This window comes from uncultured Sphaerotilus sp. (assembly GCF_963924895.1).
Taxonomy (GTDB): Bacteria; Pseudomonadota; Gammaproteobacteria; order Burkholderiales; family Burkholderiaceae_C; genus Sphaerotilus.
In genome coordinates this window covers 1-53,084 of sequence record NZ_CAWURG010000007.1, presented here as the reverse complement: position 1 = coordinate 53,084, position 53,084 = coordinate 1, and the positions used below count along the sequence as shown (strand labels likewise).

The window sequence follows — 53,084 nt, the reverse complement described above, 5'->3', positions numbered from 1 at the left end:
CTCGGGCTGAGAAGGCTGCGCCAGCCGGGCTTGTGCTTCACCGGCTCGGCAACCCCTCAATCTAAGAATTTTCGCGCCCGTCGAACTCGACGCCGGTGCGGTCTTGGCTATGGCCGATACCGGGGGGGTGAATACGTACCTGCGCGTGGGCCGTGTCCCGGATCTGGTGGTCCGGGTCCTGAATGCGATCGACGACCTCGGGCTGGCCACGCACTTCACCACGGTCGGCACCCACGCGCTGTATGCCTACGAAAGCGCAGCGGGTGCGCGTTTCATGCCCGAAGCGATGGCGACCCAGGACATCGACCTGCTGTTCGACACCCGCAAGCGCATCGGCTTCGTGACGCAGATGCGCCGCCTGGACACGTCGTTCATTGGCGCGCTGCGCAAGGCCGATCCGACCTTCCGGGTGAAATCGGACCAGCTGCAGACGGCCATCAATGCGTCAGGTTTCGAGGTGGATGTCATCCGCCGGATGGCCCGCGAGGGCGATCCCCACCCGTTGCGCCTGAGCGACCACGAAGACGACCTCTGGGCGGTGCAGATCGACACCGGGAACAAGATCCTGAGTGCACAGCGGTTCAGCCAGGTCGTGGTGTCCGTGACCGGGCGGATGGCCGTCATGCACACCATGCATCCACTGGCGTTCATCCAGATCAAGCGACAGATCGCGACCCGCGCCAACCGAGACCCACGCAAACGGCACAAGGATGCCCTGCAGGCGGATCTGGTCGAACAGCTACTGCATTCACATCTGCCGCAGCACCTGCCTGTGGCGCGTTAGTCAGGCCGACACACGCAGCCCCCGCCGGCTCGCGAACCGCCGCGCCTCCCCCGTCACCGGATCCGTGAACGCGATCTCCCGCGCCAGCAGCCGCAGCGGCTCCGTGTAGTCCGGCTCGGCGCCCGGCAGCAGATCCGGCTGCAGCACGGGATAGATCCGGTCGCCGACGATGGGGATGCCCAGCGCGTTCAGGTGCACCCGCAACTGGTGCTTCTGCCCGGTCTGCGGCGTCAGGCGGTAGCGGGCCAGCGGGCCGTGGCGCTCGATCAACTCGATGCGCGTCACGGCGTTCGGCTCGCCGTCCACCTCGTGCATCTGCATGAAGGCGTCTTCGCGCTCGGCCAGCCGGCTGCGACGCTCCAGCGGCAGCGTGGCCGCCAGCGCATCGGACCACGGCGCCACCGCTTCGTAGACCTTGTGGATCACTCTGTCCCGGAACATCGACTGGTACGCATGCCGCGTCTCCGGCCGCACCGAGAACAGCACGACCCCCGCCGTCTCCCGGTCCAGCCGGTGCATCGGCACCAGCGTCTCGATGCCGGTCAGACGCTTCAGCCGCACCAGCAGCGTCTCCTGCACATAGCGGCCCTTGGGCGTCATCGGCAGGAAATGCGGTTTATCCACAGCCAGCAGCCAGTCGTCCTGGTGCAGCACCTCGACCTCGAACGGGATGCGCGGCTCGGGCGCGTCCAGCGTGCGCCAGTACCAGAGCGTGCTGTGGACAACGCAGGGCGCATCCGCCGCGAGGGCCTGACCCTGTGCATCGAGCACCTCGCCGCGCCCGAGCCGTTCGCACCAGCCAGTCTCCGGAATTGTGGATAACCTGTGGACAAGAAAGTCCAGCACCGTGCGCCACGGCCCCGGCGTGACGGCCACGCGGCTAGCGCTCACGCCGTCGCGCATCGGCGGCGTCCAGGCGGGCCGGGCGCGGCTCATGCGCCGGTGGCCGTGTCGAGCCGGCGGGCGCGTGCGAGCCGCCAGGCCTCGTCGGGCTGCGCCGGGTCGTAGACCTGCTCGGCGGTCGTGGCGGTCTCGTGCAGTTGCGCGTCCAGCGCGATGCGGTTGTCGAACACGAAACACTCGCCGTGCCAGAGGTCGTCGGCGTCCGGTGCGGCGGCGGTCTGTTCCAGGTAGTTCAGGATGCCGCCCTCCAGCTGGAACACCTCCAGCCCGAGTGCCTCGCGCATCCATACCCCCGTCTTCTCGCAGCGGATGCCGCCGGTGCAGTACATCGCCACACGTTGTCCACAGGCTTTCCAGTGCGGCGCCTGGCTGCGGACCAGCTCGGCGAAGTCCCGAAAGTTATCCACACCCGGATCGACCGCCCCGCGGAAATGCCCGAGCCGCCACTCGAAGCGGTTGCGGTTGTCCAGCACCACCACGTCACCGCCTGTGAGTAACTTTCGCCAAGCGGCAGGGCTGAGGTGGGTCGAGGCGCGCTGTTCGGCGGTTTCGTCTAGGCCGCTGACGCCGTCGAGGCCGAGGGCAACGATCTCCGGCTTGACGTGGACCTTCATCCGGGCGAAGGGCGCGGTGGTGCACAGGCTGCGCTTGAAGTGCAGGCCGGCGAAGGCGCCGCCGAAGACCGGGTCGCCGGTCAGCGCCGCCTCGAAGGCGGTCACCGCTGCCGCCGGGCCCGCCACTACGCCGCTCAGGCCTTCGGTCGCGACGACGAGGCTGCCGAGCACGCCGGTGTCGCGGCTGCGCGCACGCAGCGCCTCGGCGGTGGCGGCGGGATCGTCGAGCCGGGTGAAGCGGTAGAACGCGCTGTGGATAACTTCAGGCGCAGCGTGGTCGGTCATGGCTTGGCCGCCTGCGTGCGGATCACCAGATCGGCCACCACCGGCCGGTGCTCCGAGCCGCCGCGCCAGCCGACCCAGGCCTCGCGCACGCCGATCTCCGGGCTGACGAGGATGTGGTCGATGCGCAGGAAGCTCACGCCCGGCTTGAGCGAGTGGCCGTGCGTGAAACCCCAGCCGCGGCCGCCCACGGAGAAGGCATCGTGCAGACCGATGCCGAGGAAGGTCTGCACGACGGCCGAGTGCTCCGGGGCGTTCAGGTCACCGGCGACGATGGTGGGCCGGCTCAGCGGGGCCAGCGCTCCGGCGATGCGGTCGGCCTGTGCCATGCGGTCGGCGAAGTTGGTGTTCCAGTCGTCCAGACCGCCCAGGCGTTCTTCGCGGGTGGCGTTCAGCCCCTCGCGCGGGGTCAGCAGGTGGGCGGTGACGAGGTCGATGGCGGTGCCGTCGATGTCCACGGTGCAGCGCACGTACTCGTGTTTCTCGCCACGGAAGGACATGTCCGCCGGTGCGCAGCCGCGGATCGGGAACCGGCTGGCGACGGCGTACTGCCCGTAGGCGTAGAGCTTGTGCTGCGGCAGCACATCGCGCATGCCGTAGGGCAGGTCACCCTGGCGCGACACTTCGCGGGCGTCCTGCATGACGAGGATGTCGGGCTGGTGCTGCGCGATCTCGTTGTTCAGCGGTACGAAGCCGCCGTGGCGGAACACCGCGCGGTAGGACTTGATGTTGTAGGTCATGAAGCGCACGGTGCGGGTGCCGGGTGCGTCGGGGGGCAGGGGGGTGCGGCCCAGTCCGAGCGAGAGGTCCATCACCGACACCAGCATCAGCCCGAGTGCTGCCGCCGCGCCCAGTCGCCAGGCCCAGCCAAGCATGAACGACAGCCCGAGCGCGAGCACCGCCGGGACGACATAGGCCAGGAACGGCGCGTAGCGCAGCAGCTCGACCCAGCCGGCGCGCGCCGGGCCATGGTGGAAGAGCCAGGACAGGCCGACCGCGCACAGCAGCGACAGCACGACGGCGCTGCGGGCGAGCCATTGGAGGGCGGGGGAGGCGGTGGACACGGGGGGAGTTCTCCTGGGCGCAAGGCGACGGGGCGCATTGTGCAGGCCGCCCACGGCAGTGCGTCAGTACCCGGACTCTCGGAACTGGTCGCACCCCATCAGGTTCAAGGCTTTCAACCGAGGCAGAGACGCCAGCGGGCTGCCATCGACCAGCAGCCAGCCATATTCCAGGTTCAGCGTCTCCAGCTCCGACAGTTCGGCCAGTGGCGTCCGATCGCGCATGACCATGCGGATCTGGTGGATCAGGGAGGCAGTGGACCAGACGGGCCGGGTGAGGATGACATCGGTGCTGTGCATGGCTTGGCAATCTGATGGCGGTGGCCTCGGGATTCTGAGATTCTGATTCAGCGTTGTGCAGATACGCCCGCACCGCCCCGCTCGAACACCGGCCAGTGCGGCACGCTGCCCGCCTCGACCTGGCTCCAGGCGCTGTGGTGACCGACGGTGTCGCGCAGCGGGTCGAGCTGTTGCTGCAGGCAGGTGCGCAGCTTCAGCAACGGCGCCGCCGCGGCCGCCGAACGCACGTCGCGCACCGCCAGCACCGCCTCGGTCGCCACCGTCGCCACGCCCTGCGCCCCGAGGTGGCTGTAGCTCAGCTTGGCGGGGCGGTAGACACTGCGCAGCTTGCCCGCCCACGGCTCCGGCACCGACAGCAGCTTCACGCTCCGGTCCAGCCCGCGCATCCACGCCAGCGGCGCGCCGCCCACCGCCATCACCGCGTCGATGCGCCGCGTCCGCAGCGCCTGCATCGCGTCCTCCGGGCCGGTGAACTCGGTGATGCGGTAGTCCACTTCGGCCTGGAGCTGGATCAGCCGCGCCGTCACCAGCGCGCCGCCCCAGACCCCGACCCGGCGCTTGCCCAGGTCACCCAGGGTGTTGAACTGCACGTCCCGTCCGCCGAGGCCGAGCACGCCGCCTTCGACCAGCGGCGCAGTCAATGCCAGCAGGTGGACCGGCTCCGGGTGCAGCGTCACCAGCGCCTTCACGCCGCCGAGGTCTTCGGTGGTGCGCCGGGCGTGCAGCACGTCGGTCTGCACGAAGGCGGCCGACACCTCGTTGCGCAGCAGCCGGTCCACCGACTCGTTGGAGCCGGACGAGGGCTTCTCCACCAGCGACAGCCCGGCCGAGGCGCCGCAGACCCCCGTCAAGTCCTTGAACATCGAGGCGTAGGTGCCTTGCGGGATGCCGGTGGAGACGGCGAGCGGAGTTTGTGCGGCGGCGAGCGTGGTGCTCAGGGCCAGGGCGAGCGCCGTGGTGACATGGCGGGTCAGGAACAGGGGCGTGGTGGTGGTCATGGTGGTGTCCTTGCGAGGATTCAGAAAATCTTGACGCGGCCCAGGCCCTGGGTGGTGCCTTGGTCGGTGGTGGGGGCTGGGGCAGAGGTCGAGTCGGGTGGCTGGGTGTCCGTGCCGGTCTGCCACAGGTAGAGCGCGACCAGCACGGCGGCCAGCAGCAGCGAGGTGATGACGCGAAACTTCATGGCCGTGCTCCCGGTGTGTGGGTGGTGGGGGTGGCGTTGAGGTCGAGCACCAGTTCCGTCTCCAGGCTGGCGAAGGCGCGGTTCATCTGCAGCCGCACGCTGTCCAGCGCCGTGCGTTCCAGCAGTTGCGCCATCGGGTCGCCGCGGGTGGCGCCGAGCGAGTGGCTCAGGGCGCGCTCGGCCTCGACCAGCGACCACTCGGTGCGGGCGCGGTCCACTTCCTGCTCGAAGGCCGCCACCGATTCCGCGGCAGTGCGCAGCGCACGCTTCTTCTGTTCGCGCAGTTGCCCGGCGCGCTGTGCCCGCTCCAGCCAGCGGGCGGCGGCGTCGGGGTGGGTGCGGGCGAAGTCCTGGGCCTGCTCGACGAAGGCGTCGATCTGGGCGATGGCCCCTTGCAGGTGGATGCTGGCCTGCGTGAGCGCGGCGCGGCGGTCGAGCAGCATGTTTTCCAGCGTCGGCAGCGGGTTGCCGCGGGCCTCGCCCTTCAGCAGGCGCAACCGCCAGTTCGCCAGCTTGAGCGCCACGACCGGCGCGAGCTGCACCCCGGCCAGCCCGAGCGTGCCGGCCACCATCAGCCCGGCCATGCCCTGCACCACAAGGAAGATCACCGGGGCCACGACCAGCGCGGTGCCGAGGCCGAGGGCCCAGGTCAGCGGCCGGGCCAGTTGCGTGACCCGCTGGCCGTCACGGCTGTTCAGCAGGGCCTGCAGCGGCGGCAGGGGCTTGAATTCGAGGGGCGCGGTGGTCTGCATGGTCGGCTCCGGGGGGCAGGACGCGGTGTTGCGTCGTTGAATTCAGGATGCCTGCAGTGGTGTTCTCGCTCCATATGGGGCGACCCCTGCAAGTCAGCCATGGGGGAGTTGCGGGGGAACCGTTCCTGCAAACTTTCTTAGTTTCCGTGGCAGATACAGTTGCTGCTGCTTTGTTCTCGAATCAGCTCGGTTTTGAAATGGAGCCGCTTGACCTGTCTTGACTACGTCAGACCGCAGAACGGATACACCGACAGTCCCTGCGCCAAGGACAAGAAAAATCAGCGCAAGGGCGGCAAAAATTTGGTGGTGAAACCCCATGGTGTTCTCCTGTGCAGATTGGCGGGACGGGTGAGTGACATGGCGGTCTGGGCCGCATGGAGGGGGCTTACAGCATCTGATCCCGCGTGCCCTTGCCCATGGTTTTCTGCATCATCTGGCGCCCGGTCTTGGCCATCAGGTCCAGGGCCTCGTTCGAGCCGCTGAGGGAAAATCGGCTCACTTTGAACTGGCTGTCCCCTATCGGAAATGCAAATGCGATCTTCGAGGATTTCAATGCGATGGCGGTAATCTCATCGAAGCTGTAGAACGTGTAGCGGGGTTTCCCGTCCACTTTCATGCATTGGGTTTCGTGGGTCGATGCGCCAATGTCGGCGTTCACGAAAATGGTGTACTTGCTGCCCACTTCACACTCGATGTCATTGACCAGAACCCAATAGCAATTGCCATCCGCGGTTTAGGGGTGTTGGTGGTACCGGACGCCCAGCTGCTGGAGCGCCTGGCAGAACCCGTCGAGGTCGATGCCGGACAGGGACCGGTGCAGGCGGTACTGGTCGCCATTGACCATCACGAGGGCGTATTGCCGGGCGGCGCTGTCGCGGGGTTTGTCGTCTCCCATGGATTCGGACACGAGCGTCTGGATCTCGGACGGCCGGACCGTGAAGCTGCGGTTGCCATGGAGGTTGCAGGGGGTTTCCCATGTGACCTCTTCCGGCGTCACCTGGATCCGCCAGGCGCCCGTGACCTCCCGTGTGCAGATACCGCCAAAGACCAGCAGCGCCAGGAGCAGCCCGGCCAGCACTTGCAACGGCAGTGCGAGGCCACAGACGGCGTAGGCCAGCAGCATGGGCGGCGTGAAGATCGCCGTCATGCGCAGGCTCCAGAAACACTGGCTGGTGGTCCATGAACGCTGGTGCGTGAACATCTGTTGTTCCGCGGGCTGGACTGTGGCGGTCAGCATCGTCGGCTCCGGGTTGTTGGACGCGGGGGTGCGTCGTGGAATCCAGAATGCCTGCGGGGGTGTTCATGCTCCATATGGGGCGACCCCTGCAGGGTGGCAGCGGGTAAACCGTCATCCTGTCCGAAGGCAAGGAGCGAGGATCTATGTCCGCCCAATAAAGACCGGTGCTTCTGTTATGTGAATACTGCGACAAGCATTTTTGGCAAAGCGAGACTGATACCAATGCCATACACCAGATCAAGCCAGAATATCGACCCATAAGCAAGCATGTAGATCAGGCCGACGACAGGGGCGACGACTATCTTCGCCAGCCATGATGCACCCCTTCCAGATACTGACTCCCACATTGATTTTGCATCTACTGTACTTGGAATGGCATGCATCGCAATTGAAACTCCAAGCCAGATTAGGATCAAATCAACTATAGGCGCCTCACCATCAAACTCGAATACACGCAGTGCCGACGGGAATGCAATAATTGCCCCGAGAGCTGAATTCAGGAAAAATGGGCCAGCCGCGATGATCACGTTATGCAGCCAATTGCCTGGTTCTTGGTGGATGACGTAACCGGCAGGATTGCCAAAGCGGAAATAGCAAACCTGATAGACTGGGACTTTAAAATATCGACAGAACAGGTAGTGAGCGAGTTCATGAATCACGACGCCGGGAAAAGTGAACGCCGCTATGATGCTTCCTGGTATGAAGAACACGATTGACCTGGCTTTCTGGTTATTTTGTTGTCTGGACGCTGGATTCAAGACCGAGTTTTGATTGAATATCCAATATGGCTGCATTTATTTCGTCAACCTCTCCTTTTGGCATTTTTATGTCGGCGAGCTTGTTGAACGTGTCGATGGCTTCGGCATACAATCCGGACCGGTAGTAGGATAAACCCAAGAACCGGGTGGTCTTTTTGTCATCCGAGTAGCGAAGGTGCAGATCCTTGTAGAGATCAATGGCGCGGGTGTATTGCGACTCGCTGTAGGCAATCTCTGCCCGATTCTTCTGCACGGCGTCAGCCAGTGAACTGCTGAAGCGCGGCATCTGCACAGCGCACAGGACCAGTCCGGCTGCAATGAGTCCCTTTACCCAAAGGGGCACATGGGTAACTTCCTGGGTTTCAGCTTGATGCATAAGGGCGCCTGATGGAATGCGAGTTGCGTCGTTGGCCTCAGAATGCCGGTGACGATGGCTGCGTTCCATATGGGGCGCCCCCTACGCGTTCCGATCGAGGTCCGCGTGGCAATTCCTTGTCACGAAACAGTCCCGCCGTTGTTATCCGGTGTCGCCGGATAGGGAAACCCATGGCTCCATTTCGTCGGTAAACCGGCCAGCGGGGAGAACTTCTCCCTAGAATGTCGAAAATTTCACAAATGCTGAGAGGATGGGTAGCTGCGTGCTGGAGACATGGACCGACTGGATCGGGATGGGCGTGAAGGTGCCGATGCTGATCGTGGGACTGGGGGGGCTGCTGATCGGCGCAGTGCTGCCGTGGTTGACGGCGGGGGTGGGCACCGATCGCCGGATACGGGGCGCACTGGTGCTGGGCGGGGCGCTGGTGTGTGGCGTGGCGCTGTGGCCGATGGCGAAGGCCGGTGGGCTGAAAGAGCCAGCCGTGCAAGAGGTTCGCCTTGACCATGCCGCCTGCGTCAAGACGCTGTCGCAGCGCATGGCCGAGCTGACCGTGACGGCACGTCTGGCCGCGATCGACACCACCGCTGGGCCCGCCCCGGCCGACCCGATCGGGCTGGTCAGCGGCAGCTCCACCGGGATGTACCACGCGGTAGCCGACGACCTCGTCGCAGTGGCCCGCCGGAACGAGTTGGCGCTGTTCAACCGCGAGACCCTGGGCAGCCTGGACAACTTCCGCAAGCTCGTCGATCCGAAAGAAAACGCGGCCATCGGCTTCGTGCAATCCGACTTGCTCGACTGGCTGCGCAACTCCCCCGACCGCGAGGACCAGCGCAACGCCACGCTGCTGCGGCTGGTGTTGCCGCTGTACGCCGAGGAGGTCCATGTGCTGGCGCGCAGCGGGCTGAACACGCTGGCCGACCTGGCTGGGCGGCGCGTGCTCACTGCGGCCAGCTCGCAAGGCAGCGGCTACACCGCCGAGAACCTGCTGCGGGCCGCCCAGGTCTCGCCGCCAGCCCGTTTCGACAACCAGCAGACGATGGCAGAGGCGCTGTGCAGCGTGCTCACGGGCCGCGCCGATGCGGTGGTGATCGTGCAGGGCAAGCCGTCGTCGAACCTGCTCAGCCTCGATGCCTTGCTCACCCACCCGGCCCGGCCGCTGGACGGTGTTCACCTGATGCCGCTGGACCTTCCCGCCCAGGCGGAGGGCTACGAGGTGGCGCGCATCGACGCCAGCGACTACCCCTGGGTTCAGGCGCCGGTGACGACGCTGTCGGTGCGGGCGCTGCTGATGGCGGTCGATTTTTCATCGCAGCGCAACGACTACCAGAAGCGTCGCTGCCAGCAACTGAAGGGTTTGGGGGACATGGTCAAGCGTGAACTGCCGGTGCTGAGCCGGCCGCCTTACCAGGCCAAGTGGCGGGAGGTCGATCCGCTGCGCCCAGTGCGCGGCTGGCGGCCAGTCACCTGCTCGCGTACGGGAGTCTGACGGCATGACCACCATGGACAACACTCTGCCGGCCGCACCGCGTCACCGCATCCGCTGGCTGCAGCGCCTGGCGGTGGCCGGGTCGGTCGGGGCGGTGCTGCTGCTGCTGGCACTGGTCTGGCAGATGCTGCCCGCGTGGCTCGATCCGGCGCAGACCTTCCCTGCGACCGGCCGTCCCCAGCACCCGGTCGCGGTGGACACCTGCGCCCGCGAGTTCATCGCCGATTGGACCAAGCTGGATTCCACCCAGCGCAAGAACGATATTCCCCGCCTGCCGCTGATCGAGGCGATGAAGAAATGCAGCCACAGCCTGCCCGGTTTGGTCCAGGTGCATCTGCTGAGGACCGAGGACGGCACGGAGACCCTCCTGCAAGGCATGACCGAGGATTTCCCGACCCCGGACTACCTCGCGAAGGTCCGTTCCGCCAAGACGGGCGACGAGTTGCGTTCGCCCTCCGGGCGCTTCACTGACCGGATGTACCCGGTGGACCGCACGCTGGTGCTGGTGGAGCGGTACCTGCCGGTTGAGTCGGGTGCGCCGGGCGTGATGGGTGTGAAGGACGTAGTGCCCGCCGCCGTGCGCCAGGAGCAGTGGCTGCTGTCGGCGCTGGCGCTCGGGCTGGTCGCGCTGGTCGGTATCAGCCTGCGCTGGCTCGGTCGCTCGCAGCGCGACTACCAGCACACCCTGCAGGAGGCGGTGCTGAAGCTGGAGAAAGAAGTGCAAGCGCGGCGGGCCGACGCCGAGTTCCGCCGGGACATGGAGGAGTCGATCAACGTCGGCCTGCGCGTCATCGACCGGGAGGGCCGGCTCATCCACGTCAACCGCGCCTTCTGCGAATCCTCGGGCCTGTCGCTTGACACGCTGATCGGTATGCGGGCGCCGTACCTGTTCTGGCCGGACGATCAAGTGGCGCTGCTCGATGGGCACCTGCGCCAGATTCTCGGCGGAGAGTCGGGACTGGGCAGCTACCGTGCCATCTACGTGCGCCCGGATGGCACCCGCTGGACCGCGCAGGTGAACGCCCACCGGCTCCGTAACGGGGAGGGCTGGATTTTCACCAGCACCGATGTCACCCGCGAGGTCGAGGACCAGCGCCGCATCGAATCCCTGAACGAGCAACTGCACAATGAAATCGCCAACCAAAAGGTGGCGGCGCTGAAGCTGGAGAACGAGGCGCAGGCGCGACAGGCTGCGGTCGAATTCCGCCTGGACATCGAGGAATCGATCAGTGTCGGCCTGCGGGTAATTGACCGTGAGGGGCGGTTGACCCATGTGAATCGGGCCTTCTGTGCAACCTCCGGCTGGACCGTGCAGGCACTGATGGCCTCGGGGGCGGCTGGGCAGCCGCAGTACCCGTTCTGGCCCGAAGACCAGGCGCCGCAGCTCGCCGAACACCTGCACGAAATCCTGGCCGGGAATGCACGACCCGAGAGCTACCGCGTGCCCTTCGTCCGCCCGGACGGCACCCGCTGGACCGCGCAGGTCAGCGCCCGCGCCCTCGGCAGCGGCGAGGGCTGGATCCTCGCCAGCACCGATGTCACCCACGAGGTCGAGGCCCAGCGCCGCATCGAATCGCTGAACGAAGACTTGCGCCATCAATCCGCGGTTGAGTTGATCGGCGAACACTCGGGCGAATTGCTGCACAAGCTGTCCAACCAAATCGGGGCGGCTCAGTTGGCATTGGGTGGTGTTGCCAAGAATTTGCAGGAAGGCCGCCACGGCGGTCTGGACACGGGTGTGCAGATCGCCGTGGCGGCCGTGAATCAATTGAGCAAAACCGTCGAGCATTTCGGCGGCCCCGTGCTGCGCGGCGAAATAGCGCAGGAACCCTCTTTGCTGCACGCAACCGTGACCGACGCGATGGTGCAGGTCAGTGTTTATGCAGCGACGCACAACGTGGTTATGTACAACGGCATCTCGAAGGAGCTGCCGCCGATCACGATGAACCGGACGTACCTGCGCGAGGTGCTGAGCAACCTGCTGCACAACGCCATCTCGGTGATGGACACCACCCCCATCACCAACCGGCTGATCAGCGTCGAGAACTACCTGGATGAGGCCGCCGGGCAGGTGCAGATCCATGTGCGCGACCGAGGCCCAGGGATCGAGCCCGCGCAGCGCGAAGCCGTGTTCGAGCGCCATTACTCCAAACGACAGGGTGGCAGTGGCTGGGGGCTGTACCTGTGCCGTCGCTGGGTTCACCGACTCGGAGGCCGCTTGGAGGTCACCGACAACCACCCCCGTGGCGCCGACTTCGTGATCACCCTGCACTTGACCCCCACCGAAGAAGCCCTTGTCCATGACGAACCTACTCAGCCTGTTGCCTGAGCCCCATCACCCGGCCGCCGAGGCGCCGCTGGTGCATGTCATCGATGACTATGACGACTACCGCAATGGTCTGCTCTACAACTTGCGCTCCGACGGCTTCGAGGCGCAGGGCTATGCCAGCGGCGAGGCATTCCTGGCGACACCGCTGTGGCCGAAGCGCGGCGTGGTGACGCTGGACATTGATTTCGATCTCGCGCCGCCCGGTGCCATGAGTGGTCTGCAGATCTTCAACCGGCTGCTGGCACAACGCTGCTCGATGCCGGTGATCTTCCTGACTGGGCCGTACGGGGGTGATGTGCGGTTGGCGGTGCAGCAGGTCACGCGTCGGGCCGAGGTCGATTACTTCTCCAAGCAGGCGCCGCTGGACGAGCTGAAGGCCACGATCCGCAGCTTCATGGCCCGCGAGCCGGCGCTGCGCCAAGTGGCCGAGCAGGAGCGTCGGTTGCTGCAGATCGTGCTGGACGTGCTGACACCGGCCGAGCGCGAGGTGATCAGCCGCGTGCTGCGCGGCCAGACCAACTATGGCATCGCCCGCGAGCTGAACAAGGAGGAGGGCGTGGTCGAGCTGCAGCGGGCCAGCGCGATGAAGAAGCTGCTCGGCGACAGCCGCTCGCCACAGCTGCTCGTCGAGCTGCTGCGCCCGCTGCTGGACCACCACGGCGCCGACTCGCTGACGGCGCTGGCCGAGCAGGAGCTGCTCTACCGCCTCGGCCTGCTCGATCCGCTGGCGCGCGATGTGCTGATGGCCGCGGTCGATGGCCGCAGCGACACCCAGATCGCCCGCGCCCACGGCTGGTTCGACGAAACCGACCGCGAGCGCCGCTACCGCGGCGTGGTGCAGGGCCACCTCGACCGGGCGCTGATGCTGATGCAGGCCGACGCGGTGCGGCAGGTGCGCAAGTGGCTGGGATACTTCCCCTCATGCAGCCCATCGTTGCCGTCACCGCCCCCTTCTTCGCCCTGATCCTCGTCGGTTATCTCGCGGCGCGGCGCGGCTTGCTGCCGCTGGCGGCAGTGCCTGGGATGAACGCCTTTGTCCTGTACTTCGCACTGCCGTGCATGTTGTTTCGCTTCGGCGCGAACCTGCCGGTGCGCGAGCTGTTCGATCCGGTGGTGCTGGGCGTGTACCTGCTGTGCGCGCTGGCGGTGGTGGCGCTCACGGTGGTGACGACGCGCCGGGCGGCGGGCAATCTGCGCGACGCGGCGTTTGGTGCGCTGGTCGCAGCCTTTCCGAACACCGGTTTCATGGGCGTGCCGCTGCTGGTGGCGCTGGTCGGGCCGGCCGCGGCTGGGCCGACGATCACGACTGTGCTGGCCGACCTGTTCGTCACCAGCTCGCTGTGCATTGCCATCGCGCAACTGCACCACGACAACCCGGCCGCCAGCCACGCGGGAGACGCCGCCGCGGCGCGGGCCGCGATCGTGCGATCGCTGCGCGCGGCGCTGGGCAACCCGCTGCCGTGGTCGATCGGGCTGGGGGCGCTGGCGTCGGTGACCGGGCTGGCACTGCCCGGTCCCATCGCCAAGGTGGTGGCGATGCTGTCGGATGCCGCCAGCCCGGTTGCGCTGTTCACGATCGGCGCAGTGTTGTGGCGCTCGGGGCTGGACGCGCAGGGCCGCCCCGGCGCGCCGATGCCCGCCGCGCGTTACCTGCCGGTGGCGCTGATCAAGCTGGTGGTGCACCCGCTGCTGGTGTGGGCGGCGGGCCTGGCCGCGCAGGCTGCGGGGCTGGCGCTGAGCGACTTCCAGCTGATGGTGCTGGTGCTGGCCGCCGCGCTGCCGAGCGCCAGCAACGTCTCGCTGCTGGCCGAGCGTTACGGCGCCGACAACGGCCGCATCGCCCGCATCATCCTGGCCTCGACCGTGCTGGCCTTTGGCAGCTTCGCGGTGGTGGCGTGGCGGTTCGGGGCCGCGCCGGGCTGAACCACCACGTCCACTGCATCCATCAGAGCGTGCGCGCCTGGAAGCTGTCGCACTGCGCGATCTGCCCGGTCTGCAGGCCGCGCTTGAACCAGGTCATGCGCTGCTGGCTGGTGCCGTGGGTGAAGCTTTCCGGCCGCACACGCCCGCCAGCGTTGCGCTGCAGCGTGTCGTCACCGATCTTCGCGGCGGCGTTCATCGCTTCTTCCAGATCACCCTGTTCGAGCCAGTTCTTCGCCTGCTGCGCGTGATGCGCCCAGACACCGGCGAAGCAGTCGGCCTGCAGCTCCAGCCGCACCGACAGCGCGTTGCCCTGCGCTTCGCTGACCCGGCCGCGCATGCCGTCGATCTTGTCGGTGATCCCCATCAGGTGCTGGACGTGGTGGCCGACCTCGTGCGCGACGACATACGCCTGCGCGAAGTCACCGGGTGCGCCGAGCTGGCGGCGCATGGTCTCGAAGAAGTCGAGGTCCAGGTAGACCTTGGAGTCGCCCGGGCAGTAGAACGGGCCCATCGCCGCCTGGCCGGTGCCGCAGGCGGTGCGGGTGGCGTTGCTGTAGAGCACCAGACCGGGCTTCTGGTACTGCGCCTGGGCCTGGCGGAACACGCCGTCCCACACATCCTCGGTCGAAGCGAGCACGGTCGAGATGAAGCGGGCGTTCTGGTCCTGCGGGGCTGCGCGAGTCTGGCCAGCGGGCGCCTGCTGTACAACCGCCGGTTCACCGCCGCCCGTGCCGCCGAGCACGCCGATCACTGTCATCGGGTTGACCCCGAACACCCAGCTCGCCACCAGCGCGATCGCGATCGTGCCCAGCCCGACCCCGCGGCGTCCGCCCATGCGGCCCCCGCCCCCGCCGCTGGCGCCATCCTGGCCACGGCGGTCTTCCACCTGGTTGCTCTCTCGCTGTCCGTCCCACTTCATGGTGTGTGCTCCTCAGTGCGGTGTGAATTGTTACCGCCGATGCCGTGATCATGCCAGCCGCGACAACCCTCGGGAACCGCCGGGGTTCAGGTTCCCGGTCCCCCGCTCCAGTAGCCCGGCATGCTGTAGCTGTGCTTGAGGAAATCCACCCACAGCCGCACCCGCAGCGGCAGGTGCCGCACATGCGGCAGCACGGCGTAGATCCCGTTCGGTGGCGCGGCGTGGTCGTCCAGCACGCTGACGAGGCGGCCGTCGCGCAGGTCGGCGTCCACTTCCCAGGTGCTGCGCCAGGCGACCCCGAGTCCCTGCAGGCACCAGGCGTGCAGCACTTGCCCATCCGAGCAATCGAGCCGACCGGGTGGCCGCAGGTACTGCACCGCGCCGTCGATCCGGAAGGCCCAGCCGCGCGACTGGCTGGCCTCGGAGCTGAGCGTCAGGCACTCGTGGCGCATCAGGTCGAGCGGCTGCTGCGGCGTGCCGGCCCGCGCCAGGTAGGCCGGAGCGGCCACGCAGCGGCGGCGGTTGTCGGCCAGCCGCACCGAAATCAGGCTGGAGTCGGGCATGTCGCCGACGCGCACCGCGCAGTCGTAGCCCTCGTTGACCATGTCGATGATGCGGTCCGACAGGTTCAGCGACAGCGACACCTCCGGGTGCAGCGCCAGGAACCGCGGCAGCAGCGGCGCCACATGCCGGCGGCCAAACCCACCCGGCGCGGTGATGCGCACATGGCCGCTCGCCTTCACGCCGCCCGCGCTGACGCTGGCTTCGGCGCTGGCGAGGTCGGCGAGCACGCGGGTGCAGTCTTCGAGGAAGGCGCTGCCCTCGTGGGTCAGCGTGAGCTTGCGCGTGGTGCGCACGAGCAGCTTGACGCCCAGGCGCTTTTCCAGCGCGTCCATGCGCCGCCCCATCATCGCCGGGGCCACCCCCTCATTCGCGGCGGCGGCCGTCAGACTGCCGCGCTGAACAATCGCGACAAATGACTCGATTTGTTTGAGCTTATCCATTGATTCAGGGGAGTGAATAATATTTATACGCGAGGGCTTGAGTCTGAATCGCCAACTAATTACGCCCAGGTTGGATATTGCATTTGGCGGTTAATCTGAACTATTCACGGGAGGCCCCCTATGCATGGGGTGACATATGGTTTTTCAATTGGGTATGATTTTTTCAAATTAACCGACGGACCTTATTCATCAAGGGCCGTCACAAACCCAGAGGAAACACCATGAAAAAGTTCACCACCCTTGCCGCACTGGCCGTTTTCAGCCTGTTCAGCCACGCGGCGCACAGTGCCGAACTGCTGACGAACGGCAGCTTCGAGAGCGCCGTCAACCTGAACGCGGGCGGGTATTGCTACCAAGGCTTTGGCGACAACTGTGGCCCGATCCAGGGCTGGACCGGCAGCACGCCGGCAGTGATCGCGCAGGACTCGGCTCCCTGGAGCAACCCTGGCAGTCTGCCCGGGTTCAATGCCAGTTTCGGCAACCAGATCGCGGGTGTACAGACCCACCCTGCGCTTGGACAAAGTTCGCTTGAGCAGACGGTGAACGGCGCCGGTGGCCTGTACACCCTGAGCTGGTACGACGCTGGCCGCATTGGCGACGGTGGTCAGACCTACCAGGTGAACTTCGGTGGCTCGACCATCGGCACCTTCGGCGTCAACTCGGGCCAAGGCTGGTCGCTCAACAGCTTCACGTTCACGGCCGCCGGCGGCAGTCAACTGCTGTCGTTCGTGGGCGTGGGCTCGCAAACGGATGGAACGGTCTTCCTGGACAAGGTCAGCCTGACCGGTGCGCCGGCCGTCTCGCCGGTGCCGGAACCTGAGTCGCTGGCGATGATGCTGGCGGGTCTGGGCGTGCTGGGTGGTGTGGCGCGCCGCCAGCGCAAGGCTGTCTAAGCCAGTCTGACCGTTCCTTGTCGGCCCGGTGTGGTGGAGGCTCTCCGCTGCACCGGGCTGATTGCATTCATGAAAGTTCTGAATCATTCGATTTGCATCCACACAATGGCATGCGAAGTCTGGAATAGATTCACGGGATGGACAAGCCCTCTCCCCATGCCGTTCTCTTCGACGCCTACGGCACGCTGTTCGACGTCTACAGCGTCGCACTGACGGCCGAGCAGTTGTTCCCTGGCCGGGGCGAGGCGCTGTCGCTGCTGTGGCGCGAGAAGCAGATCGACTACACCCGCCTCATCACCATGAGTGCGCCCGACGGCAGCCGCTACCGCCCGTTCTGGGAGCTGACCCGCGCCGCGCTGCGCTACGCCTGCGCACGGTTGCAACTGGCGCTGACGCCCGAGTCCGAAGACCACCTGATGAACCAGTACCGCCACCTGAGCGCCTTCCCCGAGGTGCGCGAGGTGCTGGACGGCCTGAAATCGCGGGGCATCCCGACCGGCATCCTCAGCAACGGCGACCCCGACATGCTCGGCATCGCGGTGCGCAGCGCCGGGCTCGGTCCGCTGCTCGACCACGTCATCAGCGTCGAGCCGGCGCGGGCCTTCAAGACCGATCCGCGCGCCTACGCCCTCGGCCCGAAGACGCTGGGCCTGCCCGCGAAACAGATCCTGTTCGTCTCCAGCAACGGCTGGGACGCGCTCGGCGCCACCTGGTTCGGCTTCACGACGCTGTGGGTCAACCGGGCCGGCGCACCGCTCGAAACGCTCGGCACCGAGCCGACCCGCGTGGGCGCCAGCCTGGGCGATGTCCTGAATTTCTTTCCTTCCTGATTCCATTCCATCGATCCGACCCCGAGGTTCCCACCATGACCGCACGCACCACGATCCACGGCCTGCAAGTGGCCACCGAGCTGTTCCGCTTCATCGAGGATGAAGTGCTGCCGAACACCGGCGTTGCCTCGGCGACGTTCTGGGCCGGCTTCGACGCCCTCGTCAGCGACCTCGCGCCGAAGAACGCCGCGCTGCTGGCCGAGCGTGACCGCATCCAGCTGGAGATGGACGCCTGGCACAAGGCCCACCCCGGCCCGATCGCCGACATGGCCGCCTACCGCGCTTTCCTGACGCAGATCGGCTACCTCGTCCCGGTGCCCGAGACCGTGCAGACCACGACCGCCAACGTGGACGCCGAACTGGCGCTGCAGGCCGGCCCGCAGCTGGTGGTGCCGATCCTGAACGCCCGCTACGCGCTGAACGCCGCCAACGCCCGCTGGGGCTCGCTGTACGACGCGCTGTACGGCACCGACGCGATCTCCGAGGCCAACGGCGCCGAGAAGGCCGGCGGCTACAACCCGGTGCGCGGCGCCCGCGTGATCGAGTTCGCCCGCAACTTCCTCGACCAGGCCACCCCGCTGGCCGGCGCCACCCACAAGGACGCCACTGGCTACCGCGTCGAAGGCGGCAAGCTGGTGGTCGCGCTGAAGGGTGGCGCCACCGCCAGCCTCGACAACCCGGCCCAGTTCGTCGGCTACCAGGGTGACGCCGTGGCGCCGACCTCGGTGCTGCTGGTGAACAACGGGATGCACATCGACATCCTGATCAACCGCACGACCGCCACCGGCAAGACCGACGCCGCGGGCGTGTCCGACGTGGTGGTCGAGTCCGCGCTGTCCACCATCCTCGACCTGGAAGATTCGGTCGCTGCGGTGGACGCCGAAGACAAGGTGCTGGCCTACCGCAACTGGCTCGGCATCCAGCTCGGCACGCTGACCGAAGAAGTCAGCAAGGGCAGCAAGACCTTCACCCGCCGCCTGAACGCCGACCGTGTCTACACCGGCCCGAACGGCGGCGAGGTCGTGCTGCACGGCCGCTCGCTGATGTTCGTGCGCAATGTCGGCCACCTGATGACCAACCCGGCCATCCTGTGGGGCGCGGAAGGCCGTGAAATCCCCGAAGGGATCATGGACGCCGTGGTCACCACGACCATCGCCCTGCACGACCTGCAGCGCCACGGTGCCAACGGCCTGAAGAACAGCCGCACTGGCAGCGTCTACATCGTCAAGCCGAAGATGCACGGCCCGGCTGAAGTGGCTTTCGCGGGCGAGCTGTTTGGCCGCGTCGAGCAACTGCTCGGCCTGCCCGACAGCACCGTCAAGCTCGGCATCATGGACGAGGAGCGCCGCACGTCGGTGAACCTGAAGGCGTGCATCGCGGCGGCCTCGTCGCGCGTGGCCTTCATCAACACCGGCTTCCTCGACCGCACCGGCGACGAGATGCACACCGCCCTGCACGCCGGCCCGATGATGCGCAAGGGCGACATCAAGTCCAGCGCCTGGATCGCGGCCTACGAGCGCCGCAACGTGCTGATCGGCCTGTCCTGCGGCCTGCGCGGTCGTGCGCAAATCGGCAAGGGCATGTGGGCCATGCCCGACCTGATGGCCGCGATGATGGAGCAGAAGGTCGGCCACCCGAAGGCCGGCGCCAACACGGCATGGGTGCCGAGCCCGACCGCCGCGACGCTGCACGCGCTGCACTACCACCAGATCAGCGTGGCCGCGGTCCAGCAGCAGATCGAGGCCAGCGGTGACGCGTCGAACCCCGCGCTGACCGACAAGCTGATGACCGACCTGCTGACCGTGCCGGTCGTGGCCGAAGCCAAGTGGTCCGACGCCGAGCGCCAGCAGGAAATCGACAACAACGTGCAGGGCATCCTGGGCTACGTCGTGCGCTGGGTGGACCAGGGCGTGGGCTGCTCGAAGGTGCCGGACATCCACAACATCGGCCTGATGGAAGACCGCGCGACGCTGCGGATTTCGAGCCAGCACCTGTGCAACTGGCTGCTGCACGGCGTGGTCACCGAGCAGCAGGTGCGCGAGGCGTTTGCGCGCATGGCGGTGGTGGTGGACGGGCAGAACGCGGGTGATCCGCTCTACAAGTCGCTGGCGGCTAACCCGGACGGCGCGGCGTATCAGGCGGCGCTGGATCTGGTGTTCAAGGGGCAGACGCAGCCGAGTGGGTACACGGAGCCGTTGCTGCACGCGTGGCGGTTGAAGGTGAAGGCGGCCTGATCGGTCCGCGCTTCAGAGGAGACGGCGCTGGCGGGCGCCGCCTCCATTTGCCTCGCGAGATAATGAACTACGCTGCAAGCCGTTGATTTTATTCGGTTTTATTCAATTCGGCGTTTCATTATCAAACGACCAAGATAATGAACCTTGGTCCTGCGTCTCTTTCGAGGGCTTGGTGTACCGGGCCTGCTGGCGAGACGCCGCAGGCAGCGGCTCCAGCAGACCTTGGCTGACCCATTGGCGCAACTGTCGGGATGCGGCCAGCGTGTCCCAGCCGCTGATGGCACGCAGCTTGGCGTTGCCGAGCGACCCCTCCCGATCGATCCAGTCGCTCACCTCGTCCCACACGCTGGGGCGTTCGAGGTTCAACAACGTCACCGTCACGCTTTCGACGGCGGCCTCGGTGGACTGCCGGTACTGCGGCGGATAGAGCTTGGCCGCCGCCATCTCCGAGAACATCATCTTCACGCCCTCGCCGGCGTCGATGTTGGGCGCCACCGGGAATTCGCGCAGGTTCTGGGCGATGAGGGGATTGCGGGCCTGGCTGCCGGCCCTGGCAATGTTGTCCGGGGTGATGCGGCCGGGGAGCATGCCCGGGCTTTCCACGTCGATCCGGTCATCGAAGATGCGGATGAAGATGTCCCGATTGAGGTGGTAATCCCGGTGGATCACGGCATTGACGATGGCCTCTTTCACTACCCGTTCCGGGTAGCGATGACGCGTCTTGAAGCCACTGCCGACCAGTGTCAGCCCTTGTGCCAACTCATCCAGGACCGCACGCACGGCAGCATCGATCTGTTCGATCAGGGGGCCGCGCAGGGTCTTGGGTGGCTTGCGCAGGTTGGGTGTCGAACTGCTGCCAACTTCTTTGCCAGCGTAGACCAGCAGCCGAATGTCCGCACGGGTGCCGGACGCGGCCAGCAGGCTTCCCGGCTCCTCGGCGAACAGCAACACTGCGGCGCGGCGCGGTTGGACTTGTTCCTCTGCTGAGCCGGTCTTCACGGTGTCCGCCAGACCGATTCGCTGCATCTGCTCGGCCATGTCTCCGGTTCTCAAGCCGCGGCTGCGCACGAAGGTGTGCCAGACCGGTGTGTCCAGCAAGCGCAGCGGGATGGCAACGGGTTCGCTCTCGGCGCTGCGTTCGCCACGTTGGTAGGACAGTTCGGTGATTTCGGTGGCGCCCAGTTGACGGTTGCTGGCATCTCCGCGTGTCCATGTGCCGCCGTCCACCACGGAATGCACGCGGTCGCTTTTCTCCACACGCACCAGCACCACATCCCCTGCCTTGCCGTCCCGCAGTGTGCAGGGCAGGCGGTAGACGCCGATGCCGTCCATTGATGGGTTGAACTGGGTGCGGCATTTGCGTTGCAGTTCATCCAGTGCTTCCGGATTTTCCTGGATGCCCCAGAGGCGCTGCTGCGGCTTCTCGCCGGCCCGGAGTTCCTTGGCATCGCCAATGCCGATGACCAGCACGCCACCTTCCGTATTGGCAAACGCGCAGATCGTTTCCAGCATCTTGGCGATCTTGCCCGCCCCCAGGCGCTTGAAGTCGAGTGTTCGGGATTCGGCTGACTTCAGCAGTGCCGCCAGACGATCGGCGGCCTGCGGGGGAGGGAGATCTTTCATGGCGGTATTCTGCCGGCCGTCGCCTGCGGACATGGATTTGCTGCAGCCCGCTCGATTTCAAAAATTCTGATTCCAGGTGGCCACCGGCCCGCTAGGATGCGGCGCACCTCCCACGACCCTGCTGCGCTGTGTTTGACGTCACACCTGAAGACATCCTCGGACTTGATGACGAGGCACTGCGCGAACTGGTTGGCCGGCTCTGCGAAGCCGAACTGGTGAGCCGGCGGCTGTCTCCACTTGCTGTGACCTGGGGCGGCAGCCAGACAGCCAAGGATGGCGGGATCGATGTTCGTGTGGCCCTGCCCGAAGGGACATCCATCGACGGCTTCGTGCCACGGTTCTCGACCGGTTTTCAGGTCAAGAAACCGGACATGGGGGCTGCCAAGATTGCTCTGGAGATGCGTCCTACCGGATCGATCCGTGCGGTGATCCAAGCTTTGGTGGACGAGGCAGGGGCTTACGTGATCGTCAGTTCGGCGGCATCGGTCTCCGCAAGTTCGCTCGATCGTCGATGCAAAGCCATGCGCTCTGCCTTGTCTGATGTAGATGGCGCCGATCGACTCCACCTCGACTTTTACGACCAGACCCGATTGGCCACCGCAGTCCGCCAACATCCGGGAATCATTGCCTGGGTCCGGCAGAAGGTCGGCCGGTCGCTGCCGGGCTGGCAGCCCTTTGGTGCGTGGTACGGTGGGGTTGAAGGTGTCGACGCAGAGTATCTGCTCGACGGTGCGCTCCGGCTGCATCTGGGGCATCGGATGGAGGAGCCAGCGCGGCCGGTCGCCGATGCGATCGATGAACTGAGAGACGAACTGCGTCAGCCCGGCAAGGTCGTGCGACTGGTCGGTCTGTCTGGAGTGGGCAAGACACGATTCGTGCAGGCCCTGTTCGATGACCGGGTGGGCAGTCGAGCTTTGCCGAGATCGCTGGCGGTCTATACCAATCTGGCGGACGACCCGGATCCCCAGCCGGTTGGCATGGCCTCCGATCTGCTTGCGCATCAGATGCCCGTCGTGCTGGTTGTGGATAACTGTCCTCCCGACTTGCACCGCCGGCTTTCGGAGCAATGCACAAAATCCGGCGGCACTGTGAGCGTCCTCACCGTCGAGTACGACGTGCGGGAGGACGAACTGCCTGAGAACACGCAAGTCGTGACACTCACGACAGCATCTCCTGACCTGATCGAAAAGCTGCTGAGTCGGCGGTTTCCCCACCTGTCGTCGGTGGACTCTCGAACGATTGCCGATGCATCTGGAGGCAATGCGCGTATCGCCGTTGCGCTCGCCGATACCGTGGAACGGACCGGAACGGTCGCCGGCTTGTCGGGCGGGGAGTTGTTCGATCGACTGTTCTGGCAGCGCTCTGCACCAGATGAAGGGCTGCGTCGTGCTGCGCAGGTTTGCGCGCTGGTCTACTCGTTCGATGGCGAAAGTACCGAGCCGGGAAGCGAGCTGGCCCGCCTGGCTGAATTGGCGGAACTGAGTGTCCCGGCCATCTACCGCCACGTTGGCGAGTTGAAGCGTCGTGACTTGGTTCAGAAGCGCGGTGTATGGCGCGCCGTCCTGCCACATGCACTCGCGAATCATCTGGCTGGGCGTGCGCTGGAAGACATCCCCCTCTCCACGATCGAGCGTCTGCTGGTCACGGACGGAACCGAGCGGCTGGCGCGATCGTTTTCCCGACGGCTGTCGTTCCTGCATCGCCATCCCAAGGCGGTGGAGCTTGCGAAAAGGTGGCTGGCGCCGGACGGCTTGCTCGGAAAGATTGCGGATCTGGATGAGTTCGGGGTCAAGCGGGCGATGTTCACGAACATCGCCCCGGTTTCCATGGAGGCCACGCTGGCCGCGTTGGAGCGTGTTGAACGTGAACGGTCACCTGACGATGCTGCAAAGACATGGCGGAAGCATCGGGGCTTGCTGCGCTCGCTCGCCTATGAGTCGGAGTTTTTCGAACGGTGTGCTCGGTTGCTTGTACAGGCCGCTGTATCGATCAAAGAGCACAACCATTCCAATGATCCACGGGGTGCCTTCGTTTCCTTGTTCGCGCCGAGCCTGTCAGGGACCCACGCTCCTCTTGAACAACGCCTGCGCGTCATCGAGTCCCTGTTGAAGGCGTCTGAAAAATCGCGCCAGTCTCTCGGGATCTCCGCGCTGGACAAGGTGCTTGAAACGTACTGCCACGCGTTCCAGCAATTCCAGTTTGGCGCGCGGCCACGAGACTATGGCTTCCAGCCACGAGACGATTCCGCAATCGCGCGCTGGTACGTCACCGCCCTTGGGTTCATCGAGCGATTGGCGTTGAAGGAGGGTGTGCTGGTCGAGGAACTGCGCGATCTGGTCGTGGGCAGATTCCGAAATCTCTGCTGGATCCCCGGGCTGACGGAGGAGTTGGACCAGTTCATGCGCCAACTGGCCACGAGCGAATTCTGGTGTGCCGGCTGGCTTGCCGTGCGTGATACGTTGAAGTTCGACAAAGGGGCCCTTTCTCCAGAGGTATCAGGCTGCCTTGAACGCTTGGCTGCACACCTCAGACCGTCCTCCCTGTCCGACGAGGTTCGCGTCGTGGCCAGCGGTGACCGGGCCGGCCGCTTCTATCTTGAAGATCTGGTCGATGACGAGGACTCGGATGGTGAGTCTGATCGGCTGAACCAGCTTGCTCGGACACTGGCCGCGCAGGTTCTGCATGACGAGTCCGTTTTTTCAGCGGTGTTGCCGGATTTGCTGCACGAAGGCACCCGGGTTTCGTACTTCGGACAAGGCCTTGCACAGGCCGCGTCTGATCACCGCGTCGTGTGGGACCGGATGGTGGCGGAATTCGGCCGGATCGATCCACTGCAACGCAGTTCACGACTCTTGCGTGGGTTTCTGCATCGCCTGTGGGAACTTGACCGAGAGAAGGCGGAAGAGTTGCTGGACGCTGCCGCCGAATGCCCGGTACTTCAGGACGAGCTACCGACATTGCATGTCGCAGGAACTCTGGAGGGGCGCGGCTTCGACAGGCTGATGCGCGTGCTCCGTGCAGGGACGGTTTCTGCTTTGCAGTTCCGTAATCTAGCGTTGTGGAAGGTGACCGACCACCTCACGGGCAACCAGATGAAAGACCTGCTTCTGCTGTTGGCGGACAAGCCAGACGGGCTTGATGTGGCGCTGCAAGTCTTGGACGAGCGACTGCGCTCCGACCTCGTTGCGCAACGCCTGCCCGATGCTGATCTGCTCGACGCAGGCATCCATCTTGTTCACCGATCCACTTTCGAAAAGTCCAACGGGAATGAGGATCGAAGGCTCGCGCGCATCGTGAACACCTGCCTGGCTGGGGCTGAAGGTGAGCAGGCTGCCGTAGCCGCTGTCGTACGGTTGAGAACAGCCGTGGATGCAGGGCAAGCGAAGTTGTCCAGTTATTCGGGTGTTGCCCGCTCCCTGCTGAAGCTGCATCCGCGAGGTGTTCTGGATGTTTTTCTGCAAGGAGATACATCAGGTTGGTGGGCTGACGCTCTGGGCTATGGCCATGGTTACTCAACGCCGTCGGATGGCTTCCTGGTCGATGTCGTCGATCCTGCGGAACTTCTGGCTTGGTGCGACAAGGATCCGGAATGGCGCTATGCACGTGGAGCCTCGGTCGTCACATTTGCGAACCGACCAGTCTCGGATGGTCCCAAGGGCTGGACCGAACACGCCATCGCCCTCCTTCGAAACGCGCCAGTTCTTCAGCGCGTGCTGGAGGTGTTCATCAAGCGATTCCGCCCAACAAGTTGGAGCGGCTCGCGTGCAGCCCTGATTGAAGAAAACGCCCGCTTGCTGGACAGCCTGGAGCCGCATGTTCTATCCAGCCTCTTGCCATTCGTGACTGAAACCAAGACCCGGCTTGTGCAAGAGATCGCGCAGGAACGGAAGTGGGAGACAGAGCGAGACCGCGCCCAAGACGAGCGATTCGAGTGAACCCCTCCACCTCGGTGTCGTCCTGATCTCGGCATACTCCCCGCCATGCCCGAAACACCCCCCCACCGCCACTACCTCCCCCACGACACCCTCCTGACCGTCGTCCGCCACACCCCGCTGGTCTCGATCGACCTCGTCTGCCGCAACGCCCGCGGCGAGGTACTGCTGGGCCTGCGCCAGAACCGCCCGGCGCAGGGCACCTGGTTCGTCCCCGGCGGACGCATCCTCAAGGACGAGCGTGTGGCCGAGGCGCTGCGCCGCATCGCTGCCGCCGAACTCGGCTTCCACCCGGACGAGGTCGCCGCCGCCCGGCCGCTGGGCGTGTTCGAGCACCTCTACCCCGACAACTTCTCCGGCACCGAGGACGTGACGACGCACTACGTCGTGCTCGCCTACGAGGTGACCGTCGGCGGGGACTCTGTCCGCTCGCTCGACAGCCAGCACAGCGCGCTGCAGTGGTGGCCGGTGGACGCGCTGCTCGCCAACGACGCGGTGCACGTCAACACCCGCGCCTACTTCGACGACTCGATCGACTGCACCCGCACCCCATGACGGCGCCCGCGCTGTCCCGGCCGCAGCTCTACGCCATCGTCTTCATCGAGGGCTTCTGCTCGCTCGGCGCCGAGGTGCTCGCGCTGCGGCAGCTCGTGCCGCACCTGGGCAGCTCCATCATCGTCACCGCCCCGACGATCGGGCTGTTCCTGCTCGCGCTGGCTCTCGGGTACCACACGGGGGCCAAGGTCGAGCGGGACTACCTCGCCGCCGTGTCGCGCAACTTCCTGTGGTCGGCGGTGATCTGCGGGGTGGGGCTGGCGGGGGTGAGCGTGGACGGGCTGTTCGCGGGGATGCCGTCGCCGTGGCTGGCCTACCTCGTCTTCATGGCGGCCGTGCTGTGTCCGCTGGCGTGGCTGCTGGGCCAGACCGTGCCCATCCTCACCAACCTGATGCAACACGCCCGGGCCGGCGAGTCGAGCGGCTACGCGCTGTATTACTCGACGCTCGGCTCCTTCCTCGGCTCGGTGACGCTGTCGCTGGGGGTGATGCAGTGGCTGGGCGTGTCGGCGGCGGTGTCGGTGTGCGCGGCGCTGCTGGTGGTCGGCTACGGGCTGGTGAGCGCCCGCAGCGGCCGCACGGCGCTGACGGCGGCGGCGCTGCTGGCGCTGATCGGCGTGGGCCATCTGTGGCTGCGGCCGGGGATCGACACGGCCTACGCGAGCTACAGCGTCGTGCCGGTGCAGCTCGACGGCGCGGTCCACCCGCGCGCGTTCAAGAGCAACAACTCCATCGCCTCGCTGATCGACGAGAGCACGCCGCCGCACTACGCCCGCTACGTCAGCCACATCCGCCGCGTGCTGCTGGAGGACTTCGGCTTCCGCGACCGGCCGATCCTGGTGCTGGGCGCGGGCGGCTTCACGCTGTCGCACCGCGAGACTGAGAACCGCTACACCTACGTGGACATCGACCCCGCGATCCGCGCCATCGCGGAGCAGCACTTCCTCGGCGAAGCGGCGCGCGGCGAGTTCATCGTGGACGACGCGCGGCGTTTCGTGGCGCGCACCGACCGGCGCTTCGACGCCGCGGTGGTCGATGTCTACAGTTCGCACACCTCGATCCCCGGCCACCTCGTCACGCGCGAGTTCTGGCAGAGCACGCGCCGGGTGCTGACCGCCGACGGCGTGCTGATCGCCAACCTGATCCTCGACGGCCAGCTCGCCACGCCCTACGCCCGCAACCTGCTGGCGACGATCGAGAGCGTGTACGGCCGCTGCGCGGTGGAGGTGCTGCACCGCCGACAGCCGCTGAGCAACGTGGTCGTCGTGTGCCACGCGCGCAGCGAGGTGCAGCCGACCAGCGTGTACGTGGACGAGCGCAACGCGGCGGACCTCGATCTGGCGCGTTCCCGATGACCCCTTCGCAGCGGCCCCGCGCCGTGCTCACCAGCGTGTTCTTCGCCTTCGCGTTCGGTCTCGGGCTGTTCGCCGGCGCGATTCCGACGCTGATGCGCCAGACCGGTCTCGACACCGCCGGCCTCGGGCTGGCGCTGACGCTGCACAGCGCGGCCTACGTCGGCGCGATGACCGTGGGCGGGCGGCTGCTGCGCCGCATCGAGGTGCGGCGGTTGATGCGCTGGGTGCTGGTGCTGCACGCGCTGACCTTCGTGGCGCTGTTTGCCGCCGGCTCGCCGCTGGCGCTGACGGCGAGCCTGGTCGCGCTCGGCCTGACCGCCGGCACCGTCGATCTGGCGATGAACACCGATGGCACGGCGCTGGAGCGCGAGGCGGGCCGGCCGGTGCTGATCCGGATGCACGCAGCGGCGTCCGCGGCGTTCGCGGTCGGCGCGATCAGCGGCAGCGTGGTGGCGAGCCAGTTCGGGGCGCTGGCGTGCGCGGGGCTGGCTGTGCTGTCGATCGCGCCCGTGGTGTGGGCGTTGACACGGATCCCGCCGAGGGTGACGGCGGCGCTTGGGGCGCCGTCATCGACGGATGCCGCGGTCGCACCTTCACGCGCCCATCTCGGGCTGCCCGTGGTACTGCTCGGTGTGGTGCTGGGGATCTGCATCGCCGCCGAGATCACCGCGCAGATGTGGTCGGCGCAGTTCCTGGCGCAGCAGGGCGGGCCGAACCCGGCGCTGGCCGGTGCAGGTGCGGCGCTGTTCGCTGGCTGTCAGGCCATCGTGCGCAGCCTGGGCGACACGCTGCGGCATCGCTTCGACGACCACCGCGTCATCACCGTGTCGCTGGTGCTGGCCGCGCTCGGCTTTGCGGCGGTGGCGCTGGCGGACGGGTTCACCAGCAGCGTGCTCGGCTTCGCGCTGGTGGGGGTGGGGACGGCGTGTGTCGTGCCGTGCTGCTTCGCGCTGGTGGCCAAGCAGGCGCCGCAGCGCTCGGCCGATGCGCTGGGCGTGGCCTCGCTGGTGGCCGGTGCGCTGCGGCTGCCGACGCCGCTGTGCCTCGGCTTCGTCGCCGCGACGTGGTCGGATGCGGTGGCCTTTGGCGGGATCGCGGGGCTGCTGGCGGCGGGGGTGGTGCTGGTGGTGTGGATGCACCGGCGGCCGGCGCCAGGGGCCGCTGCGGTCAGCGCCCCAGATCCTTCGCGCTGACCCCCGCGATGCCCCAGTTCTCCTTGGGCATGTCGTGGATCCAGACGCGGATGGCTTCCTTCGGGGCGCCGACGGCTTCGTGCAGCGCCTGCGTGACCTTCTCGATCACGGCGCGCTTCTGGTCTTCGGTGCGGCCTTCGAGCATGTAGATCTGGGCGAATGGCATGGGGTTCTCCTTGAAGATCAGGCGGCGGCGCGCTGGCGGGCCATGGTGATGGCGGTGTCCTCGATCATGTCTTCCTGGCCACCGACCATCTTGCGGCGGCCGAGTTCGACCAGGATGTCGCGGGCGGGGATGCCGTACTTCTTCTCGGCGCGCTTGGCGAAGAGCAGGAAGCTCGAATAGACCCCCGCGTAGCCCAGCGTCAGCGAGTCGCGGTCGATGCGGATGATGTGGTCCATGATCGGCACGACGAGGTCTTCGGCCACGTCCTGGATCTTGAACACGTCCACGCCGGTCTCGATGCCCATGCGCTCGCAGACCGCGATGAACACCTCCATCGGCGTGTTGCCCGCGCCGGCGCCGAGGCCTGCAGCGGCTGCGTCGATGCGGTTCGCGCCGGCCTCGACCGCGGCGATCGAGTTCGCCACACCCATCGCCAGGTTGTGGTGGCCGTGGAAGCCGAGTTCGGTCTCGGGCCTCAGCGCCGCGCGCACCGCGCCGAGGCGCGCCTTCACGTCCTCGGGCAGCATGTAGCCGGCCGAGTCGGTGATGTAGAGGCAGTTGGCGCCGTAGCTCTCCATCAGCTTCGCCTGCGTGACCAGCTTCTCCGGGCTGGCCATGTGGGCCATCATCAGGAAGCCGACCGTGTCCATGCCGAGCTTGCGGGCGTAGGTGATGTGCTGTTCGCTGACATCGGCTTCGGTGCAGTGGGTGGCCACGCGGATGGTGTGCACGCCGAGGTCGTGCGCCATCTGCAGGTGCTCGACGGTGCCGATGCCCGGCAGCAGCAGGGCGGAAACCTTGGCCTGCTTCATCAGCGGAATCACCGCGCCGAGGTATTCCTCGTCGGTGTGCGCCGGGAAGCCGTAGTTGACGCTGGAGCCGCCCAGGCCGTCGCCGTGGGTGACCTCGATCAGCGGCACGCCGGCCGCGTCCAGCCCGCAGGCGATCGAGCGCATCTGGTCGAGCGTCATCAGGTGGCGCTTGGGGTGCATCCCGTCGCGCAGCGTCATGTCGTGGACGGTGATCTTGCGGCCGTGCAGACCGGACAGCGGTGCAGTGGTGGTGGTCGTCATGGTGGTGTGTCTCCCTTCAGGCGGCCACGGCGGGCGCAGCGGGGGCGGTCGGCCGCAGGACCAGTTCGCCCTTGAGGATCTCCTCGGCGAACATCTCGGCGGTGCGGGCGGCGGCGGCGGTCATGATGTCGAGGTTGCCGGCGTACTTGGGCAGGTAGTCGCCCAGGCCCTCGACTTCGAGGTAGACCGACACCCGCTTGCCGTCGAACACCGGCCCGTTGACCAGCCGGTAGCCGGGCACGTACTTCTGTACCTCGGCCAGCATGGCGTGGACCGAGGCGGTGATGGCGGCCTGGTCCGGCTCGTCCTCGGTCAGGCAATGCACCGTGTCGCGCATGATCAGCGGCGGCTCGGCCGGGTTGATGACGATGATCGCCTTGCCCTTCTTCGCGCCGCCGACCTTCTCCACCGCGCCCGCGGTCGTGCGGGTGAACTCGTCGATGTTCTTGCGCGTGCCGGGGCCGACCGAGCGGCTCGACACGGTCGCGACGATCTCTCCGTAGGCGACCGGCTGCACGCGGCTGACCGCGGCGACCATCGGGATCGTCGCCTGCCCGCCGCAGGTGACCATGTTGACGTTCATCTCGCCGGAGCCGACGTGCGCCTTCAGGTTCACCGGCGGCACGCAGAACGGCCCGATCGCGGCCGGCGTCAGGTCGATCATCAGCGCGCCTTGTTCGTTCACCTTGCGCGAGTTCTCGGCGTGGACATAGGCCGAGGTGGCGTCGAAGACGATCTGCACGCCGTCCGCCTGCATGTGCGGAATCAGGCCGTCCACGCCGTCCGACGTGGTCTTGATGCCCATCTCGCGGGCGCGTTTCAGGCCGTCGGATTCGGGGTCGATGCCCACCATCCACACGGGTTCGAGCACGGCGGAGCGCTGCAGTTTGGCGAGCAGGTCGGTGCCGATGTTGCCGGGCCCGATCAGGGCGCACTTGATCTTGCGGTTCTGTGTCATGGGGAGCTTTCGGGGTTATTCGACAAAGCGCATCGACACGCTGCCCAGGTCCTGGAAGCGCACGTTCACGCTGTCGCCGGCCTTCACCGCGATGGCTTCCGTGACGCCGCCGGTCATGATGAAGGTGCCGGCGGGGATCTCCTGGCCGCGCGCGCCGAGGTGGTTGGCCATCATCGCGACCGCCGCCGCCGGGTGACCGAGCACCGCCGCACCGGCCGCCATCGACACGATCTGGCCGTTTTTCTCCAGCACCACGCCGAGCGTGCGCAGGTCGAGTTCCTCGACATTGCGCGAGCGCCCGCCGATCACGAAGCGCGAGGCCGAGGTGTTGTCGGCGACGACGCTCTTCAGGTCGAACTTGAAGTCGCGGTAGCGGCTGTCGATGATTTCCACCGCGGGCAGCACGAAGTCGATCGCCGCCATCACCGTGCCGACGTGGCAGCCAGGGCCCTTCAGCGGCGCCTTGGTGACGATGCAGATCTCGGCTTCCACCTTCGGGTGGATCAGCTCGGACATCCTGATCTCGCCGCCGTCCGGGCGCGCCATGTAGTCGCTGACGAAGCCGAAGCAGGGGGTGTCCACGCCCATCTGCTTCATCTTCGCGAACGAGGTCAGCCCGGCTTTCAGGCCGACGGTCTTGTTGCCGCGGGCTTCCTTGCGGCGGCGGATCTCGTCCTGGATCGCGTAGGCGTCGTCCCAGTCCATCTGGGGGTAGTCGTCGGTGATCTTGGTGATGTCGCGGGCGTTCAGCTCGGCGGCCTCGACGTGGAGGGCGAGCAGTTCGATGGTCTGGCGGTCGAGTTGCATGGTGTGGGTTCCGCTCTTGTCTCTCGGGGTTCAGATGAAGCGCACCGAGGTGCTGCCCAGGCCGCCGACGCTGCAGTGCAGGCTGTCGCCGGCTTTCACCGGGACCAGCGGCGACTGCGAGCCCGACAGGATCACGTCGCCCGCCTTGAGCGAGATGCCCAGCCGGCCGAGCGTGTTCGCGAGCCACGCCACGGCGTTGACCGGCGAGCCCTGGACGGACGCGCCGCACGAGGTGGAAATGATTTCGCCGTTCTTCTCCAGCACCATGCCGGCCAGCGCCAGGTCGAGGTCACGCGGGCTGCGGCGCGTGCCCCCCAGCGTCAGCACGCCACACGAGGCGTTGTCCGCGACGGTGTCCTGGATCTTGATCTTCCAGTCCTTGATGCGCGAATCGACGATCTCGAAACACGGCATCACGCAGTCGGTCGCGCGCAGCACGTCGGCCGCCGTCACGCCCGGGCCGGTCAGGTCGCGCGCCAGGATGAAAGCGACTTCCGCCTCGGCCTTGGGCGCGATCATCTTGGACGTGTCCACCGGCTCGCCCTCGTTGAACACCATGCCGGAGAGCAGGTGCCCGAAGTCCGGCTGGTTCACGCCGAGCATGTCCATCACCACCTTGCTCGTCACGCCGATCTTCTTGCCGATCACGACCTCGCCCGCGTCGAGGCGGCGCTGGATCATGCGGAGCTGGATCTGGTAGGCGTCGTCGATGGTGATGCCGGGTTCGCGGTTGGTCAGCGGCTCGACGGGGATGCGGCTGAGCAGCGAGGCGTACAGCTCGTCGCCGTAGCGCTGGATCGTCTGGGTGTCCATCATGGTGGGTGGTACTCGGTGGGGCGGGCGTGGCGGGCGTGGGTGCCCGCGTGCGCGGGCATGACGGTGTGTGGGGGGGTCAGCGGGCGGCGTTCGCGTCGGCTTCGGCGAGGAAGTTGGCGACCAGTTGCGCGAAGCGGGCGCTGTGCTCGATCTGCGTCCAGTGGCCGCAGTGGCCGAAGACGTGGAGCTGGCTGTTCGGGATCCAGTCGGCCAGCGTCAGCGAGTTGGACAGCGGGATGACCTGGTCCTCGCGGCCGTGGATCACCAGCGTTTCGTGGGGCAGGGCGCGGAGGGCGGCTTCCGGGCTGGCCATCGCATCGACCCAACGCTGGCGCGGTGACGGGAACATCGCGGAGAACGACTCCTGGAAGCCCGGCCGGATGCTGGCCTGGTAGCGCAACTCGGCCAGCTCGTCCGTGACCAGCGCGCGGCTGTACGCGAAGATGTCCAGCAGTCCGCGCATCGCCTCGAACGAAGGTTCGTAGCCCCAGACCGCGTCCAGCCCCGGCGTGATCGGGAAGGGCACGCCGGCCGCGCCCATCAGCACCAGCCGCCGCACCCGCTCTGGCGCCCGGATCGTCAGCGCCAGCGCCAGCGCGCCGCCGAAGGAGTTGCCCACCAGATCGACCTGCGGCAGCTCCAGCGCGTCCATCAGGTCCAGCGCCTGCTGTACCCAGGTGTCCATGATGTAGGCGGTGCCGGCCGGGCGGTCCGTGTAGCCGAAGCCGACCATGTCGGGCGCGATCACGCGGCGGGTCTGCGCCAGGCCGGGCATCACCAGCCGCCAGTTCGCCCAGGCCGACACGCCGGGGCCGGAGCCGTGGATGAAGAGCACCGGCGGCTGGCCAGGTGCGGCGCTGCCGAGGTCGTGGACGTTGGTGTCGAAGGTGCCGGTGCAGACGCGGCGGCCGAGTTCGGGGTTCATGGGCATGACCTTAGGTGCCGCACCTGATACTGTCCAATACCGAATAGTTCGATCTCGATACCACGGAGGTATGTCGCCATGGACCTCAAGCAGATGCGCTACTTCCTCGCCGTCGCCGAGGAGCGCCACCTGGGCCGCGCCGCCGAGCGCCTGCACATGGCGCAGCCGCCGCTGACCCGCCAGATCCACGCGCTGGAGGACGAACTCGGCGCGCCGCTGTTCACCCGCACGCCCAAGGGCATGGAGCTGACTGAGGCCGGGCAGACGCTGCTCGACGAGGTGCCGAACCTGCTGGCGCTGGCCCAGCGTGCCCGCGAGCGCACCCGCGCTGCCGGGCGCGGCGAGACTGGGCGGCTGGACGTGGGGCTGTTCGGCTCGGGCGTGCTGGACGTGATCCCGCGGCTGCTGGCGCGCTTCCACGCCGAGCGGCCGGACGTGCAGATCGTGCTGCACACGATGACCAAGGCCGAGCAGCTCGAAGCCCTGCGCGAGCGCCGCATCAGCGTCGGCTTCAACCGGCTGGTGCCGCCAGAGCCGGACCTGGTGATCGAGACCGTGCTGCGCGAGCAGATGCGCGTGGCGCTGCCCGAGGGACACCGGCTGTGCGCGCAGGCGTCGGTGCGCATCCCTGATCTGGTGGGCGAGCCGATGATCCTGTATCCGAACCTGCCGCTGCCGGGGCTGGCGCAGCAGGTGATGCAGGCCTTCGCGCAGGAGGGCACGCCGCTGCAGATCGAGCAGGAGGTCGAGGACGTGCTGACCGCCATCGCGCTGGTGGCCGGCGGTTTCGGCGCCTGCGTGACCACGGCCAGCAGCGAGAGCCTGCGCCTGCCGGGGGTCGTCTACCGGCCGCTGGATTGCGCGTACCTGCGCGACATTGAGCTGAGCTGCATCCACCGGCGGGGGGATGTGTCGCCGGTGCTGGGGGCGTTTCTGGCGGTGGTGCGTGGGTCCTCGCCTTCGCGAGGATGACGGGGAGAGGGCGGACTACTCGATCACCAGCCGGTCGATCCACCGCACCCCCGCCGCCACGTCATCGCGCAGCGCCGGCCGATACGGCGGCTTGTCCGCCTGCGCTGGCGGCGCGCTGATCAGGTTCAGGTCGATCGACTGCGGCCGCCCGACCAGCCCGGTGTCCGTGCGCTCCAGCTGGTAGTACAGCCCGTTCCACAGCTTCGCGCCGAACTCCTTGGGCAGCTTGAACAGGAACAGCAGGTGGTGCTCCAGCCACGTCAGGTCGGTCGGCGTCACCGTGCCTGGGTTCGGATACGGGTAGGGCACGTGGCAGCTCACCTCGCCGCCGCCTTCGACGCACTTGAATTCCTTCATCGACAGGAAATGGTCGGAGAACTTCGCGTGGTCCATGTGGACGGCGAAGGCCACCGTGCCGTCCGGGCGGGGCGTGAACTCCACGGTGCCGAGCGGCAGGCGCTGCTGGTCGCGGGTGATGGCGACGAGGGCCTTGGTGCCTTGCAGCTCCCAGGCGCTGGCCGCACCGGGCAGGGCACAGACCGAGGCCGTGGTCAGCAGCGCGAAGGCGGTCAGCGTGGTCAGGCGGGCGGGCTTGGGCATGGTCTGTCCTCGGGTGGGCGGTGAGGGGGCAGGCCACAGCGTAGCCGTTCCCACCTTGCCCGAACAGGCCGCGGCCGTGTCGCCGCGTCAGGCCGCCTGCTGCAGGCCGGCTGCTGCGCTGCTGCGCGACAGGATCTCGTCGACCAGCGTCTGCTTGAGCGCCTCGGCCTGTTCGTTGGCGCCCTGGCAGGTGCCCGCGGCATGGTGACCGCCGCCGCCGTGCTCCAGCATCAGCGCACCGATGTCCATGCGGTTGCGCCGGCCGAAGATGGACTTGCCCACGGTGTAGACGGTGTTGAGCTTCTCGCGGCCCCACAGGACGTGCATCGAGATGTCGCACTGCGGGAACATCGCGTAGACCACGAAGCGGTTGCCCGCGTAGATGACCTCCTCGTCGCGCAGGTCCAGCACCACCAGGTTGTCGCGCACCTGGGCGACGCGCCGGATCTGATCGCGGAACAGCGCGTGCTGCGAGAAGAACAGCTCAATGCGCTCGCGCACGTCCGGCAGCGCCAGGATCTCGTCGATGCGCATGTCCCGGCAGCACTCGATCAGCTTCATCATCAGCTGGTAGTTCGAGATGCGGAACTCGCGGAAGCGCCCGAGCCCGGTGCGGGCGTCCATCAGGAAAGACAGCAGCTCCCAGCCCTTGGGGTCGAGCACGTCGTCGCTGCTGAAACCGGCCGAGTCCGCCTTGTCCACGGCCTCCATCATCGCGTCGCTGACCCGTGGGAAGCGGGCCTTGCCGCCGAAGTGGTCATACACCACACGGGCCGCCGACTTGGCATCGGCCAGCAGCACATAGCCCGGCGTGTCCCGGCCCTGGTTGCGGATGGCCTCGCTGGCGTGGTGGTCGAAGCACAGGCCGCAGCCGGGCACGTAGGGGACGTTGGTGAGGATGTCGCGCGCGGTGACCGCCACCTTGCCGTCCTGCACGTCCTTGGGGTGGACGAAGGTGATGTCGTCGATCAGGTCCAGCTCGCGCAGCAGCACGGCGCAGACCAGGCCGTCCATGTCGCTGCGGGTCAGCAGGCGGTATTTTTGCGGGGTCGAAGAGGTCATGGTCAGGGGGTCCTGGTGAACGCGTGGATGTCGGACATATCGGCATCCGCGGACCTCGCTTGACGCCTGTGGGCCTATTCGGCCGCCGCGGCGATCAGCGCCGCCAGCGCCTGCGCGACATCCTCCGCCGACACCCCTTCACCCAGCGCCACGGGAGCCTCCGGCATGGCCGCCGCCCCTTCCGTTTTCAGCCGCTTCACCCAGTTCCCCGCATCGCGCCCGCCGGCAAACGCCTGGCTCTGCAGCAGCACGCGCCCGTCCGCCGCGGCGAGCTTGAAGTAGAACTGCCCGTCCGCCTCGCGGTACTGCTTGAACACGGCCAGCGCGGCCTTGTCCGCCTTCGCCGTGACCGTGGCGGCCACGGGCGCGGCGACCATGCGGCGCAGGCCCACCGCTTCACGCAGCTGCAGCAGCAGCGGCGCAGCTTCGGCGCGGGCCTTGGCGGCGCCAGCCATCAGGATCGCCTCCAGCTCGGCCGGCTGGGCGATCAGGGCCTCGTAGCGCGTCCGCATCGGCGCGAGTTCGCCGTTGATCAGCTCGAACAGCCGCTGCTTGGCCTCGCCCCAGCCCAGTCCCTGGCGCAGCGCGTCGCGGAAGGCGGCGTTCTGCGCGGGCGTGCCGAAAGCGTCGTGCAGCGTGACCAGCGCCGAGCCCTCGGGATCCTTCGGCTCGCCCGGCAGCTTCGAGTCGGTGACGATGCGCGCGATCGCGTCCTTCAGCGCCTTCGCGCCGCCTTCGAACAGCGGGATCGTGTTGTCGTAGCTCTTGCTCATCTTGCGGCCGTCGAGGCCGGGCAGCAGCGCCATCTCGGCCTCGACCACGGCTTCCGGCAGCACGAAGAAGTCCGTGCCTTGGCCGTAGAGGTGGTTGAAGCGCTGCGCCACGTCGCGCGCCATCTCGATGTGCTGGATCTGGTCGCGGCCGACCGGGATCTGGTGGGCGTTGAACATCAGGATGTCGGCGGCCATCAGGATCGGGTAGCTGAACAGGCCCATCGTGATGCCGGCGTCCACGTCCTCGCCGGCGGCCAGGTTCGCGTCCGCAGCGGCCTTGTAGGCGTGGGCGCGGTTCATCTGGCCCTTGGCGGTGACGCAGGTCAGCAGCCAGGTCAGCTCGGGGATCTCGGGGATGTCGCTCTGGCGGTAGAGCGTGACGCGCGCGGGGTCGAGGCCTGCCGCCAGCCAGGTCGCGGCCAGCTCCAGCCGCGAGCGCTCGATGCGCAGCGGGTCGTCGCACTTGATCAGTGCGTGGTAATCGGCGAGGAAGAAGAAGCTCTCGACGTCGGTGCGGCGGCTGGCGATCACGCAGCGCCGGATCGCGCCGACGTAGTTGCCGAGGTGGGGGGTGCCGGTGGTGGTGATGCCGGTCAGGACGCGGGTGGGCATGGTGGGCTGGTGCGGGAGCGACAAGGAAAACCCCGATTGTGACCGGACCCCGCCACCCCGCGCCGCCCGCTCAGCCCTGTGCCTCCGGGCGCGGCTGGTAGCGCGGAAAGGCCTGCGCCATCGCCTGGTAGGCCTGCCGCTCGTCCTCGGTGGTGGCCGGGGGCAGGGCGATGTGCAGCACCGCGTAGAGGTCGCCGGCCGGGTGACCGGGCAGGCCGCGGCCCTTCAGGCGCAGCCGGCGGCCCGGCGTCGAGCCGGGCGGAATCGTGAGCTGGACGTCGCCTTCCGGCGTCGGCGCGGTGACGGTGGCGCCGAGCACGGCTTCCCAGGGCGCCGTGGGCAGATCGACCTGCACGTCGCGCCCGTCGACGCGGAACAGCGGATGCGGCTGCAGCGTGATGTCGAGGTAGAGGTCGCCCGCGGCGGCTCCGTCTTCGCCCGCACCGCCCTGGCCGGCCAGCCGCAGGCGTTGTCCGGGGCGCACGCCTTTCGGGATGTCCACCTCTAGGTGCCGGGTCTGCAGCGAGGCCCGTCCCGCGGCATCAACCACCGGGAGGCGCAGCGAGACCGTGCGCCGCGCCCCTTGGTAGAGGTCGATCAGCGCGACCTCCAGCCCGGCGTGGTGGTCGCGGCCGGGGACTGGCTCGCGGTAGCGCGGGCCTTCGCGCCGCCGTGAGCGTCCGGCGGCGCGGGCGAACATCGCCTCGAAGGGGTCTTCTTCCTGGCGGTGCGCCTCGGCGGAGGCTTGCGCGTATTCGCGGTCGAGCGCGTGCTGGCGCCAGGCCTCGTCGTGGGCGGCGCGGCGGTCGGTGTCGATCAGGGCTTCGTGGGCCTCGGCGGCCGCCATGAACTGCTCCTGCGCATTGGGTTCCTGGCTGACGTCCGGGTGGAACTTGCGCGCCAGCTTGCGGTAGGCCTTGCGGATCTCGTCGTGCGTGGCGGTGCGGGCCACGCCGAGGGTGGCGTAGTGGTCCTTGGGGCCGGAGGCCCCGGACGGGCTGGCGTGCGTCATGCGGTGTGGGGGAGGTTCGTGTGGGTCCGTTTTAGCGGTGCCGCTGGACGGTGTCTGTTCGTCATCGCACAGACTGGCCCGCCGGGACCGGCGCACGCTGGATGCCTGCCCATCCGACCGGACCACCACCATGCCCACTGCAGCCGCCCAGATCGTCCACCACGCCGTGGTCCGCACCGACCACCAGCAGGCCCAGGTGCTGCGTTTCGACGAGACGCAGGTGCAGGCGCAGACCGTGCACCTGCAGGCCTACACCACCGCGCAGCACAAGAGCAGCGTGCGCTCGGAGCACGAGTTCTTCGGCGCGGTCTGCGATGCGCTCGACGGCATCGCGCAGGTGCTGGTCACCGGCACGCACACCGCGCTGGCCGATTTCCGCCACTACGTCGACAAGCACCGCCCGCACCTCGCCGCCCACCTCGTCGGCTACGAGGTGGTGGACCACCCGACCGATCCCCAGCTGGTGGCGCTGGCGCGGGCGTTCTTCGAGCGCCAGGACCGGCTGGGGGCGGACGGGATGCTCAGAGCTTGACCATCACGTTGCGCAGCTCGGTGTAGAACTCCAGCGAGTGCACCCCGCCCTCGCGCCCGATGCCTGATGCCTTCGCGCCGCCGAACGCGGTGCGCAGGTCGCGCAGGAACCAGGAGTTGATCCAGCAAAGCCCGACCTCGACCGCCGCGGCCATGCGGTGCGCGGTGCCGAGGTTCTGCGTCCACACCGTCGTGGCCAGGCCGTAGTCGGTGGCGTTGGCCAGCGCGATGGCTTCTTCCTCGGTGTCGAAGGGCGCGATGTGGCAGCAGGGGCCGAAGACCTCCTCGCGCACCACGCTGGCGGTCTCGGGCAGGCCGGTCCAGATCGTCGGCTGCACCCAGTGGCCTTCCGCCAGCGCGCCGGGCATGTCGGGCACCCCGCCGCCGGTGACCACCGTCGCGCCTTCGGCCACGGCCTTGGCGTAGTAGCACAGCACCTTCTGCTTGTGCTCGGCCGAGATCAGCGGGCCGAGGCCCACGCCGGGCTGCTCGCTCGGGCCGACCTTGAGCGCTTCGGCCTTCTCCTTGAGCGCCGCGACGAACTGGTCGAAGATCGGCCGCTGCACGTAGACGCGCTCGGTGCCGAGGCAGACTTGGCCGCAGTTCTCGAAGGCCGAACGCGTGATGCCGGCGACCGCCTTGTCGAAGTCGCAGTCGGCGAAGACGATGCCGGCGTTCTTGCCGCCCAGCTCGAAGGACACCGGCCGAACACCCTTGGCCGCCGCCGCCATGATCGCCTCGCCCGTGCGCGTCTCGCCGGTGAAGGTGATGCCGTTGACGCCCGGGTGTTTCGTCAGGAACTCGCCCGCCGAGCTAGGACCGAAGCCGTGCAGCACGTTGTACACACCCGGGGGCACACCCACCGCATTCATCACCTCGCCCAGCAGCGTCGCGGTGGCGGGCGTTTCCTCGGACGGCTTGACGATCACCGTGTTGCCGCAGGCCAGCGCCGGGCCGACCTTCCACGTCATCAGCAGCAGCGGCAGGTTCCACGGACACACCACCGCGACCACGCCCAGCGGCGAGCGCACGGCGTAGCTCACCGCGGTGCCGCCGTCCGGCGTGGTCATCTGGAAGCTCTCGGTCGGCACGTTCTTGATGATGTCGGCGAAGACCTTGAAGTTGGCCGCGCCGCGCGGGATGTCGATGTGCGAGGCCAGGCTCAGCGGCTTGCCGGTGTCGGCGATCTCGGCCTGCAGGAAGTCGTCGAAGCGGCGGTTGATCTCGTCGGCGACGGCGTAGAGCATGTCCACGCGCTTGACCACGCTCATGCGGCCCCAGTCGCCCTTGAGCGCGGCGCGGGCGCCGGCGACGGCCGCGTTCACCTCGGCCTGACCCGCCTCGTGCACGAGGCCCAGGATCCGGTTATCCACAGGCGCGCGGTTCTCGAAGGTCTTGCCGGTGGCGACAAATTCGCCGTTGATGAAATTCAGGAATTGCTTCACGTTCAGGCCTGTGGATAACTGGGTTGTTGAGGAGTCTGTGGATAAGTGTGGACAGGGTGGCGGCTCACGCCAGTCCGAGCGCCTGCAGCCCCGCGCGGGCGCAGGCCTCGTCCTGTTCGGCCGAGCCACCGGACACGCCGATGCCACCGATCAGCGCCTCCCCGTCGCGGATCGGCAACCCGCCACCGAACACCACCAGCCGCGGCCGCTCGGCCAGCCCGATGCGCAGCATCTCGTCGCCCGCGAGCACGGCGCCCCACTGGCTGGTGGGGAAACCGAAACTGGCCGCGGTGTAGGCCTTGTCGATGGCGATGTCCACCGAGTGCAGGAAGGCGCCGGGCATGCGCAGGAAGGCCGCGAGCGTGCCGCCGGCGTCCGTCACCGCGACGTTGATGCGGATGCCCAGGCCCTCCGCCGCGACGACGGCCGCCGCCACCGCCTGGTGCGCGGCCTGCCAGGAGATGCTGTGCTGCACCACGCTGAGGGCGGGTGTCGGAGTCGTCGTCATCGTCCTGGCCTGCTCAGGTGTACACGTCCGTGAAGGACGGCACCGCGGAACCCGTGTGGTAGAAAATTCCGCTCCAGAGCTGGTCCTCGGTCCAGGTTGTCACCGGCCGGTCGCGCTGCGCCAGGTAGCCCAGGCCGGCGAAGGTCTCGTTGCGGTTGCCGCTCGGGTCGAAGAAATAGATGGTCTCGCCGCGCGTGATGCCGTGGCGGGTGGGCGCCACGTCGATGCGGGTCTTGGTCTTGGCCATCACGTCCGCCGACTTGAGCACGTCGTGCCACGAGTCGAGGAAGTAGGCGATGTGGTGCAGCCCGCTGCGTGCGCCGCCGACGAAGGCGATGTCGTGCGGCGTGGTGGTGCGGCTCATCCAGGTGGCGGCCTGCATGTCGCCGTTCGGGCCGACCAGCACCTGCTCGGTCAGGAAGAAGTCGAGTGCTTCGGTCATGAAGCGGGTGTTGTCCGCGACCGTGTTGATGCCCTCGGGCGGGTTCATCTCGCACATCAGCAGGATGTGGTCCAGCCAGTGCGCGCCCGCACCCTTCAGACCATCCGGCCACGGTTCGGGGTTGGTGATGCCCACCTCCGTGCCCACGTACTCCTTGGTGGCATAGAGGCGCATCTCGTGGCCGCTGGGCAGGTTGAACTGCAGCATCCGGCCGGTGGAGGGCAGCGTGCCTTCGTCCAGCATCACGGTCTTGACGCCCCAGGCCTCGATCTTGGCCTGCAGTTCTTCGAGGTCGGATTCCTTCTCGACCTTGTAGGCGACGTGGTTCATGCCGGCCTGGTCGCTCGGCGTGAGGATGAGCGAGTACTTGTCCCACTCGTCCCAGCACTTCAGGTACACGTTGCCGTGCTTGTCTTCCATCGTGGTCTTCAGGCCCAGCACGTTCTGGTAGTGCTTGACGGCAGCCGCCATGTCCATGACCTTCAGACTGGCGTGACCGATGCGCATGACACCCATGATTTGTCTCCTAGGGGGTTCAGGGTTGTGGGGAAGGGGGGGATTGCGGGGTCGCCGCCTTGGCGTACCCGCGGGAAAACGGTTTCTCGAACTTGCCGACCACGTCGAGCCGCACCGGTGTGGTCGGGGCGACCCGGCACGCCAGGGTGCAGCCCTGGGCTTCTTCTTCTGCGGTGACATGGGCGCGGCTGACGGGGCCGAGCGCCGTCACCGAGCCTTCGACGATGCGGACCTTGCACACGCCGCAGCCGCCGTTGACGCAGCCCACCGGGATGCCCTTGCGGCCCAGCCGCAGCATCCCGTTGAGCAGGCTCTCGGTGGTGGCGCAGGGGAACTCCTCGCCGGTCTGCGTCACGTGGACGGTCACCTTGGGGCGGAAATCGAACATCGCGTGCGTGCTCCTGCCGGCCCGTCAGACGCGCTTGAACAGCGGGCTGCGCTGTGCGTTGGCGTCGGCGGCCGAGATGAACTTCTCGGTGTGGATGCCGTCCTCGAACAGCCGGCCCTGCATCAGCGTGGCGATGCAGGCCTCGACCATCGGCGGCGGGCCGCACAGATAGGCCTTGTGACCGGCGAACTGACCACCGAAGTGCGCCTTGGCGGCGTCGTGGACAAAGCCGCGCGCCCCGCTCCAGTCGCCGCCTTCCGCCTCGTTCGACAGCACCGGCACGTAGGTGAAGTTCGGGTGCTGCGCGGCCAGCGCGACGAACTCGTCGTGGTAGTACAGCTCGGCCCGCGTGCGCTGGCCGTAGACGAGCGTGATCGGCTCGGTGCAGCCCTGGCCGAGCAGGTCGAGCACCATCGAGCGCGGGCTCGACAGGCCCGATCCGCCGGCCATGAAGACCATCGGCCGATGCGCCGACTGCCGCACGAAGAAGCGCCCGTAAGGGCCGGACAGCCGCAGCCGATCACCGACCTTCAGCTTTTCGTGCAGGTAGGTCGTGCCGGCACCACCTGCAACGATGCGCACGTTCAGCTCGATCTCGCCGCTGCGTGCCACGTCAGCGGGCGCGTTGGCGATCGAGAAGGCGCGCGACTGGCCGAGGCCGGGGATTTCCAGCTGCACGTACTGGCCCGCCTGGAAGTCGATCGGCTTGTCGAGCGCGAGGTGCAGCGCCTTGATGGTCGGCGTGAGCGTGACGATGCGGGTGACGGTGGCCGCGAAGTCGCGCACGGGGATGATCCGTGCGTCGGGCTCGTCGTCCATGTCGGCTTCGATGCTCACGTCGTCCAGCAGCGTCGCGCAGCAGGCCAGCGTCTTGCCCTCGTCGCGCTCGAAGTCCATCAGCGCGAAGGGGTTCGCCGCGCCGTGGTCGACCTCGCCGCTGCAGACCTGCACCTTGCAGGTGCCACACAGGCCGTGACCGCAGGCGTGCGGGATGTACAGCCCTTGCCGGAGCGCGGCGTCCAGGATGGACTGGCCATCCTCGACGTCGATCACGGCGCCGGAGGGTTCGATGGTGAGTTGGTAGCTCATCGGATCGGCGCGACGCGGGGTTCAGTTGCAGGAACCGTTCAGGCCGTGCAGCCCTGGCGTGCGGAAGCGGATCACGTCCTTGTGCGTCAGGCCGTTCTCCGCCAGCGACTTGGCCGGGTCCGGCTGCCAAGGCTGGCCGGACTTGGTCCACTCGACGGTGGCCCAGTCGATCTTGGCGAAGTCCGGGTGGTAGCCGTAGACACCCGGCAGCACCGCCGCACCGACCGCCCCGAAGGGCATGTCCGGCGGCAGCGGCAGGCACACCGGCGCGCAGATCATCAGGTGGTCTTCCCAGCCGATGTAGAGCAGCGGCGCGGGGAAGTTCTCGCGCTTGTCCTTCATCGGGAAGTCGTAGGGCGCGGCATTGGGGTTGGTGACGACGCTCATGCTGCGGCTCCTCCGGTGTTGCCCATGCTGCCGTCTGCACGCCAGGCGGCGAAGTTCTTCTGGTCTTCCGAGCCTTCGAAATCGAAGTTGTCCCGGCCGATGTTCATCTCGTAGTACTGCAGCACGGCCAGCAGCGGGTCGAACCCTTCCACGGTCGGATCGGTGCCCGGCTTGAAGCAGTTCCCCTGGTAGATCTGGTGCACCGGCAGCCAGCTCTGGATGTACTTCTCCGGCTCGTCGTCGAAGATCTCCTTGCAGTGGTCCGAGCAGAAGTGGTACTTGTTGCCGAAGTAGTTCGTCTCGCGGTAGCAGATCTTGGTGGCGTCACCCGGCTCGGTGAACAGCATCGGGATCTGGCACGTCGTGCACAGCATCGGCAGCGTCTTGTTGTAGAAGCGGTTGCCGGCGGCGGCCTGCTCGCGCCAGTAGTCCCAGCGCGGCTTGTAGGTCGACTCGAAGCTGTCCGGGTACTTCTCGGCCAGCCACTGCATCTCGTCTTCGTTCGGGATCCAGGTGTGGAAGGGCGCGGCGGCGTTGTAGTTGTAGAAGGTGGCCCAGGCCTGGTGGCTGATGTGGTCCTTGCCTTCGCAGGCGTCCTTCCAGCCCTTGGGCTCGCGGATGCCGTAGCGGGCCAGGTCCTTGAAGAGCGCGCCGCCGTTCTGCTCGGCGTACATCTCCCAGGCTTCCTTCCAGCTCATGACGCGCTTGGGCAGCATGTAGTCCTGCATCATCGCCACGATGGTCAGCAGCCGGTAGCCGCGCCAGAACCACTTGTCGATCCACTTCTGCACGATCGGCACGTTGGCCGGATCTTGTTCGAGCAGGAACTTGATGCACTCGATGCCCAGCGTCATGTGGCGCGATTCATCCGACTGCGCCGAGAAGCCGAAGGTCACCGTGGACATGTCGCCGTTGTGCGCCGCGCCCGACATGAAGGGCACGAACAGCAGGTTCGTCAGCACGTACTCGAACGAGAAGCTCACCGCCGTCAGGAACTCGAACGGGCCGCCGGTGCAGGCGTCCTCGAAGAAGCTCTTCGGCACCGAGAGATACCAGACGCGGTCGAACCAGTGGCTCGAATGGTGCAGTCCGTTGAAGTACTTGTTGTAGTGCGAGAGCGCGTGGGTTTCGGTCTGGAAGTGGCGCAGCTCGTCGATGGACTGCATCTGCGCCGCGACCCGGGCGCCTTCGCCGGTGAACTGGCGGCCGACGTGGGCGAAGCCGCGGTGGGCGTAGTACTCCAGCGGCGTGACGCCCTGGATGAAGAGCTTGAGCGCGTTGATGTAGCGCGCGTCGCTCACGCCGAGCTGGCCGTTGTTCTGCGCGAAGGCCTCGATGACGGCGTAGAGCTTCTTTTCCTTCTCGCCCTGGTACTTCCAGTAGGCGTCCATCGTCAGGCGGAAGGGGTCCTGCCACTTGTCCCAGTCGTGGATCTTGATGCCTTCGTACTGGTCGTACGGGAAGACCTTGTCCATCGGCTGGTAGGTGGTCTCCCAGCCCAGGCCGCGGGTCATCGCGGCGTAACGTTCCTTGAGGCCGAGCTTTTTCTTGGCGACGCGGGTGTCCATGCTTGTCTCCTGGGGATTCGGGGAATGCGGGATCAGTGCGACCAGCTCAGCGTGAGCTGGTCGTCGTCCTCGTCGATGTGGCCCGACAGCGTCACGAGGTTGACGTGGATCTGCTGCAGGTCGTAGGGGCGGCCGGTGATCTCCTCGATCGTTGCGCGGCGGATCGTCAGGCGCTGCGGCACGTCGATCTTGGTCAGCCCGGTCGGGTGGGTGACGACGGCGGTGGGGTTGTCGGCCACGATGGCCTCGACCACCGGCCGGGACTCCTCGTTGGCCTGGAAGGCGATGAATACGTTCGACATGGGCGTGGCTTCCTGGCGGTTCAGACGGCGAGGCCGGCCTTGCGGCAGCGGGCGTCGAGCGTGGTGCGGGCATCGGCCAGCGCGGCGTCGCCGTGCTCGCCCATGGCGAGCTGGGCGATGGGGGCCAGGGCGGCCTGGGCGCGGGCGGCCCAGTGCGCGGTCCACTGCGACAGCAGCGCGCGGTTCTCGTCCGACTCGGCCGCGGCGGTCTTCACCACGGCGTCGATCCAGCGCGCGCTCTCGGCGTGCCAGTCGGTCATGAACACGGTCATCATCGCGACGGCGGTGGCGCCCTTGAGCGTCAGGTGGTCGTCGATGAAGCTGCCGTAGACCAGCGGATAGAGCAGGCCGTCGATCGCCAGGTTCTGCGCGACGAACAGCTCGAACGGGTCCTTCACGACCAGCGTGTCCTCCACCAGCCGGCGCAGCTCCTGCCAGACCGGCGCGTCCAGCCAGGCCTGCTTGCCCACGTCGAGCACTTCCGGCTCGCCCAGCACCAGCCCGAGCCGGGTCAGGTACTGCGCCACGCCCAGGTTGTCCATCGCGTGGAACATCGCCGGGGCCGTGAACGCCGTGCCGTAGCCATAGGCGCAGACCGAGGCGTTGTTCATGTTGGCGCCCCAGGCGGCGTGGCGCAGCGGCATCAGCACCGTCAGCGCCTGCTCGCGCACGGCGTCGGTCATCGCCGCGACCATGCCCTTCGACTCGACGAACTGGAAGTTCGACTCCATCGAATCCTGCTGCCGGGCGCGGGTCATCGTCCAGTTGGCGTAATAGAACTGGCGCGGATCCTTCAGCACGTACCAGTCCTTGAGCTGGATCGCCGTGCGCGCCGTGTCGAACAGCTCGAACTCCGGCTGCCAGGTCGGGCGGTAGTGGAAGTTGGCCGCGGGCTGCGCGCCGATGGTGGCTTCCAGGTAGCGCGAGGCCGCCTTGTCGCCGCCGAGGTGCTCGGCGACGCGGGTGAGGGTCTGGCGCAGCGGCTGGATCTCGCGCGCTTGCAGGTCGATGTTCATCGGGTTTGTCTCCTGGTGTGGAACTCGGCGTGGGACTCGGTTCGAAACTCAGTGGTCCAGCCGGATCGCGCGGTGCGTGGCACAGAACTCGGCGAACGCTGCCTCGGGCAGCAGCAGCTCGACGAGCAACTCTGGCCAGCCGATCGCGAACTCGAAGAACACGAGGCCGTCGGCCCGGTGTTCGAGCACGCGGACGTACTTCTTGCGGGTGTCGAGGTCGGTGTCGGGCGCGGTGTCGAGGGACGGGCTTGCGGTCATGGGCAGGACTCCGGGTGGTCCCTCTTCCATTGCAAGCGACAGGCCACCTCAGGCCAGTTTTCCTGAAATCTCGATATTCCTAGGGTAAGCACCGAGAAAGTGCGCCAGATTGGCCCCGACTCTGTCCCCATCAACCGTCAATTTCAGCCCCTTCATCCCGGATGGAAGGGCTGCTTTTGCGTTCAATTCACGTCAGTTTGATGAATTGGATAATTCAATCGGCGTGATTTGATGATTTGGTGAAGTGGTCTCGACACGGCATGGCCATGCGCTGCGCGAGCAGGCCCTTTCGGCCGGCTCGCGCAAATATCGAGAATTTAGGAAGAGTGGGCGGAGCGCCGGCGTCAGTAACCGGCGTTGCGGTTCACCAGCCACTGCGGAGCCTGACCGGCGCGGCAGCGCTGGAGCGCATCGAGACAGGCGGCGGCCACGACCTCGAAGCGGGCCTCGCCCGCGATGTGCGGCGTGGCGCGCACGCTGGGGTGTCCCCACAGCCAGTGGTCGCGCGGCAGCGGTTCGCGCGCGAACACGTCGAGCGCCGCGCCCGCCAGATGGCCGCTGTCGAGCAGCCCCCGCAGGTCGTCCTCCACCAGGTGCTCGCCCCGCCCGACATTGACCAGCCAGGCCCCGGCGGGCAGCTGCGCCAGCCGCGCCCGGTCCAGCAGGCCGCGGGTGGCCTCGGTGAGCGGCAGGGTGTTGACCAGCACGTCGCTGCTGGCGAGCAGGGCGGGCAGTCCGGCCTCGCCGGTGTAGCGGGTCACGTCGGCGTGCTCCAGCCCCGGCAGCGGGCGGAGGTGGCGGCCCCACAGCGCCAGCGGCAAGCCCAGCGGCACGATGGCCCGCGCGATCGCCTGCGCCACTTCGCCCTGGCCGAGCAGGCCGACGCGGCACTGCGCCGCTGGCCGCACGGGATGGCGCCGCCACTCGGCGCGCGCCTGCTGGGCCTCGTAGCGGGCGAAGTCGCGCGTGGCGTGCAGCGTCTGGGCGACCACGTACTGGGCGATGGTCCGCGCCTGCTGCGGATCCACCACCCGCGTCACCGGCAGCCCGGCGGGCAGGTCCGGCACGGCGAGCAGCTTGTCCACCCCCGCGCCCGTCGAGCAGACCACCCGCAGCTTTGGATAGCGCGGCACCACGCCCGCCGTCAGCCGCCAGGCCAGCAGCACCTCCACCGCGTCGGGCGGCGGCGTGTCGGCTTCGGTCCACACTGGCAGATCCGGCGCGAGCGCCTGCAACGCTGCGACGAAGGGCGCGGACGGCAGCGGGTGGCTGAGGACGAGGATGGCCATGGGGGTGGTGGGGGTGGGTGTCTCAGGGATAGCGGCGCGACACCGACTCGGCTACGCACACCGGCTTGGCCGCGCCCTCGCGCTCGATGGTGGCTTCCACGGTGACCTGCCAGCCACCTTCGATCGGCTCGCAGGCCAGCAGCCGGAACACCCCGCGCACGCGGCTGTCCACCGGCAGCGGCGCCGGGAAGCGCACCTTGTTCAGCCCGTAGTTCAGGCTCATGCGCAGGTGCGGGATCTCGAAGGCGTGTTCGCCCATCCACGGCAGCAGCGAGAGCGTCAGGAAGCCGTGCGCGATGGTGGCGCCGAACGGCCCGGCCGCGGCGCGCGCCGGGTCGGTGTGGATCCACTGCAGGTCCTCGGTGGCGCGGGCGAAGGCGTCGATGCGGGCTTGGTCGATGTGCAGCCAGGGGCTGGTGCCAAGCACCTCGCCGATGCGGCCGGGCAGATCGGACAGCGGGATGGACGGGCGGTCGTGGTCGGGCATGTCGAGTCCTGGCGGAAGAGGGGCGGACGATCTTAGGCAGGCTGTCCGCCGCCGGTCATGCGCGTCAACCCCGAGGGCCTGTCCCGCGGGTGACGGTGCGCGGGTGGATACGTCTGCTGACCTCGAAGGCCCCCCTCCCGGCCTCCCCCCGCTGGGGGGAGGAGGAAGACAGGGATCTCGGGATCGGGGCGTTCAGCGTGGGTCAAGGGCTTGTCGGATGTGCTCCAGCACGGTGTCAGTTTGTCTCAGTAGCTGGGCATTATCGAACCGCAGCAGCGTGATGCCGTGTCGCCGCTGGAGCCAGTCGTCGCGCTCGGCGTCACGGGCCAGGCCGTCGGGGGTGTGGTGCTGTGCGCCATCCAGCTCGACCGCCAGCCGAGCGGCCGGGCAGTAGAAATCGAGCACGAACCGGTCCACCGGATGCTGCCGCCGAAAGCGCCAGCCACCGAGCCGCCCGGCGCGCAGGTGCTCCCACAGCACGCACTCGGCTTCGGTCATCTCCCGCCGAAGCCGCCGCGCCGCCAGCAGCAGCGGCCGGCTGACGGTCTCCGGCACCCAGATCCGGTGCTGTTCGTCGTCATCATTCATGCCCCATTCTGAAAGAGCGTGCTGCATTACTCCCTCCCCCCAGCGGGGGGAGGGCTGGGGAGGGGGGCTAACGCTGCCGAGATGTCGGCCGACTTCCGAAGCCCCCCTCCCGGCCTCCCCCCGCTGGGGGGAGGAGATCAGCGCAGATGCGGGGCAACTTGGTCTTCCTCCCTCCCCCAGCGGGGGAGGGTCGGGGTGGGGGCTCGGTTCGCGCCAACCGTCCATCCCTGCTGGACGCAACACTAGAATCAGGCCACGGGAGAAATCTCGAGAATCTGCCCGCGGAGCCCCGGCATGCCCAAGTCCCTGAAATACCCGCCCGACACCGACCTGCGTCGCCTGCTGCGCTTCGCGCCGGACGAGGGCGCGATCTGGCTCGGCGAGCGGCGCATGGTGCTGCTGCACACGGCGTCGCTCGGGGCGCTGCGCCAGGACCTGATCAACTCGATCGGGCTGGAACAGGCGCGGCGCATCTTCACGCGCATGGGCTACGCCAGCGGCCTGAACGACGCCGAGTTCGCCCGCAAGACGCGGCCCGGGGAGGATCCGGTGGCCGCCTTCCTGGTCGGGCCGCAACTGCACATGCTCGAAGGCGCGGCGCGGGTCACGCCGCTGACGATGACCTTCGACCGCGAGGCCGGCCGCTTCGAGGGCGAGTTCCGCTGGGACCATTCCTGGGAGGCCCACGCCCACCGCCACACCTTCGGCCCCGCCGACGAGCCGAGCTGCTGGATGCTCACCGGCTATGCCTGCGGCTACACCTCGGCCTTCATGGGGCGGCTGATCCTGTTCAAGGAGGTTGCCTGCACGGCCTGTGGCGACGAGTTCTGCCGCATCGTCGGCCGCCCGATCGAGGACTGGCCGGACGGTGAGGCGCACCGCGTCTACTTCGAGTCCGACTCGCTGGTCGAGAAGATCGAGGCGCTGAGCCTGCAGGTCGAGGCGCTGCGCTCGACGCTGGCACCGGCCGGGCCGTGTGGCTCGATGGTGGGCCAGTCGCCCGCGTTCCGGCGCGCCTTCGAGCTGCTCGGCAAGGCGGCGGCGACGCAGGTCACCGTGCTGCTCACCGGCGAGACCGGCGTCGGCAAGGAGCGCTTCGCCCGCACGCTGCACGAGCTGAGCGCGCGCCGCACCGGGCCGTTTGTCGCGGTGAACTGCGCGGCGCTGCCGGCCGAGCTGATCGAGGCGGAGCTGTTCGGCGTGGAGAAGGGCGCCTACACCGGCGCGCACGCCGCCCGCACCGGCCGTTTCGAGCGCGCCGATGGCGGCACGCTGTTCCTCGACGAGATCGGTGACCTGCCCGTGTCGCTGCAGGCCAAGCTGCTGCGGGCGCTGCAGGAAGGTGAGATCGAGCGCCTGGGCAGCGAGACCACGCGCAAGGTCAATGTGCGGCTGGTGGCAGCGACGAATGTCGATCTGGACGCGGCGGTCAAGGCCGGGCACTTCCGGCGCGACCTGCTGTACCGGCTCAACATCTACCCGATCCGCATCCCGCCGCTGCGCGAGCGCGGCGCCGACATCGAGCTGCTGGCGCAGACGCTGCTCGCCCGCTTCACCGCGCTGCACGGCAAGCGGCTGCAGGGCTTCAGCGAGCGGGCCTTGCAGGCGCTCGGCCGTCACGCCTGGCCGGGCAATGTGCGCGAGCTGGAGAACATCGTCGAGCGCGGCGTCATCCTCGCCGCGCAGGGGGGCTCGATCGAGGCCGAGGACCTGTTCTCGCTCAGCCCCGGCCATGACGACCCGTCCGCCGCCCGCACCGGGCTCGATCCGCACGGCCAGCTCGCCACGCTGCCGCCGGATCCGGACGAGGACCTCTGCGCACGGATGCTCGCCAGCGGGCTGCCGCTGGAGGAGCTGGAACACCAGTTGCTCGCCTTCGCCGTGGCCCGCGAAAGCGGCAACCTCTCTGCCGCGGCCCGCCGCCTGGGGCTGACCCGCCCGCAGCTCGCCTACCGGCTGCGCCGCGGCCCGATGCCGTCCGAACCTGGAGCCGCCTGATGCTGCCGTCCGAAAAATTCCTCGCCGCCTTCCACGGCAACGACGAGGCGCCGCGCACCCTCGTCGAGCGCGCCTACCTGGGCCTGCGCCACGACATCGTCTGCGGCGCGCTGGCGCCGGGCGAGCGGCTGCGGGTCGAGCACCTGAAGGACCGCTACGACGTCGGCGCCGGCACGCTGCGCGAGGCGCTGTCGCTGCTGCTGTCGGACGCGCTGGTGACGGCGGAAGGGCAGCGAGGCTTCCGCGTCACGCCGATCTCGCTGGCCGATCTGGAGGACGTCACCAACACCCGCGTGCTGCTGGAGACCGAGGCGCTGCGCCTGTCGATCCGCCACGGTGACGCCGCCTGGGAACTCGGCCTCGTCGCGGCCTTCGACCGCCTGAGCGCCGCCGAACGCACGCCGGAAAGCCTGCGCTCGGGCGAGTGGGAACACGCCAACCGCGGCTTCCACGAGGCGCTCATCGCCGGCCACGGCTCGCCCTGGAGCCGCTACCTGCTCGGCATCCTCTACCGCCACGCCGAGCGCTACCGCTACATCGCCGTGCGGGTGGCCGCCGCGTCCGAAGCCGGCCCGCCGCGCGACGTGCACCGCGAGCACGAGGACCTGTACCGCGCAGCCATCGGCCGGCAGGAGGCCCGCGCGGCGCTGGCGCTGGAGGCGCATGTGCGCAATACGTGTGAGGTGTTGAAGAAGGCGGGGCTGGGCGACATGTGATGTGAGGTTTGTCACACCGCGTCCGGATCTGTCAAATTCGGACGGTGAGCGCCACTCGGGCACTGTGGACGGTGTCGGGGTGGCGCTTTATTCTGGGCGGAAGCCGGGTTTTGCAGGATGTGCTTGCAGGGTTTCGGGGGATGTTCAGGGGGGAGTCATGCGTCAAAACGCAGAAAAATTTCCATGCCGACAACGGCTTGGGTGTCATTTTGCTGACGTGTTATATGTCAGCGGACATGTTAGGCAGCGGGGCCGTGAGAGCTAAATTATGTTAGCTTTCATAAGCCAGCATCGTATGTTCCCGATACCAAGAATTTCCGAGTCGTTCATCGACCAAGTTGCATTGGACCTCGGGTGGCAGCGAACTACCGACGTGTATATGCCAACCAAAGGCCGGCTCAACGCAGACTACTTGGCGCCCGGTTACGTCATAGAATTAAAGATCCTCGAAGAGGAGGCCCTTGAAAAAACTGAGAGACAACGAAAGATTTCTGAGCTATATCGGGAGCACTTCCCAGAATCATTCGAGGTAGACATAGCTTTTGAATCAGCGCCTCAGTCAATTAGGCGTGAACTTGAGCGCTTAGTATCCGGGCCAATCCAGACCGCAGTAAAGAAGGCATCTCGCCAGATACGAGAAACTGTTGAGGATACGGGTCGTGCTGGCGATGAAGGGATTATTATCATTGTTAACAATGGCTTCTCCTACCTGAATGCAGAGGCTTTCGAGTCCCTCGTAACGAAGCGCTGCACAAACGATTCGTCTCGAATCGCTCATGCGTGTTGCATCACCGTTGAATATCATCAGGGAGGCTTCGATGCGTTTGTATTCTGTACCACGCGCTCCCGCCCGATTCGTAGCGGCACTCCATGGGCACACGCCGAAGCACTACGAGAAGCCGTACAGGCTCGCTTCAATGACGCGATGACGATCATGATGACTGACCAAATGAACCCGAAGTTGTGGTCTGAAGCGCTCACACCTGTTACTGACATCGTCTTTGAAGCTGATGGAGTGAAATATATTCGCCGAGCGCCTGAAGTCCCTGACTCGCGCGTCTCCAGTGAAATCTAACCATTCGTTTCGGCGGGCCGCCTCCGGCGGCCGCTGAACTCAAACTACAAGGGCTTCCCCATTCGTCAAGCAAAATTTGAGCGACCACCCGCGCAGCGGGTGGGGTTTCAAGTATTGTCAAAGCCGACCAGCCAAACTCTGATCAGGCGGAAGAAAACAACAAGTTGCGGACTGGCCAA

General features: G+C 67.3%; 54 protein-coding genes. 17 read left to right on the top strand and 37 right to left on the bottom strand.

Translation table 11 applies throughout. The features are described from left to right. Positions 1-127: 127 nt before the first annotated feature. Positions 128-784, top strand: a complete 657-nt coding sequence (locus tag AABN02_RS03265; protein ID WP_338413490.1) for a GSU2403 family nucleotidyltransferase fold protein — start codon at positions 128-130, stop codon at positions 782-784. Here AABN02_RS03265 and AABN02_RS03260 read toward each other — a convergent pair whose 3' ends face one another. The 11 genes from AABN02_RS03260 to AABN02_RS03210 all read right to left on the bottom strand — a co-directional run bounded on the left by AABN02_RS03260 (position 785) and on the right by AABN02_RS03210 (position 8,319). Beyond that, positions 785-1,720 carry a pseudouridine synthase gene (locus AABN02_RS03260; protein WP_338413489.1) on the bottom strand — a complete coding sequence of 312 codons (936 nt, stop codon included), beginning with the start codon at positions 1,718-1,720 and terminating at the stop codon, positions 785-787. Next, positions 1,717-2,586 (bottom strand): rhodanese-like domain-containing protein, encoded by an 870-nt coding sequence (locus AABN02_RS03255; protein ID WP_338413488.1) that lies wholly within the window; start codon positions 2,584-2,586, stop codon positions 1,717-1,719. The genes AABN02_RS03260 and AABN02_RS03255 overlap by 4 nt, the downstream gene beginning before the upstream one ends. Beyond that, positions 2,583-3,647 carry an endonuclease/exonuclease/phosphatase family protein gene (locus tag AABN02_RS03250; protein WP_338413487.1) on the bottom strand — a complete coding sequence of 355 codons (1,065 nt, stop codon included), beginning with the start codon at positions 3,645-3,647 and terminating at the stop codon, positions 2,583-2,585. Before AABN02_RS03250 ends, AABN02_RS03255 begins: the two co-directional genes overlap by 4 nt. A 63-nt stretch (positions 3,648-3,710) precedes the next feature. Beyond that, positions 3,711-3,944, bottom strand: coding sequence for a hypothetical protein (locus AABN02_RS03245; RefSeq protein ID WP_338413486.1), 234 nt, complete (start codon positions 3,942-3,944; stop codon positions 3,711-3,713). 47 nt (positions 3,945-3,991) lie between these two features. Further along, a complete protein-coding gene (locus AABN02_RS03240) occupies positions 3,992-4,942 on the bottom strand; it encodes a TAXI family TRAP transporter solute-binding subunit (protein ID WP_338413485.1) in 951 nt (316 codons plus the stop codon). Between the two features lie 20 nt (positions 4,943-4,962). Beyond that, complete coding sequence (locus AABN02_RS03235) at positions 4,963-5,127, bottom strand: hypothetical protein (RefSeq protein WP_338413484.1); 165 nt, start codon at positions 5,125-5,127, stop codon at positions 4,963-4,965. Next, positions 5,124-5,879 carry a hypothetical protein gene (locus tag AABN02_RS03230; protein ID WP_338413483.1) on the bottom strand — a complete coding sequence of 252 codons (756 nt, stop codon included), beginning with the start codon at positions 5,877-5,879 and terminating at the stop codon, positions 5,124-5,126. Before AABN02_RS03230 ends, AABN02_RS03235 begins: the two co-directional genes overlap by 4 nt. 385 nt (positions 5,880-6,264) lie before the next feature. Next, entirely contained in the window at positions 6,265-6,537 is a 273-nt protein-coding gene (locus AABN02_RS03225; protein ID WP_338413482.1) for a hypothetical protein, read from the bottom strand. Between the two features lie 75 nt (positions 6,538-6,612). Then, positions 6,613-7,116, bottom strand: coding sequence for a hypothetical protein (locus tag AABN02_RS03220; RefSeq protein ID WP_338413481.1), 504 nt, complete (start codon positions 7,114-7,116; stop codon positions 6,613-6,615). A gap of 173 nt (positions 7,117-7,289) precedes the next feature. Further along, the gene (locus AABN02_RS03215; RefSeq protein WP_338413480.1) at positions 7,290-7,874 is read right to left on the bottom strand and encodes a metalloprotease family protein; all 585 of its coding nucleotides are present in this window, start codon (positions 7,872-7,874) and stop codon (positions 7,290-7,292) included. Then, a complete protein-coding gene (locus AABN02_RS03210; protein WP_338413479.1) occupies positions 7,846-8,319 on the bottom strand; it encodes a hypothetical protein in 474 nt (157 codons plus the stop codon). The genes AABN02_RS03215 and AABN02_RS03210 overlap by 29 nt, the downstream gene beginning before the upstream one ends. A gap of 193 nt (positions 8,320-8,512) precedes the next feature. On the opposite strand from AABN02_RS03210, the gene AABN02_RS03205 reads away from it, so the two are divergent. The 4 genes from AABN02_RS03205 to AABN02_RS03190 are packed head-to-tail and all read left to right on the top strand — an operon-like array spanning position 8,513 to position 13,988. After that, the gene (locus AABN02_RS03205) at positions 8,513-9,736 is read left to right on the top strand and encodes a TAXI family TRAP transporter solute-binding subunit (RefSeq protein WP_338413478.1); all 1,224 of its coding nucleotides are present in this window, start codon (positions 8,513-8,515) and stop codon (positions 9,734-9,736) included. 4 nt (positions 9,737-9,740) lie between these two features. Continuing rightward, a complete protein-coding gene (locus tag AABN02_RS03200; protein ID WP_338413477.1) occupies positions 9,741-12,065 on the top strand; it encodes a PAS domain S-box protein in 2,325 nt (774 codons plus the stop codon). Then, entirely contained in the window at positions 12,037-13,029 is a 993-nt protein-coding gene (locus AABN02_RS03195) for a response regulator (RefSeq protein WP_338413476.1), read from the top strand. The genes AABN02_RS03200 and AABN02_RS03195 overlap by 29 nt, the downstream gene beginning before the upstream one ends. After that, positions 12,987-13,988, top strand: a complete 1,002-nt coding sequence (locus AABN02_RS03190; RefSeq protein ID WP_338413475.1) for an AEC family transporter — start codon at positions 12,987-12,989, stop codon at positions 13,986-13,988. Before AABN02_RS03195 ends, AABN02_RS03190 begins: the two co-directional genes overlap by 43 nt. Positions 13,989-14,010: 22 nt before the next feature. Here the strand turns inward: AABN02_RS03190 and AABN02_RS03185 are convergent, their stop codons facing one another. Both AABN02_RS03185 and AABN02_RS03180 read right to left on the bottom strand, forming a co-directional pair. Continuing rightward, the gene (locus AABN02_RS03185) at positions 14,011-14,907 is read right to left on the bottom strand and encodes a neutral zinc metallopeptidase (protein WP_338413474.1); all 897 of its coding nucleotides are present in this window, start codon (positions 14,905-14,907) and stop codon (positions 14,011-14,013) included. A gap of 86 nt (positions 14,908-14,993) precedes the next feature. Beyond that, on the bottom strand, positions 14,994-15,911 hold the full coding sequence (locus AABN02_RS03180) for a LysR family transcriptional regulator (protein ID WP_338413473.1): 918 nt from the start codon (positions 15,909-15,911) through the stop codon (positions 14,994-14,996). A 221-nt stretch (positions 15,912-16,132) separates the two neighbouring features. Here AABN02_RS03180 and AABN02_RS03175 point away from each other — a divergent pair, with 221 nt between their 5' ends. From AABN02_RS03175 to AABN02_RS03165, 3 genes are all read left to right on the top strand, one after another. Continuing rightward, on the top strand, positions 16,133-16,804 hold the full coding sequence (locus AABN02_RS03175; RefSeq protein ID WP_338413472.1) for a PEP-CTERM sorting domain-containing protein: 672 nt from the start codon (positions 16,133-16,135) through the stop codon (positions 16,802-16,804). A 137-nt stretch (positions 16,805-16,941) separates the two neighbouring features. After that, on the top strand, positions 16,942-17,634 hold the full coding sequence (locus tag AABN02_RS03170; RefSeq protein ID WP_338413471.1) for a haloacid dehalogenase type II: 693 nt from the start codon (positions 16,942-16,944) through the stop codon (positions 17,632-17,634). Positions 17,635-17,669: 35 nt separating this feature from the next. Next, positions 17,670-19,868 (top strand): malate synthase G, encoded by a 2,199-nt coding sequence (locus AABN02_RS03165; RefSeq protein ID WP_338413470.1) that lies wholly within the window; start codon positions 17,670-17,672, stop codon positions 19,866-19,868. Between the two features lie 102 nt (positions 19,869-19,970). Here AABN02_RS03165 and AABN02_RS03160 read toward each other — a convergent pair whose 3' ends face one another. After that, complete coding sequence (locus AABN02_RS03160; protein ID WP_338413469.1) at positions 19,971-21,491, bottom strand: ATP-binding protein; 1,521 nt, start codon at positions 21,489-21,491, stop codon at positions 19,971-19,973. A gap of 128 nt (positions 21,492-21,619) precedes the next feature. Here AABN02_RS03160 and AABN02_RS03155 point away from each other — a divergent pair, with 128 nt between their 5' ends. The 4 genes from AABN02_RS03155 to AABN02_RS03140 are packed head-to-tail and all read left to right on the top strand — an operon-like array spanning position 21,620 to position 28,526. Further along, a complete protein-coding gene (locus AABN02_RS03155) occupies positions 21,620-25,426 on the top strand; it encodes a hypothetical protein (RefSeq protein WP_338413468.1) in 3,807 nt (1,268 codons plus the stop codon). Between the two features lie 45 nt (positions 25,427-25,471). Continuing rightward, the gene (locus AABN02_RS03150) at positions 25,472-25,978 is read left to right on the top strand and encodes a GDP-mannose mannosyl hydrolase (protein WP_338413467.1); all 507 of its coding nucleotides are present in this window, start codon (positions 25,472-25,474) and stop codon (positions 25,976-25,978) included. Then, positions 25,975-27,333 carry a fused MFS/spermidine synthase gene (locus AABN02_RS03145; RefSeq protein ID WP_338413466.1) on the top strand — a complete coding sequence of 453 codons (1,359 nt, stop codon included), beginning with the start codon at positions 25,975-25,977 and terminating at the stop codon, positions 27,331-27,333. The genes AABN02_RS03150 and AABN02_RS03145 overlap by 4 nt, the downstream gene beginning before the upstream one ends. Continuing rightward, complete coding sequence (locus AABN02_RS03140) at positions 27,330-28,526, top strand: MFS transporter (protein ID WP_338413465.1); 1,197 nt, start codon at positions 27,330-27,332, stop codon at positions 28,524-28,526. Before AABN02_RS03145 ends, AABN02_RS03140 begins: the two co-directional genes overlap by 4 nt. Here the strand turns inward: AABN02_RS03140 and AABN02_RS03135 are convergent. From AABN02_RS03135 to AABN02_RS03110, 6 genes are all read right to left on the bottom strand, one after another. Beyond that, positions 28,501-28,692, bottom strand: a complete 192-nt coding sequence (locus tag AABN02_RS03135; RefSeq protein ID WP_179633419.1) for a 2-hydroxymuconate tautomerase — start codon at positions 28,690-28,692, stop codon at positions 28,501-28,503. The two genes, AABN02_RS03140 and AABN02_RS03135, sit on opposite strands and share 26 nt — an antisense overlap. A 17-nt stretch (positions 28,693-28,709) precedes the next feature. Further along, entirely contained in the window at positions 28,710-29,765 is a 1,056-nt protein-coding gene (gene dmpG / locus AABN02_RS03130) for a 4-hydroxy-2-oxovalerate aldolase (RefSeq protein WP_338413464.1), read from the bottom strand. A gap of 16 nt (positions 29,766-29,781) precedes the next feature. After that, positions 29,782-30,723, bottom strand: coding sequence for an acetaldehyde dehydrogenase (acetylating) (locus AABN02_RS03125; protein ID WP_338413463.1), 942 nt, complete (start codon positions 30,721-30,723; stop codon positions 29,782-29,784). 15 nt (positions 30,724-30,738) lie between these two features. Beyond that, a complete protein-coding gene (gene dmpH, locus AABN02_RS03120; protein ID WP_338413462.1) occupies positions 30,739-31,530 on the bottom strand; it encodes a 2-oxo-3-hexenedioate decarboxylase in 792 nt (263 codons plus the stop codon). A gap of 30 nt (positions 31,531-31,560) precedes the next feature. Further along, the gene (gene dmpE, locus AABN02_RS03115) at positions 31,561-32,343 is read right to left on the bottom strand and encodes a 2-oxopent-4-enoate hydratase (RefSeq protein WP_338413461.1); all 783 of its coding nucleotides are present in this window, start codon (positions 32,341-32,343) and stop codon (positions 31,561-31,563) included. 79 nt (positions 32,344-32,422) lie between these two features. Next, positions 32,423-33,277, bottom strand: a complete 855-nt coding sequence (locus AABN02_RS03110; RefSeq protein ID WP_338413460.1) for an alpha/beta hydrolase — start codon at positions 33,275-33,277, stop codon at positions 32,423-32,425. A 72-nt stretch (positions 33,278-33,349) separates the two neighbouring features. Here AABN02_RS03110 and AABN02_RS03105 point away from each other — a divergent pair, with 72 nt between their 5' ends. Next, entirely contained in the window at positions 33,350-34,243 is an 894-nt protein-coding gene (locus tag AABN02_RS03105) for a LysR substrate-binding domain-containing protein (RefSeq protein WP_338413459.1), read from the top strand. A 15-nt stretch (positions 34,244-34,258) separates the two neighbouring features. Here the strand turns inward: AABN02_RS03105 and AABN02_RS03100 are convergent, their stop codons facing one another. The 4 genes from AABN02_RS03100 to AABN02_RS03085 form a co-directional block, all read right to left on the bottom strand. After that, positions 34,259-34,843: a hypothetical protein gene (locus AABN02_RS03100; RefSeq protein WP_338413458.1), complete on the bottom strand. Its 585-nt coding sequence runs from the start codon at positions 34,841-34,843 to the stop codon at positions 34,259-34,261. Positions 34,844-34,930: 87 nt separating this feature from the next. Then, on the bottom strand, positions 34,931-35,905 hold the full coding sequence (locus tag AABN02_RS03095; RefSeq protein WP_338413457.1) for an exopolyphosphatase: 975 nt from the start codon (positions 35,903-35,905) through the stop codon (positions 34,931-34,933). Positions 35,906-35,979: 74 nt separating this feature from the next. Beyond that, positions 35,980-37,290: a tryptophan--tRNA ligase gene (locus AABN02_RS03090; protein WP_338413456.1), complete on the bottom strand. Its 1,311-nt coding sequence runs from the start codon at positions 37,288-37,290 to the stop codon at positions 35,980-35,982. Positions 37,291-37,360: 70 nt separating this feature from the next. Beyond that, positions 37,361-38,302 carry a DnaJ C-terminal domain-containing protein gene (locus tag AABN02_RS03085; protein WP_338413455.1) on the bottom strand — a complete coding sequence of 314 codons (942 nt, stop codon included), beginning with the start codon at positions 38,300-38,302 and terminating at the stop codon, positions 37,361-37,363. A gap of 130 nt (positions 38,303-38,432) precedes the next feature. Here AABN02_RS03085 and AABN02_RS03080 point away from each other — a divergent pair, with 130 nt between their 5' ends. Further along, positions 38,433-38,834 carry a hypothetical protein gene (locus tag AABN02_RS03080; RefSeq protein ID WP_338413454.1) on the top strand — a complete coding sequence of 134 codons (402 nt, stop codon included), beginning with the start codon at positions 38,433-38,435 and terminating at the stop codon, positions 38,832-38,834. Here the strand turns inward: AABN02_RS03080 and AABN02_RS03075 are convergent. The 13 genes from AABN02_RS03075 to AABN02_RS03015 form a co-directional block, all read right to left on the bottom strand. Continuing rightward, a complete protein-coding gene (locus tag AABN02_RS03075) occupies positions 38,824-40,278 on the bottom strand; it encodes a 2-hydroxymuconic semialdehyde dehydrogenase (protein ID WP_338413453.1) in 1,455 nt (484 codons plus the stop codon). The two genes, AABN02_RS03080 and AABN02_RS03075, sit on opposite strands and share 11 nt — an antisense overlap. A gap of 64 nt (positions 40,279-40,342) precedes the next feature. After that, a complete protein-coding gene (locus tag AABN02_RS03070; RefSeq protein WP_338413452.1) occupies positions 40,343-40,786 on the bottom strand; it encodes a heme-binding protein in 444 nt (147 codons plus the stop codon). 13 nt (positions 40,787-40,799) lie between these two features. Further along, a complete protein-coding gene (locus AABN02_RS03065) occupies positions 40,800-41,744 on the bottom strand; it encodes a catechol 2,3-dioxygenase (RefSeq protein WP_338413451.1) in 945 nt (314 codons plus the stop codon). Between the two features lie 19 nt (positions 41,745-41,763). Next, positions 41,764-42,132 carry a 2Fe-2S iron-sulfur cluster binding domain-containing protein gene (locus AABN02_RS03060; protein ID WP_338413450.1) on the bottom strand — a complete coding sequence of 123 codons (369 nt, stop codon included), beginning with the start codon at positions 42,130-42,132 and terminating at the stop codon, positions 41,764-41,766. A gap of 24 nt (positions 42,133-42,156) precedes the next feature. Beyond that, a complete protein-coding gene (locus AABN02_RS03055; protein ID WP_338413449.1) occupies positions 42,157-43,221 on the bottom strand; it encodes a phenol 2-monooxygenase domain-containing protein in 1,065 nt (354 codons plus the stop codon). A 21-nt stretch (positions 43,222-43,242) separates the two neighbouring features. Next, on the bottom strand, positions 43,243-43,608 hold the full coding sequence (locus AABN02_RS03050) for a phenol hydroxylase subunit P4 (protein WP_338413448.1): 366 nt from the start codon (positions 43,606-43,608) through the stop codon (positions 43,243-43,245). Then, positions 43,605-45,176 carry an aromatic/alkene/methane monooxygenase hydroxylase/oxygenase subunit alpha gene (locus tag AABN02_RS03045; protein WP_338413447.1) on the bottom strand — a complete coding sequence of 524 codons (1,572 nt, stop codon included), beginning with the start codon at positions 45,174-45,176 and terminating at the stop codon, positions 43,605-43,607. The genes AABN02_RS03050 and AABN02_RS03045 overlap by 4 nt, the downstream gene beginning before the upstream one ends. 32 nt (positions 45,177-45,208) lie before the next feature. Next, the gene (locus AABN02_RS03040) at positions 45,209-45,478 is read right to left on the bottom strand and encodes an MmoB/DmpM family protein (RefSeq protein ID WP_338413446.1); all 270 of its coding nucleotides are present in this window, start codon (positions 45,476-45,478) and stop codon (positions 45,209-45,211) included. Positions 45,479-45,498: 20 nt separating this feature from the next. Continuing rightward, on the bottom strand, positions 45,499-46,494 hold the full coding sequence (locus AABN02_RS03035; protein WP_338413445.1) for a phenol hydroxylase: 996 nt from the start codon (positions 46,492-46,494) through the stop codon (positions 45,499-45,501). Positions 46,495-46,542: 48 nt separating this feature from the next. Next, a complete protein-coding gene (locus AABN02_RS03030) occupies positions 46,543-46,752 on the bottom strand; it encodes a phenol hydroxylase subunit (protein WP_338413444.1) in 210 nt (69 codons plus the stop codon). Positions 46,753-47,096: 344 nt separating this feature from the next. Then, positions 47,097-48,041 (bottom strand): glyoxylate/hydroxypyruvate reductase A, encoded by a 945-nt coding sequence (locus tag AABN02_RS03025; RefSeq protein ID WP_338413443.1) that lies wholly within the window; start codon positions 48,039-48,041, stop codon positions 47,097-47,099. Positions 48,042-48,063: 22 nt separating this feature from the next. Next, the gene (locus tag AABN02_RS03020; protein WP_338413442.1) at positions 48,064-48,528 is read right to left on the bottom strand and encodes a MaoC family dehydratase; all 465 of its coding nucleotides are present in this window, start codon (positions 48,526-48,528) and stop codon (positions 48,064-48,066) included. A gap of 192 nt (positions 48,529-48,720) precedes the next feature. Then, on the bottom strand, positions 48,721-49,116 hold the full coding sequence (locus tag AABN02_RS03015) for an endonuclease domain-containing protein (protein WP_338413441.1): 396 nt from the start codon (positions 49,114-49,116) through the stop codon (positions 48,721-48,723). A 294-nt stretch (positions 49,117-49,410) separates the two neighbouring features. On the opposite strand from AABN02_RS03015, the gene AABN02_RS03010 reads away from it, so the two are divergent. The 3 genes from AABN02_RS03010 (at position 49,411) to AABN02_RS03000 (ending at position 52,905) form a co-directional block, all read left to right on the top strand. Beyond that, positions 49,411-51,114, top strand: coding sequence for a sigma 54-interacting transcriptional regulator (locus AABN02_RS03010; RefSeq protein WP_338413440.1), 1,704 nt, complete (start codon positions 49,411-49,413; stop codon positions 51,112-51,114). Next, positions 51,114-51,830: an FCD domain-containing protein gene (locus AABN02_RS03005; RefSeq protein WP_338413439.1), complete on the top strand. Its 717-nt coding sequence runs from the start codon at positions 51,114-51,116 to the stop codon at positions 51,828-51,830. Before AABN02_RS03010 ends, AABN02_RS03005 begins: the two co-directional genes overlap by 1 nt. A gap of 268 nt (positions 51,831-52,098) precedes the next feature. After that, positions 52,099-52,905 carry a hypothetical protein gene (locus AABN02_RS03000; RefSeq protein WP_338413438.1) on the top strand — a complete coding sequence of 269 codons (807 nt, stop codon included), beginning with the start codon at positions 52,099-52,101 and terminating at the stop codon, positions 52,903-52,905. The last annotated feature ends 179 nt before the right edge of the window (positions 52,906-53,084 follow it).

Bases quoted from the DNA above. Each gene is read 5' to 3' on its own strand.
- AABN02_RS03260 (WP_338413489.1), bottom strand. From the start codon at position 1,720: ATGAGCCGCGCCCGGCCCGCCTGGACGCCGCCGATGCGCGACGGCGTG.
- AABN02_RS03255 (WP_338413488.1), bottom strand. From the start codon at position 2,586: ATGACCGACCACGCTGCGCCTGAAGTTATCCACAGCGCGTTCTACCGC.
- AABN02_RS03245 (WP_338413486.1), bottom strand. From the start codon at position 3,944: ATGCACAGCACCGATGTCATCCTCACCCGGCCCGTCTGGTCCACTGCC.
- AABN02_RS03240 (WP_338413485.1), bottom strand. From the start codon at position 4,942: ATGACCACCACCACGCCCCTGTTCCTGACCCGCCATGTCACCACGGCG.
- AABN02_RS03235 (WP_338413484.1), bottom strand. From the start codon at position 5,127: ATGAAGTTTCGCGTCATCACCTCGCTGCTGCTGGCCGCCGTGCTGGTC.
- AABN02_RS03230 (WP_338413483.1), bottom strand. From the start codon at position 5,879: ATGCAGACCACCGCGCCCCTCGAATTCAAGCCCCTGCCGCCGCTGCAG.
- AABN02_RS03220 (WP_338413481.1), bottom strand. From the start codon at position 7,116: ATGCTGACCGCCACAGTCCAGCCCGCGGAACAACAGATGTTCACGCAC.
- AABN02_RS03210 (WP_338413479.1), bottom strand. From the start codon at position 8,319: ATGGAACGCAGCCATCGTCACCGGCATTCTGAGGCCAACGACGCAACT.
- AABN02_RS03200 (WP_338413477.1), top strand. From the start codon at position 9,741: ATGACCACCATGGACAACACTCTGCCGGCCGCACCGCGTCACCGCATC.
- AABN02_RS03195 (WP_338413476.1), top strand. From the start codon at position 12,037: ATGACGAACCTACTCAGCCTGTTGCCTGAGCCCCATCACCCGGCCGCC.
- AABN02_RS03190 (WP_338413475.1), top strand. From the start codon at position 12,987: ATGCAGCCCATCGTTGCCGTCACCGCCCCCTTCTTCGCCCTGATCCTC.
- AABN02_RS03185 (WP_338413474.1), bottom strand. From the start codon at position 14,907: ATGAAGTGGGACGGACAGCGAGAGAGCAACCAGGTGGAAGACCGCCGT.
- AABN02_RS03180 (WP_338413473.1), bottom strand. From the start codon at position 15,911: ATGGATAAGCTCAAACAAATCGAGTCATTTGTCGCGATTGTTCAGCGC.
- AABN02_RS03175 (WP_338413472.1), top strand. From the start codon at position 16,133: ATGAAAAAGTTCACCACCCTTGCCGCACTGGCCGTTTTCAGCCTGTTC.
- AABN02_RS03170 (WP_338413471.1), top strand. From the start codon at position 16,942: ATGGACAAGCCCTCTCCCCATGCCGTTCTCTTCGACGCCTACGGCACG.
- AABN02_RS03165 (WP_338413470.1), top strand. From the start codon at position 17,670: ATGACCGCACGCACCACGATCCACGGCCTGCAAGTGGCCACCGAGCTG.
- AABN02_RS03160 (WP_338413469.1), bottom strand. From the start codon at position 21,491: ATGAAAGATCTCCCTCCCCCGCAGGCCGCCGATCGTCTGGCGGCACTG.
- AABN02_RS03150 (WP_338413467.1), top strand. From the start codon at position 25,472: ATGCCCGAAACACCCCCCCACCGCCACTACCTCCCCCACGACACCCTC.
- AABN02_RS03145 (WP_338413466.1), top strand. From the start codon at position 25,975: ATGACGGCGCCCGCGCTGTCCCGGCCGCAGCTCTACGCCATCGTCTTC.
- AABN02_RS03140 (WP_338413465.1), top strand. From the start codon at position 27,330: ATGACCCCTTCGCAGCGGCCCCGCGCCGTGCTCACCAGCGTGTTCTTC.
- AABN02_RS03135 (WP_179633419.1), bottom strand. From the start codon at position 28,692: ATGCCATTCGCCCAGATCTACATGCTCGAAGGCCGCACCGAAGACCAG.
- dmpG (WP_338413464.1), bottom strand. From the start codon at position 29,765: ATGACGACCACCACCACTGCACCGCTGTCCGGTCTGCACGGCCGCAAG.
- AABN02_RS03125 (WP_338413463.1), bottom strand. From the start codon at position 30,723: ATGACACAGAACCGCAAGATCAAGTGCGCCCTGATCGGGCCCGGCAAC.
- dmpH (WP_338413462.1), bottom strand. From the start codon at position 31,530: ATGCAACTCGACCGCCAGACCATCGAACTGCTCGCCCTCCACGTCGAG.
- dmpE (WP_338413461.1), bottom strand. From the start codon at position 32,343: ATGGACACCCAGACGATCCAGCGCTACGGCGACGAGCTGTACGCCTCG.
- AABN02_RS03110 (WP_338413460.1), bottom strand. From the start codon at position 33,277: ATGCCCATGAACCCCGAACTCGGCCGCCGCGTCTGCACCGGCACCTTC.
- AABN02_RS03105 (WP_338413459.1), top strand. From the start codon at position 33,350: ATGGACCTCAAGCAGATGCGCTACTTCCTCGCCGTCGCCGAGGAGCGC.
- AABN02_RS03100 (WP_338413458.1), bottom strand. From the start codon at position 34,843: ATGCCCAAGCCCGCCCGCCTGACCACGCTGACCGCCTTCGCGCTGCTG.
- AABN02_RS03095 (WP_338413457.1), bottom strand. From the start codon at position 35,905: ATGACCTCTTCGACCCCGCAAAAATACCGCCTGCTGACCCGCAGCGAC.
- AABN02_RS03090 (WP_338413456.1), bottom strand. From the start codon at position 37,290: ATGCCCACCCGCGTCCTGACCGGCATCACCACCACCGGCACCCCCCAC.
- AABN02_RS03085 (WP_338413455.1), bottom strand. From the start codon at position 38,302: ATGACGCACGCCAGCCCGTCCGGGGCCTCCGGCCCCAAGGACCACTAC.
- AABN02_RS03080 (WP_338413454.1), top strand. From the start codon at position 38,433: ATGCCCACTGCAGCCGCCCAGATCGTCCACCACGCCGTGGTCCGCACC.
- AABN02_RS03070 (WP_338413452.1), bottom strand. From the start codon at position 40,786: ATGACGACGACTCCGACACCCGCCCTCAGCGTGGTGCAGCACAGCATC.
- AABN02_RS03065 (WP_338413451.1), bottom strand. From the start codon at position 41,744: ATGGGTGTCATGCGCATCGGTCACGCCAGTCTGAAGGTCATGGACATG.
- AABN02_RS03060 (WP_338413450.1), bottom strand. From the start codon at position 42,132: ATGTTCGATTTCCGCCCCAAGGTGACCGTCCACGTGACGCAGACCGGC.
- AABN02_RS03055 (WP_338413449.1), bottom strand. From the start codon at position 43,221: ATGAGCTACCAACTCACCATCGAACCCTCCGGCGCCGTGATCGACGTC.
- AABN02_RS03050 (WP_338413448.1), bottom strand. From the start codon at position 43,608: ATGAGCGTCGTCACCAACCCCAATGCCGCGCCCTACGACTTCCCGATG.
- AABN02_RS03045 (WP_338413447.1), bottom strand. From the start codon at position 45,176: ATGGACACCCGCGTCGCCAAGAAAAAGCTCGGCCTCAAGGAACGTTAC.
- AABN02_RS03040 (WP_338413446.1), bottom strand. From the start codon at position 45,478: ATGTCGAACGTATTCATCGCCTTCCAGGCCAACGAGGAGTCCCGGCCG.
- AABN02_RS03035 (WP_338413445.1), bottom strand. From the start codon at position 46,494: ATGAACATCGACCTGCAAGCGCGCGAGATCCAGCCGCTGCGCCAGACC.
- AABN02_RS03030 (WP_338413444.1), bottom strand. From the start codon at position 46,752: ATGACCGCAAGCCCGTCCCTCGACACCGCGCCCGACACCGACCTCGAC.
- AABN02_RS03025 (WP_338413443.1), bottom strand. From the start codon at position 48,041: ATGGCCATCCTCGTCCTCAGCCACCCGCTGCCGTCCGCGCCCTTCGTC.
- AABN02_RS03020 (WP_338413442.1), bottom strand. From the start codon at position 48,528: ATGCCCGACCACGACCGCCCGTCCATCCCGCTGTCCGATCTGCCCGGC.
- AABN02_RS03015 (WP_338413441.1), bottom strand. From the start codon at position 49,116: ATGAATGATGACGACGAACAGCACCGGATCTGGGTGCCGGAGACCGTC.
- AABN02_RS03010 (WP_338413440.1), top strand. From the start codon at position 49,411: ATGCCCAAGTCCCTGAAATACCCGCCCGACACCGACCTGCGTCGCCTG.
- AABN02_RS03005 (WP_338413439.1), top strand. From the start codon at position 51,114: ATGCTGCCGTCCGAAAAATTCCTCGCCGCCTTCCACGGCAACGACGAG.
- AABN02_RS03000 (WP_338413438.1), top strand. From the start codon at position 52,099: ATGTTAGCTTTCATAAGCCAGCATCGTATGTTCCCGATACCAAGAATT.